Consider the following 57671-nt stretch of genomic DNA (forward strand, 5'->3'; position numbering starts at 1 on the left):
ATACCAGCGCAAACAGGCCGCGCAGGGCGACCACCCACCATAGTTTCGCGTAGTACTGAAGCATGGAACCTCCTCTGGGCCCGCGCGCGGGGGGCCGGTGCACGGAAACAGCCCGGCGATCGCGGACGGTGGTGCGGGCCGCCGATAAGTTATCAGCGAGATAGCCACTTGCACGAAAAACACGAATAATCTGAGTGACCAGGCGGTCGTCTGGCAGGCCGGGCGCTATCGGGGGCGCCAAGACATTCTAGACAGGGATTCATGTGAAGACAAAGGCGCAGCAATACCGGCTTGCAAATCTTGCCGCGCTGGCAGGCCTGTGTCTGGCCATGCCGGCGGCGGCACAGCCGGCCGCGCCCGCCGGCGCCGCCGCCGCGACCGCGGTCAGCGCCACGGCGCAGGTGGCCGCCACGCAGATGGCCGCGTCGGCAGCGGCGGTGCTCTGCAACGCGCCCTGGTTCCGTTCCGGCTCGCATGTGCAGATGGAGGGCGACGGCGCCCTGCCGATGTCGATCCGCATGACGCTGCGCGACGTCGGCCGCAGCGCATCCGGATGCCGCGCGCAGCTGACGGTCAGCTCCAAGTCCGCAATGTCGGCGCTGATGGGGCCGCCGGTGATCATGGAGCAGGTGCATGAGGTCGTGATCGACCGGCGCACGCCGAATGACGAGACCAGCATCGAAAGCCAGCATGCCATCATCAATGCCCGGGCCCGCTATGCGCGCATGTACGGCGAAGCCTCGTTCCGGGGCAAGGGCGTCTTCAACTACGCCGGCCTGGAGTTGCGCGAAGGCAGCACGCTCGACGGCGAGACGTTCCAGTCCAGCGTATCGCTCAAGGTCTACCCGCTCGGCTCCGGCGAAGTGGTCAGCACCATGCGCGCGCTGCATGCGTCGATCCACATCGGCTCGCGCCAGGTTGGCCGCCGCCAGATGATCGAGACCGTCATGGGGCGCAAGGAGTGCCTGCCGATCACCTATGAGAAGCGCACGTCGCTGGGGCCTGTGCTGGTGGGCGAGGAAGTGGTGCAGGTCGAGCCTTCGGTGATGCATGTGACCGACTGGTACTGCCCGTCCGATGCCTTCGTGCTGCGCACCGAGGTGAGGCAGGACGGCAAGGTGCAGCGCATTGACGTCACCGCGCTGGAGCGCGACACGCAGATGCCTTGAACGGGCTTCGGAACGGCTTTGAACAGGCTTTGGCCTGCGCAGGGCGCAAAAAAACCCGCCTCGGCGGGTTTTTTCGTCGGAGCCGTTGCGGTTCAGCTGGCAGCCTGCGCCGGAGCGGCCTTCTTCTTGGACGACTTCTTGGACGACTTCTTGGCCGGCTTCTGCTCGGTGGCCGGTGCGGCGGGGTTCAGGTCGCTGCGCGTGCTCTTGTTCGCGCCCTGGCTGTACGGGTCGAACTTGTCGCCGGACTTGGCACCCTGGGAGTACGGGTCGAACTTCTCGCCCGACTTGGCACCCTGGGAATACGGATCGAACTGCTTCTTGCCGGTACCCTGCGCGTGGACAGCCAGCGAGGCAGCGCCGAGGCAGAGCGCGATCGCGGTCGCGACAAACTTGTTCATGATTTCTCCTGAGAAATGCCGCCGTCGGGCGGTCGTGTATGTGGCCTGTCCCACACGGGAACGGCTCGGGCCAGTGTCGCCAACATCGTTCGTCGCTGTCAACTTGGGGCTTGCCCGGCGCGGCACTCTCATGGAAATCCTGAATTGCGGCCCCGGACCGGTTCCGGTTCCGGCTCTCCCGGTGTGAACCGGAGTTACTCGGTGACGGCGTCCGACGGGTGCTTCCACGCGGCGCGCACCTCGCCCGACGGCGCCAGCGCCAGGTTGATGCCGCGGCTGCCGATGGGCTGCTGGAACCAGCGTTTCTGCAGCGCGATCACGTCCTGGCCGGTGAAGGCCACGCCCAGGGTCTGGTCGACCAGGCGCTTCCATTCCGGGTCGGCCTTGGACAACATCAGCGCATTTTGCTCGATCGACAGGGACGGGCCCACGATCACGTACTGCGACGGATCCTTGGCGCGCGCGCGCAGGCCGGCCAGCAGCACGTCATCCATCACGAAGGCCTGGGCGCGGCCGGATTCCAGCAGCAGGAACGACTCGCCATGGTCCTTGGCGTAGACGTCGTGGTAGCCATACTGGCCCTTCAGCCGGCGCACGTGGCGGTCGCCGGTCGAGCCCGCGCTGGTGACCACGGTCTTGCCGCGCAGGTCGCCGAACGTGCGGATGCCAGAGTCGGCGCGGACCAGCATGCGCACGGTCGAGACATAGTGCGAGACGCTGAAGGCCACCTGCTTCTGGCGTTCGAGCGAGTTGGTGTTGGGGGCGCAATCGAGGTCGACCAGGCCGTTGACCACCGCGGGGATGCGGTTTTGCGGCGTCAGCGGCATCCAGCGCACCTTCAGGTCTTTCAGGCCCAGCTTCTGGCGCGCGGCTTCGGCAGCGCGCAGGCACAGGTCGACCGCATAGCCGGCCGGCTGGCCCTTGTCGTCGGCAAAGGAAAAGGGCAGTGCCGATTCGCGATAGCCCAGCACGATGGTGCCGGAATCGCGGATCTTGTCGAGCACGGGGGTTTGCGACTGGGCATGGGCCGCGGCCGGGGTCAGCGCGGTGACCATGACGCCGAAGGCGAGCGCCGCCAGGGGGCGACGCGCATTAGACAAGCGGGCGAGCAGGGAAGACAGGGCAGGGACGGACATTCGAGCAAACCGGAGAGCTAACCGCAGGCGCGGCAAAAACGCTAGGGTATACCCGGGTCCTTGCTCGGCGAAGGATAAAGTCGTCATAAGCAAATGCTTCTCTGGTGAGACATGAATGGCGCGGCAAGCAATCGGAAACAATCGCTGCCAGTGTGCAACCAATCCGCAATTTGTGGACATGACGCCACATGTCAATCAGGGCAAACAGGTAGAATCCCGCCTTTCGTGCGCTTTGTCAGATTCCAAAGAACAATGAGCCCCCGTCCGTCACGCCTGCCCTGCATCGACGCGCTCAAGGCGGTCAGCTCTCAGCTGATCGTGCTGCACCATCTCGCTTTCTACGGCCCGATGTCCGACACCGCATACCGTCTCGCGCCGGGGCTGGTGGACTGGCTGTATGACTATGCCCGCATCGCGGTCCAGGTGTTCCTGGTGATCAGCGGCTTCCTCGCGGCGCGCAGCCTGGCGCCGCACGGCCGGCTGGAAATCCGCGAACACCCGCTGGCGATGCTGTGGCGCCGTTACCTGAAGCTGGTGGTGCCCTTCGCCGCGGCGCTGCTGCTGAGCATTGCCGGCGCCGCGCTGGCGCGGCAGTGGATGATCCATGAATCGATCCCGGCGCCAGCGCACCTGACGCAGTTCCTGGCGCACCTTACGCTGCTGCATAACGTGCTGGATGTCGAGGCCCTCTCGGCCGGAGTCTGGTACGTCGCGATCGACCTCCAGCTGTTCGGCCTGCTGCTGGTGGCGTTGTGGGCCGCGCGCGCCTTTGCGCCGCGCCAGGCGCAGGCGGGCGCCGCGGCCGGCATCGGCGTGGTGGCGCTGCTGGCGGTCGCGTCGCTGTTCTGGTTCAACCGCGATGCCGCCTGGGATATCTGGGCGGTGTACTTCTTCGGCGCCTATGGCATGGGCACGCTGGCATGGTGGGCCTCGAACCCGGGCCGATCGGCGATGCCGCTGCTGGTGCTCGGCGCGGTGGCGCTGGCGGCGCTGATCGTCGATTTCCGCCTGCGTATCGCCATAGCGCTGGCCACCGCGCTGCTGCTGGCGGTGGCCCGCCGCGGCGGCTGGATGGAGCGCTGGCCGCGCGGCCATGTGGTGGGTTTCTTTGGCCGCATTTCCTATTCGGTTTTCCTGGTGCACTTCCCGGTGTGCCTGCTGGTCAATGTGCTGGTGTCGAACCTTGCGCCGGGGCAGCCGGTGCTGAACGCGCTGGGCATGGCGGCTGCGTGGGCGCTGAGCAACGTTGCGGGCGCGCTGTTCCATCGCTACGTGGAAAGCGCAAGCCCCCTGGCAGCGCTGCGCGCGGCGTGGGCATGGCTGTCTGACTCGCGCGGCTCGGCGAGCCGTCCTACCGTGTAAGGCTTGCAACCCCTGCGCGTGCGGCAGGCTGCCTCCTGCTGGTGCGCGTGCACCGGCGGTGTCATGCTGCCGGCACTCCCTGCGTGCATGCCTGCGCTGCGCTTGCGTACGGCGCCATACAGAGCACCGCAAAACTCGCGTAAACCGGCATTGGGCGATGGCATGAACGTTGCCTAGTATGGAATCGTAAACCTGACCATTTGGTCAGGATTCCATCGGGAACCGAGGGTGCCATGTCCGACCATATCGTCCTCACTTCGCACGCGCGCCGCGACAAGCCGGCCGAGCCGATCCACTGGGGTGCGCCCACCGCGGCCGAACGCGGACCGGTGATCGCCAGCCTGGCGAATCCCGCGCAGCGCAACGTGATCGGCACCCACGCCGGCGCCTATGCCATCTACCGCGCGCTGGCGGTTGCCAGCGGCTCGCTGCAGCGCGACCATCGGCCAGACCTGACCGACACCGCCCCCGCGGAGTCGATCGGCCCGCACCCGCAATGGGCCGATCCGGAAAAGATCGTCTCGCTCGATCCCTGGGGCCACCTTGTTTCCTCCGTCTTCGCCGACCGCATCGCGGCGGGAGTGGACATCCGCCCGACCATTGCCATCACGCGCGCGCATATCAACATGCCCGAGCTGATCTCGGCGATTGCTGCCGGCCGGCTGACCCCCGACGGCAGCATCCTCTATGCCAATGGCGACGTGCGCGTGACCAAGGCGGCGGTCGATCCGGTCTGGTACCTGCCGGGGCTGGCGGCGCGCTTCGGCATCAAGGAAAGCGCGTTGCGGCGCGGCCTGTTCGAGCAGACCGGCGGCATGTTCCCGGAGCTGGTCACGCGGCCCGACCTGAAAGTGTTCCTGCCGCCTATCGGCGGCATGACGCTGTACTTTTTCGGCGACGTCAGTCAACTCGGCAAGCCAGAAACAAAAGTGGCCTGCCGCGTGCACGATGAATGCAACGGATCCGACGTGTTCGGGTCAGACATCTGTACCTGCCGGCCCTACCTGGCACATGGCATCGAGGTGTGCATCGAGATGGCGCAGCAGGGCGGTGTCGGGCTGGTGGTTTACAACCGCAAGGAAGGCCGCGCGCTGGGCGAGGTGACCAAGTTTCTGGTCTATAACGCTCGCAAGCGGCAGGCGGGCGGCGACCGGGCCGAGACTTACTTTGCCCGCACCGAATGCGTGGCAGGCGTGCAGGACATGCGTTTCCAGGAGCTGATGCCGGATGTGTTCCACTGGCTGGGCATCCGCCGCATCGACCGCTGGGCGTCGATGAGCAACATGAAGCATGGCGCGCTGGTGGCGCAGGGCATCGAGGTGGTCGAGCAGGTGGCGATCCCCGAAGCCCTGATCCCGGCCGATGCCCGTGTCGAGATCGACGCCAAGGTGGCGGCGGGCTACTTTACGCACTACACGCCGCCGGATGCCGATGAACTGGCCCTGGCAAAGGGCAGGGGGTTGAACGAATGACAATGTATCCCGAAGAGGATCGTGACGGCATGGAACGTCGGGGAGCAGGCGAGGAAATGCGTCCGGGCGCGGGCTGGCTCAGCCCGGTGCCGGAAGGGCACCCCGCTTCCGGGCTGCTGTGCGCGGAGGCGGTGCGCACGCATTGCGCGGCGGTCACCGAGCACGTGGCCGGCGGCGCGTCCGAGCTGTTCACCTGGCATCCCGACCGTGTCCACGCGATCGCCGATTACGTGGCCAGCACGATCCGGCAGCGCTATCCGGACCTGCAGGTGCCTTACCACAGCCGCTGGCGCCACTTCGAGAGCGGCGGCGTCGACCAGCGCGCGGACCGCTGGCAGGTGCTGTGCGAGCGCGCCGGCCTGAGCGGGCCCGAGCACCGCGAAGAGCGCGCGCGCATCGGCATCGACCTGGTGATCCCGAGCGTACTGCTCGACGCCGGCGCTGGCCCCGACTGGCGTTACCGCGATCCGGCCAGCGACCTGGTGCTGACACGTTCAGAGGGACTGGGCGTGGCCAGCTTCGACCTGTTCGCACGCGGCGGCTTCTCCGCGGCGCCCGGCGATCCGCTGCGCGCGGATGCCGAGCGGCTGCAGCGCATCGATGCCGACAGCATCGCCCACGCCTTCCAGGTGGCGCAGCACAACCCGCTGGTGGGGCTCGAAGGCCGCGCCGGGCTGCTGCGCCGGCTGGGCGAGGTGATGGAAGCGACGCCGGCGCTGTTCGGGCGGCCGGCGCGGCTGGGCAACCTGTTCGACTACCTGAAGGCGCATGCGGTTAACGACCGGCTCGATGCCAGCTTCCTGCTGCGTACGCTGCTGGTGGGGCTGGGGCCGGTGTGGCCGGGGCGGATCGTGATCGAGGGTGTGTCGCTGGGCGATTGCTGGCGCCATCCGGCCGCGCCCGGCGGGCTGGTGCCGTTCCACAAGCTCACGCAGTGGCTGACCTATTCGCTGCTGGAGCCGCTGGAGGACGCGGGCCTGACGGTCACCGGGCTGGATGCGCTGACCGGGCTGCCCGAATACCGCAACGGCGGCCTGCTGTTCGACTTCGAACTGATGGTGCCGCGCGATGCGTCCTTTGCCGCCGAGCCGCATGCGGTGGACGAGCCCGTGATCGTCGAATGGCGCGCGCTGACCGTGACTGGCCTGGACCTGGTGGCCGATGGCGTGCGCCAGGCGCTGGGGCTGGCGGAAGCCGGCTTCCCGCTGGCGCGCGTGCTGGAGGGCGGCACCTGGGCCGCGGGCCGGCGCATTGCCGCCAAGCGGCGCCCGGGCGGTGCACCGCCGTTCAGCGTCATCAGCGACGGCACGGTGTTCTGAGCACGGTGGGCGCACTAGCGCCCGCCGCGATCAAGGTTTGCGTTGGATAACGTGGCATCAAACCTGGCATCAGGAGCGTCCCCATGAACGACATGTCCGCTGTTTCCGCCGCTGTTCCCCCTGTAGCCACCCGCGACGACGACGCTGCCGGCGTGCCCGGCGTGCTGGTCGTCGACCACCCGCTCGTGCAGCACAAGGTCACGCTGGTGCGCAGCGAGGAAACCACCACCGACAATTTCCGGCGCCTGGTGCGCGAGATCAGCCAGTTGCTGACCTACGAGGCCACACGCGACCTGGCGATGGAGACCATCGCCATCCGCACCCCGATCGCGCCGACGCAGTCGCGCATACTGTCGGGCAAGAAGCTGTGCCTGGTGTCGATCCTGCGTGCCGGCAATGGCTTCATCGACGGCATGCTGGAGCTGCTGCCGGCGGCGCGCGTCGGCCATATCGGGCTATACCGCGACCCCGAGACGCTTGAGCCGATCGAGTACTACTTCAAGATGCCGGAAGATATACACGAGCGCATGGTCATCGTGGTCGATCCGATGCTGGCCACCGGCAACTCGGCCATAGCCGCGCTGAACCGGCTGAAGGAAGCGGGCGTCACCACCATGAAATACGTGTGCCTGATCGCCTCGCGTCCGGGTCTGCGCGCGCTGCGTGCCGCGCACCCCGAGGTCGGCATCGTCACCGCCGCGATCGACGACACGCTCAACGAGCACGGCTATATCGTGCCCGGCCTGGGCGATGCCGGCGACCGCCTCTACGGCACACGCTGATGGACCCGCGCGCCAGCGCTCCATCGCGCCGGCCGCTGTCGATGCGCGGCGCGCAGCTTGCGCACGAAAGTCCCGCCGGCCGCATCCGGCAGGAGAACCAGGCCATGATCATGCGCGCGGCCGAGCACGTGTTCGCGCGCGCGGGGTTTGCCGGCGCCACCATGGCCGAGATCGCGGCGCGCGCCGGCGTGCCCAAGTCGAACCTGCACTACTACTTCCGCACCAAGCAGGCGCTGTACCGCGCGGTGCTGGCCCACACGCTGCAGCTGTGGCTGTCGGAGACCGACATCATCCGCGCCGACCTTCCGCCGCAGGTGGCGCTGGAGCAGTACATTCGCGCCAAGATGCGGTTGTCCGCCAGCCATCCCGATGCCTCGCGCGTGTTTGCCAACGAGCTGCTGCACGGCGCGCCGGAGATCGGCGAGATCCTGCGCCATGCGCTGCGCGAACTGGTGGCGCGCAAGGCCGCGGTGGTGCAGCAATGGATCGACAGCGGCCAGATGGCGCCGGTGGACCCGCAGCACCTGTTCTTCACCATCTGGGCCGCAACGCAGACCTATGCCGATTTCGAGTCGCAGGTCTGCGCAGTGCTCGGCGTGAGCCGGCTGGGGCGGCAGGACTATGCGCAGGCGACCGAGCATCTGGTGGCGCTGCTGCTGCGCGGTTGCGGCCTCGCGCCCGAGGCCATGACCATGCAGGTGCTGGCTGACGGGCAGGGGTGAGCGCATCGTCCGTACCGTTCGCACGCGCTACCTGCGCCCCGCGGGGCCATGCGATCATGCGGCTGTGCTTTTTGTCCTAACCTTTCCCGTCAAGACACGCCATGCTCGACCTGATCCTGCGGCACTGCAACCTGCCCGACGGGCGCACCGGCATCGATATCGGCATTGCCGATGGCCGCATCGCCGCGGTGGAGCCCGCGCTGGCCGCGCGCGCTGCCGAGGAAATCGATGCCGCCGGCCAGTTGGTGACGCCGCCATTCGTCGACGCGCATTTCCATATGGACTCGACGCTGTCGTACGGGCTGCCGCGCGTGAACCAGTCCGGCACGCTGCTAGAAGGGATTTCGCTATGGGGCGAACTCAAGCCGATGCTGACGCAGGAGGCGCTGGTCGAACGCGCGCTGGCCTACTGCGACTGGGCCGTGGCGCGCGGGCTGCTGGCGATCCGCTCGCATGTCGACGTTTGCGATCCGCGCCTGCTCGCGGTGGAAGCGCTGCTGCACGTGCGCGAGCGTGTGCGTCCCTACCTCGACCTGCAACTGGTGGCGTTTCCGCAGGACGGCGTGCTGCGCGCCCCCGGCGCGATGCAGAACCTGACGCGCGCGCTCGACATGGGCGTCGACGTGGTCGGCGGCATCCCGCATTTCGAGCGCACCATGGCGCAGGGCGCGGAGTCGGTGCGGCTGCTGTGCGAGCTTGCGGCCGAGCGCGGGCTGCGCGTCGACATGCATTGCGATGAAAGCGACGACCCGCTGTCGCGCCATATCGAGACGCTGGCGAGCGAGACGGTGCGGCTCGGCCTGCATGGCCGCGTGGCCGGCTCGCACCTGACCTCGATGCACTCGATGGACAACTACTACGTGTCCAAGCTGATCCCGCTGATGCGCGAGGCCGGCGTCGCGGCGATCGCCAACCCGCTGATCAACATCACGCTGCAGGGCCGGCACGACAGCTACCCCAGGCGCCGCGGCATGACGCGCGTGCCCGAATTGCTGGCGGCGGGCGTGCCGGTTGCCTTCGGCCACGACTGCGTGATGGACCCGTGGTACGGCCTGGGCTCGGGCGACATGCTCGAAGTCGCGCACATGGGCCTGCATGTGGCGCAGATGACCGGGCAGGAGGCGATGCGGGCCTGCTTTGCCGCGGTGACCGCGACGCCGGCGCAAATCCTTGGCCTGGACGGCTACGGCATCGCGCCGGGCTGCCGGGCCGACCTGGTGCTGCTGCAGGCGCGCGACCCGGTCGAGGCGATCCGGCTGCGCGCCACGCGGCTGCGCGTGCTGCGTGCTGGCAAGACCATCGCCTGCACGCCGCCGGCGACGGCGGCCTTGCAATTGCCCGGGCGGCCGGCGCAGGTGGATTTCATGCGGAGGGGTGGCGCACAATAGGTTTAGGCCGGGCTCATGCCGGCAGCATGCCTGCGAAGATTTTTGCTTGAAGCTGTTGACAGCGTCAGGTACGCGCGGCATAATTTCGTTCTTCGCATCGCAGCAGCAATGCAGCGAAACGAAGCCCAGATGGCGGAATTGGTAGACGCACTAGGTTCAGGTCCTAGCGGTGGCAACACTGTGGAGGTTCGAGTCCTCTTCTGGGCACCAATATTCGGAAAGGCTCGCGCAAGCGAGCCTTTCGTCGTTTACGCGTTCCTTACGGATCTCGACCCGCGTCTCGATCGCAGGTCCCGCCGATCGAATTCCCGCCGGCAAGCTCAGGCCGCCGGTACCCCTTCCTCGCTCTGCGCTTCGCGCACGCAATTGCGCCCCTCCGCCTTGGCCCGGTACATCGCCGCATCGGCCGCGGCGAACAGCTGCTGCCAGTGACGTGCCCCGCCGTGCCCGATCGCGACGCCGAAACTGGCCGTCACGTGCAGCGACTTGCCGCCGACGCAGGCCAGCACGCTGTCCGGCGGCACCCGCGCACGCATCAGCGTCGCCACCTCGCGCAATACTTCGTCGCCGGCCGCGTGGCCATGGGGTCGTTGATCTGCTTGAAGCGATCGACGCCGATCAGCAACGCCATCCCCTGTCCGAAAAACTGGTGATTCGTGTCGGCGCAGGAGTGCGATCAGCTGGCCGCGCACCCACTTGCAGAACGCGACATGGACGCGATCCGCCAGGCGATCGAAAGACCGCGGCGATTTGATCCGCGCTATCCGTGTCCAGGTGCGGCGTTGCCTGTCCGGCCGCGGTCGTCGTCCGGAACGCGGTCATTGCCACCGCGCGGACGCCAACATTCCCCGCTAACGCAAGCAGGCGGATTGACCTATGCTCAAGCTCATCGGGCAGGCTGATATAACGTCCGAAGGTGGTTGCCATGACTGTGGTCTTGTCATCATCGAGAGAGAGGGAGGCGGGGATTTGCCCCGGTTGGCACCCGTGTGCCACGCATCCGGGTCCGATCCTGCACCACCTGCAATGCTGCAGCATCCTGGCCGTGCTGATGTGTGCGCTGGCCCACGCGGATGATGCGGTTCCGGAAAGGGTAGCCGACAGCCAGGGCGTCTCCGGCTGGGACCAGCCGCTGCAGGCGCAGGCTGCGCCAGCGCCGGTCGCCCAGGCACCCGACACGCTGGTGGCCGGCGCCGACATGCCGGCCGGCGCGCCCGCATTCTTCAGTAGTGTCCCCGAACCAATCGCCATCGAGTACGCGACTCGGGCGCCGGAGCCTTCGCCATCATTGCCGCCTGCGATGGGAGCGGGGCCGGACGACGACGCGCCGGGGCTGGCCGCCGTGGATCGCGATCTCGTCGCCGTGGTCGAGCGCCCGCGCCGCTTGACGCTGCACATGGACGATGTCACCAGCGCTGGCGGCTTTGTCGACAGCCACGTGCGCACCATGGCGCTGGCGGTCGATGCCGTGGTGCCGCGCGCCGGCGGCCTGACGATCCAGCCGCGGCTGCAGCTGGCCTACCAGCCCGGCATGTCGCCGGTCAGCGGCGTGCAGGCGCAGGGCATGCCCGGCGATTCCAGTGCCACCGGCATCGGCGTACGGCTCTATGGCGCGCAGCCGACACGCCTGGCCGGCATCTATCCGTTCGTTGAAGCCGACTGGTGGCAGGACAGCCGCAAGCAAAGCATCAACATCAATGGCACGAAGATCGATGCCGACCTGCTGCGCGGGCTGTTCTCGTTCAATATCGGCGCGCACGGCAACACGGCAACCGGCGTGAAGCTGTGGTTCAAGGTGAGGGCGGGGCGCAATCCGGGCGGTACGGTCGGTGCGAGGTACCGCTGGTAGTTTCAGAGTGCCGGCGAGCGCTTGCGCACAGGGTCGGGCGCAACCTCGCCGCCATGAAAAAAGGGCTTCCGTTTCCGGAAGCCCTTTTCCCTTCTGCATAGGTGGCGCGGCTGGCAGGATTCGAACCCACGACCCCTTGGTTCGTAGCCAAGTACTCTATCCAACTGAGCTACAGCCGCACACGAGAGGCCGAATTGTAGCGGAATTTCGGGATTGCGCAAGGGGTCCGAGAAAAAAACTTTTGCGGTTGCCCATGCTGGCACCTCGCTCCGATCTCTACGCCGCCACCTCCGACCAGTTCCCGTCCGCTTCGCGCGCCTTGCCTTCATCCCGCAGCTTGAGCAAATGCGCCAGCAGCGAGCGCTGCGCGACCGGGTGCATGCGCGGCGGCACGTCGTCATAGACGCGCAGTACCAGCGCTTCGATCGGCGCGGGGCCCAGTCCGCGCAGCGCGGCCGCGACCTTGGCTTCACGCTGCAGCCGGTGGCGCACCAGCAGGCGGATCGCGTCCTGCGGCCGTGCGATCAGGAAGCCGTGCCCGGGGGCGAGCCATTCCAGGTCTTCTTCCTGCAAGGCGGCCAGCGAATCGAGGTAGGCGCGCATGTCTCCGTCAGGCGGTCCGATCACGACCGTCGAGCCCTGCATCACGTGGTCGCCGGTGAACAGCGTCTTTTCCTCTTCGAGCAGGTAGCACAGGTGGTTCGATGCGTGGCCCGGCGTATGGCAGACGCGCAGCGTGCAGCCGTCGCCGATGGCGATGCGCTCGCCGTGCGCGAGTTCGCGCTGCGGCGCGAAGCCCGCGTCCTGCCACTGGCCGGCGGGTGCGGCACGGCCCAGCACCGTTGCGCCGGTCGCAGCCTGCAGCGCGGCGGCCGCCGGCGAATGGTCGAGGTGCGTGTGCGTGGCGAAGATCCAGCGGACCGGGCCAGGCGCCGCGGCCAGGATGGCGCGCACGTGTTCGTCGTCATCGGGGCCGGGATCGATGACGGCCCATTCGTTGCGCGCGCCGCCGCCGACCAGGTAGGTGTTGGTGCCGGGGCCGGTCATCACGCTGCCGTTGTTCGCGGTCACGCGCCAGACGCGCTCGGATAGCTGCACCGGCAAGCCGGGCGACAGCTCGTAACGGCCATGCTGCCGGCCTTCGGGATCGATGCGGCCGATCTCGGCGTAGCACGCCTCGTTGGGCATCACCGGCCGCACGCCCGCGGCGCCGGTGGCCAGGCGCGGCATGATGCAGGCGATGCCGCGCAACTGCGCCGCATACGCGAAGCAGGCCTCGGCGTTCTCGAATTGCGCGATCGCCGCCAGCGTGCGGCGCGTGACGTGCATCATCGGCAGGCCGCTGGCGGGATCGGCGGCTTCGGCAGGGCGGATCCAGCGGTGTTCGACGATCTCGTTGCCATCGGCGATTACCTCCTGGCCTTCCGGCGCGATGGCGACGAAGAAGCGCGTATCGAAGCGCTTGGGCAGCCCCGGCGGCGTGAGCCAGTAGCTGTGGTAGGCCAGCCGGTCGGCTGCCAGCCGCAGCCCGAGCTGCTCGCATGCATGCGCCAGGCCCGGGCCGCCGCGCTGCACGGCGGCGCGCAACAGCGCCTGTTGTGCGGCGTCGAGGGCAGCGGGAGGCAGCAGGCGTCCGTCGCTGCCGCAGGCGAACAGCAGGCCGGCTTCTTCGAAGCATTCGCGTAGCGCGGCAACATAGAAGTCCAGGCCGCCAGCCGGCAGCCCCAGGCGCTCGCTCGCGGCGATATCGTCGAGCCCGTGGGCATGCGCATGCAGCGCCCTGTCTTGCACCGCGTCGAGCGTGCCGCCGGGGAACACGTAGGCGCCGCTGCTGCGGTCGTTGGCGCGCTCGACGCGGCGGACCAGCAGGACTTCCATGCCGGCGGGCGCGTCGCGCACGACCAGCAGGCTGGCGGCATTGCGCAGCAATGGCGTGGGAATGGCGGTGGTGGCAGGGCGTGCGCCGCTTGTCTCTGTGGTTGTCATTGTGTCGGCATGGTGGTGTCATGCGGCGCCGCGTGCTGCGCGCCGACGCCGGGAGCCGTTAGTGTAGCCGCGTTGAAAGATTCGCAATCGCGGGCAAATCCGGAGGCGGCAGGGGGGTAGGGCGGCCCGGCTTTGGCTTTTCCGCCCGAAGGCAGTAATCTGATAGCTCCGCTTCACTTTTTGGAGGGGCGCCAGGTGCGCGCTTCCGCTGGGAGGAGGTCCGCGTGATCCGAGCTTCAATCCTGTGCCTGCCGCTGGCGTGCCTGCTGGCGGCCTGCGAGACGCCGCCGCAAACCGCGCCGCGCCCGGTCCCGCCCGCCACCACGCGCATCACGGTCGATGCCCAGACCGTGTCCAGGGCGGCTTCTGTCGCCTGCGAGCCGGCCGTCGCCGAGGCGCTCAAGCGCCGCTATCCGCAGCCGGGCAGCGTCATGCTGATGGCCGATCGCGAGCAGTACTACCAGCGCGCCAACGCGCAGACGTCGGTCAACGGTGAAGGCGTGTTCGAGCCCGACGACAGCTCGTCGGCGATCGGTTTTCACTATGCCTGCCTGTACAACGCGCGCACGGGCAAGGTCGACGATGTACAGATGCGGTATTGAGCAGTCGGTGTTGAGGGTTTGGTATCGAGTGGGATTCCGGTTTCCGATCGGGTGATTCCCCCGCGCTGTAGAGGTGCTTTATCATCCATGTTCCGCCGCCAGCCACCACCTTAAGTGTGATCGCCCTCGCTCCCTGCCTGCGAGGAATTGACACGGCGCAAGGGCAGGCACAATATGCGCAAACACATGCGCCTCCGGGACGACATGCCGGCAGTCATAGCCGCAATCCCAGGACAGGTCGCAAGAAAATTGGGAACGGGGTCATGAAGCCTTCATTTCGTCTTATGGCGAGCGCGGTCACGCTCGCCGTCATGCTGTCCGGCTGCGCCAGCGCGCCGGATTCAGCCACAGTCCAGGCCGCCGTCGCGGAACAGCCGCCGTCCGACCAGGCCATGAAGGCCCTGTCGGCCGAGGTCTTCACCTATGCCTATCCGCTGGTGCTGATGGACGTGACGCGCGAGCTGATGACGCTGCGCACGCCGGTCAACTCCTTCAGCCACAAGCGCTCGTTCCCGGACGCCAGCTTCACCGACGTGGTCAGTCCCAATGCCGATACGCTGTATTCGTCGGCGTGGCTGGACCTGTCGCGCGAGCCGGTGATCCTGTCCGTGCCCGACACGCAAGGCCGCTATTACCTGATGCCGCTGATGGATGCGTGGACTAATGTGTTTGCCTCGCCGGGCAAGCGCACCACCGGTACCCGCCGCGGCAATTTCGCCATCACCGGACCCGACTGGCGCGGCACGCTGCCCAAGGGCGTGCAGGAAATCCGCTCGCCGACGTCGATGGTCTGGCTGATCGGCCGTACCCAGGTCAACGGCAAGAAGGACCTCCCGGCCGTGCACCGGCTGCAGGACCAGTACCGGCTGACGCCGCTGTCCGCGTGGGGCGGCGGCCGCCGCGTGCCTGACCGGCCCGCGCCGCGCGCCGCCGCGGTCGACACGCAGAGTTCGCCGGTGGAGCAGGTCGCGGCGATGGACGCGCAGGCCTTCTTCACGCGCTTCGCCGCGCTGCTGCCGGCCAATCCGCCGGCAGCGGCCGACAGCGCCATGGTGGAGAAACTGCGCCGCATGGGCATCAGCCCCGGCGTGCCGTTCAAGACCACGGTGATGGAACCGTCGACCGCGCGCGCGGTGCAGGAGGGCGCGACCGCGGCGCTGGCGGCGATCGCGCAGGGCGCGCGCAAGGGAAATGCCGATGCGGGCAACGGCTGGGTCATGCACCGCGACCTCGGCAACTATGGCACCAACTACGCCCGCCGCGCGGTGACCGCGTGGGTGGGGCTGGGCGCCAACCTGCCGGAGGATGCGATCTACGCGTCGACACGCACCGATGCCAACGGCACGCCGCTGCAGGGCGGCGCGCGCTACGTGCTGCATTTCGACAAGGACCAGCTGCCGCCGGCGCGGGCGTTCTGGTCGCTGACGCTTTACAACGACCGGCAGGCGTTTATCCCCAACCCGATCCAGCGCTACGCCATCGGCAGCCGCGACCGGCTGCGCTACAACCGCGACGGCTCGCTCGACATCTATATCCAGCACGAACGCCCGGCGGGAGCCCGGGCCGCCAACTGGCTGCCGGCCCCGCCCGATGCACTGAACATGATGTTGCGCGCGTACTGGCCGGAGCAGGCGCTGCTCGACGGCAGCTGGATGCCGCCCGCGGTGACGCGGGTGAACTGACGCAGCGCTGCTTTGGCAAGGAACAAAGGCCGCATGCCTGATGGGCATGCGGCCTTTATTGTTTTGGTTGCGCGGGTTGCGCGAGTTGCTCAGTGCGCGTGCGTCGCACACGCGGTGCAAGCGCTGCCGCCCGCAGGCGCCGCGGCGACATGGCCGGCCGGCTTGCCGACACGCTTCCACGCCATCGCGCCGCGGACGGACCAGCGCTCGCGCAGCGCGCGCGCCGCACTGACCATGTTGGACAGCGCTGCCTCGGTTTCTTCCCAGCCGCGCGTCTTCAGGCCGCAGTCAGGATTGACCCACAGTCGCTGCGGCGGCACCACCTCGCAGGCACGGTCGAGCAGCCGCTCCATCGCCTGCACCGACGGCACGCGCGGCGAGTGGATGTCGTAGACGCCGGGCCCGATCTCGTTCGGGTAGTCGAAGTCACCAAAGCCTTCCAGCAGTTCCATTGCCGAGCGCGAGGTCTCGATGGTGATCACGTCGGCATCCAGCGCCGCGATCGACGGCAGGATGTCGTTGAACTCGGCGTAGCACATATGCGTGTGGATCTGGGTCTGGTCCCTGACGCCGCTGGCCGACAGGCGGAAAGCCGTGACCGCCCAGTCCAGGTACGCGTCCCAGTCGCCGCGGCGCAGCGGCAGGCCTTCGCGCAGCGCCGGTTCGTCGATCTGGATCACGCGGATGCCGGCCTGTTCGAGGTCGCACACCTCGTCGCGGATGGCCAGCGCGAGCTGGCGTGCAGTGGTGGCGCGCGGCTGGTCGTCGCGCACGAACGACCATTGCAGCATGGTGATCGGACCGGTCAGCATGCCCTTCATCGGCCGCTCGGTCAGCGACTGCGCGTAGCGGGTGGTGTCTACCGTCATCGGCTCCGGACGGTACACGTCGCCGTAGATCACCGGCGGCTTGACGCAGCGCGAGCCATAGCTCTGCACCCAGCCGTTCTCGGTAAAGCCATAGCCGCACAGCTGTTCGCCGAAATACTCGACCATGTCGTTGCGCTCGGCCTCGCCGTGGACCAGCACGTCCAGGCCCAGCTCTTCCTGCTTGCGCACGGCCAGCGCGATTTCGGTGCGGATGCGCTCCAGGTATTCAAGCGCGCCGATGTCGCCGCGCTTGAAGGCCGCACGGGTCTGGCGGATGGCCGCGGTCTGCGGGAACGAACCGATCGTGGTGGTGGGCAGCAACGGCAGCTGCAGCGCCTCGCGCTGGCGCTCGATGCGCTGTGCGAACGGGCTGGCGCGGTGGGCCATGTCGGCAGTCACGCCGGCCAGGCGTTGCTGCACGCGCGGGTTGACCACGCGGCGCGATTGCCGGCGCGAGGCCTGCACGGCGTCGGACGCGGCCAGCTGCGCGGCGACCGCGGCATCGCCTTCGTTGAGCGCGCGTGCCAGCAGCTGCAGTTCGCCGAGCTTCTCGGTGGCGAAGGCCAGCCATGACTTCAGCTCGGCATCGAGGCGCACTTCATGCGCCAGCGACACCGGCACATGCAGCAGCGAGCACGACGGCGCCAGCCACAGGCGGTCGCCGAGCGCCGCCTGCACGGGGCGCAGCGTGTCGAGCGCGCGGCGCAGGTCGGTGCGCCAGATATTGCGGCCGTCGATGACGCCGGCGGACAGCACGGCATGCGCCGGCAGCGCGGCCTGCCATGCGGCCAACTGGCCCGGTGCGCGCACCAGGTCGATATGGAAGCCGTCGACCGGCAGCGCGGCGGCGCGCGCGGCGTGGTCGGCGGCGGTGTCGAAGTACGTCGCCAGCAGCAGCTTCGGGCCCGCGTCGCGCAGGCCGTCGTAGGCGCTGTCGAAGGCGTCGAGCCAAGCGGGTTCCAGGTCCAGGCACAGCGCGGGCTCGTCGATCTGCACCCACTCGATGCCGCGCGCCTTCAGCTGGCCGAGGATGCGGCGGTAGGCCTGCACCAGCTTCGGCAGCAGCGAGAGGCGGTCGAAGCCGGCCACGTGGCTCTTGGACAGCCACAGGTAGGTGACCGGGCCCACCAGCACCGGGCGCGCGCGCAGGCCCTGCGCCAGCGCTTCGTCGGCTTCCTCGAAGAACCACGCCGGGCCGCCGTCGAAGGTGGTGTCGGCGTCCAGCTCGGGGACCAGGTAGTGGTAGTTGGTGTCGAACCACTTGGTCATTTCCATTGCCGGCTGTTCGCGGTTGCCGCGCGCCAGCTCGAAATACTGCGTCAGCGTCAGCTGTGCCGGGTCGAAGCCGAAGCGGCGCGGCAAGGCGCCCAGCAGCGCGGTCAGGCTGAGCATCTGGTCGTACCAGGCGAAGTCGCCGGTGGCGACGGTGTCCAGGCCGCGCTCGGCCTGCAGTTGCCAGTGGCGGCGGCGCAGTTGCGCGGCCACTTCATGCAGCGCGGCTTCGCTGCTTTCACCGCGCCAGAAGGCCTCCTGCGCGAATTTCAGTTCGCGGCGTTCGCCGATGCGGGGAAAGCCGAGGATATGGGTGCGTGCCATGGGGAACTTGCTCCGGAAGATGATGACTGGTGCACAGTGTCGGTTTCCCCATAAAATGAATCAAGCGACAAGTTTTAAACAACATATGAATAGATTTCATACGACATCTCATACGACAACGGGGCGGGCCCGCGCGCCGGACTGCGCATGATCGAGGTCCGCCATTTCCGCTCGCTGGTTGCCATTGCCGAATCCGGCAAGCTCGCCACCGCGGCCGAGCGCGTGCATGTCAGCCAGTCGGCGCTGTCACACCAGATCAAGGCGATCGAGGCGCACTACGGCCTGCCGCTGTTCGACCGGACCCGCCAGGGGCTGCGCTTCACGCCGGCGGGCGAACGCCTGCTGGCACTGGCGCGCGAGGTGCTGGCCGCGGTCAGCGCGGCCGACCGCGATATCGAACGGCTCAAGGGCGACACTCGCGGCGAATTGCGCGTGGTGCTGGAGTGCCATACCTGCTTCGACTGGCTGATGCCGGTGATGGATGAATTCCGCCGCCGCTGGCCCGAGGTGGAGGTGGACCTGGTGGCGGGCTTCCATGCCGACCCGATCTCGCTGCTCAGCGAGGGCCGCGCCGACATGGTGATCGGCTCGCAGCCTGCGGTGCGGCGCGGGCTCGACGTGGCGCCGCTGTTCCGCTTCGAGATCCTTGCGGTCATCGCCAACGAGCACCGGCTGCGCAACAAGCGCCGCATCGAAGCCGCCGACCTGGCGGGCGAGACGCTGATCACCTATCCGGTGCCGGAGCAGCGCATCGACCTGATCCGCGAGGTGCTGGAACCCGCCGGTATCCGGCTGCAGCGCCGCACCGCGGAGCTGACGGTGGCCGTGCTGCAACTGGTGGCGAGCCGGCGCGGCGTGGCGGCATTGCCCAACTGGGGCGTGAAGAACTACGTCGACCACGACTACGTGCTGGCCAAGCGGATCGGTGCCAAAGGGCTGTGGAGCGAGCTCTATGCCACGGTGCCGGCGCCGCTGGCGCGCCGGCCTTATGTGGCGGACTTTGTCGCGATCGTGCGGGATACGTGCGCGGCGCAGCTCGATGGGATCGAGCTGCTGCCGGCATAGCGTGGGTGGCTAGGCCGGAAGCGCCAATCCTGCGTCACTGCGGGCCTGCGGGGCAACGGCGCGCGGAGCGGGAGCCGGCTCGCCTTGCGCCTCGCTGTCCGGATCGTCGACGTCAGCGCCCAGCACGGCCATGTCGATGCCACTTTCCAGACGGCGCAGGAACAGCCACAGCAGGCTGGCATCGGCGGCGGTCAAGGTCGCGTGGAGCACTGGCTGACTAACGGATTCGAAGCGGGTCGAGTCGAAGCGCAACTGCTCAGGCGCCAGGCCGGTGCGGCGGGCGCTGGCAAACACCCACTCCATCGCACCGAACGGGTCGGTGCCGTCGAGTTGCAGGGAAAGGCGCAGGGTGGGAAGGACGGTGGCTGGCATGTGGTGTTTCCGGCAGGTCTTCTGATGTAGTCAATGTACCAGCCGGGATGCAAAATGAGCTTCTTAATTTTCTTCAAGATTAGTGGAATTGAAAAAGAAGCATCTTCTTATGGCAAAATTTGCAGAAGTTTCTTCCACGGATTTCAGGGGCCATGGTGCAACCTCCCAAGCTCGATGACACCGACCGCCGCATCCTGCGCGAACTCCGCCGCGACGGCCGCCTGTCCAATGCCAAGCTGGCCGAGCAGGTCGGCCTGTCCGCCACACCCTGCTGGAACCGGGTGCGCGCACTCGAGGAAAGTGGCGTCATCGAAGGCTACGCCGCGCTGCTGAACCAGAAGGCGCTGGGCTTGCCGGATACGGTCCTGATCGAGGTCACGCTCGAGCGTCACGACGACGACATGCTGTACCGCTTCGGCCAGGCGCTGGCCGAGTTGCCGGAAGTGATGGAGGCCTATCTGCTCACCGGCGACTACGACTACCTGATCAAGGTCGCGGTGGCCGGCACACAGGGCTATGAGGAGTTCTTGCGGCACAAGCTGTACAAGCTGCCCGGACTGCGCCACAGCCGCTCGACCTTCGTGCTGCGCACGCTGAAGCGCGAGCCCTCCGTCGAACCCTGAGCCGCCGGCCGGCGCGGCCAGAGTATCATGCCTTGTACATCACTTCGGTGGTGGTGTCAGTAAACCAGCCGGCGCCTTGCGGGAGGAATATGCCGGCGACCCGCAACGGTGCGTTCCATTGCCGAATCAAGCGCGAACGCGTAATTCCGCTCATAATGTCGCCGGTGCCGGGCCGCCCCGCGCCCATTGAAAAGAATTCCGGTATGAACGACACAGAAATTGAGCTGATCGATTCGGCACGCCTGCCGACGCGATTTGGCGACTTCACGGCACACGCCTTCAAGGGCGCCCACTCGGGTATTGAGCATCTGGCCCTGAGCGTGGGCGAAGTGGCAGGCGAGGACGTGCTGATCCGCATGCATTCCGAATGCCTGACCGGGGATGTCTTCGGTTCCTGCCGCTGCGATTGCGGCCCGCAGCTCGAGCTGGCGATGGAAAAGATCGCTGCCGAAGGCCGCGGCATCCTGCTGTACCTGCGCGGCCACGAAGGCCGCGGCATCGGCCTGGCGGAGAAGATCCGCGCCTACCGCCTGCAGGATGGCGGGCTCGATACCGTCGACGCCAACCTGGCGCTGGGCCAGGCCATCGACGCGCGCAACTACGCCTTTGCGGCCGACCTGCTGCACCAATGGGGCGTCACGTCGGTGCGGCTGATGAGCAATAACCCGCTCAAGGCCGCCGCGCTGGAAAAGGCCGGCATCAAGGTCAACGAGCAACTGCGACACATCGTGCCGTCCAACGCCGAGAACGAGAAATACCTGGCGACCAAGCGCACGCGCATGGGGCACCTGCTCGACTGACGGCGGCTGGCTGGGTGGCCTGCCGGGTAACTGCCCGGCCACCCACGGGCCCGTCATGACCAGGTGCGCGGGCTTGTTCCTCACATGATCCAGGATTGATCCGCAAGCGGGCAGCGCGCAGGGGATGTTGCGCCTGATTGGTTGCTAATGGCAACTATTGCCATTAGAATCTTTCGGCCGTCCGCAAGTTTTTTGTCCTCATGCCCGACTCCGCCGCCAACACCACCGGTTCGATCCTGGAATACCTGACGTTCCGGCTGAACCGTCTTTGCGAAATGACCAGGGAGTCTGCCTCCGGCTTCTATGAGCGGGAATTCGGCATCGGCCTGAGGGAATTGCGCGTATTGCGTTTTGCCGGACTGGAGCCCGGCCTGACGCTGACGCGCCTGATCGAACTGGTGCTGCTTGAGAAGACGGTGACGTCCAAGCTCGTCACCGCGCTGGCGAAGCGGGGCTTGCTGCGCCGCGAGGTAGGCGCGGCCGATGCCCGGCAACTGAACCTGTTCCTGACCCAGGCCGGCGCGGCACTGGTCGCGCAGACCTACCAGCGCGGCGATGTCCTGGAAAAGATGTTCCTGTCGGTCCTGTCCGAAGCCGAAGTCCAGACGCTGGACCGGTGCATCGGCAAGCTGACCGCGGCGCTCGAGGCGCATCAGCTCGGTATCGAGCCGCCGGCAGGGTAGCAGGGCGCTGAGCGCAAAACGGCACGACCACATAACAACGAGGAGACGACATGCCAGCCAACCACACCCGGACGCGCTGCCAATGGGGCGCCATTGCATGCGGCGCCCTGTGCGCCGCCACCTTGCCGGCCTGGAGCCAGGACGCGGGCCGCGCCATCGCACCCACTGCGCCCGCGGCGCCGGCGCTGGTCGCCGCGCTGGAAAGCGACCCGGTCCGGCTCGGCTGGATGCAAGGCTTTCCGCCGCCGCCCGAGAAGCAGATCACCCACGCGCCGGGCGCCGAGAAATTCCCGCGCAATCGCTGGCTGTTCTCGCATATCCGCGAACTGGTGCCGACCGCGTCGGTCTGGCGCGGCAACGGCCCGCCCAGCCCGCTGCCGCGCGCGGAGCGCGATATTGGCTCGGTGCCCTTCAGCGATGCGGACGGCACCCGCCGGACCTTCGAAGAGATGCTGGCGCTGACTTATACCGACGGCATCCTGGTCATGCACAAGGGCAAGGTCGTCTATGAGCGCTACTTTGGCGTACTGGACGGCCATACGCCCCATATCGCCATGTCGGTGACGAAGTCGTTCGTTGGCACGCTGGCGGCAATGCTGGCGGCCGACGGCAAGCTCGATCCGGCGGCGCCCGTGACGCGCTACCTGCCGGAGATGGCCGGCACCGCCTACGGCGATGCCACGGTGCGCCAGGTCATGGACATGACTGTCGGCGTCCGCTATTCGGAGGACTATGCCAATCCCAAGGCCGAGGTCTGGGACTATGCGCGCGCCGGCGGCATGCTCGCCCGGCCTGCCGCCTACAACGGGCCGGCAACCTTCTACGACTTCCTGAAGACGCTGCAGAAGGAAGGCGGACACGATGATGTCTTTGCCTACAAGACGGTAAATGCCGAGGTGCTCGCGTGGATCGTGCGCCGCGCTTCTGGCCAGTCGCTGGCCAGGCTGCTGTCGGAACGGATCTGGCAGCCGATGGGCGCCGAGCAGGATGCCTACTTCACGGTCGACAGCATCGGCACGGAATCGGGCGGCGGCGGCCTGAACACCACGCTGCGCGACCTCGCGCGCTTCGGCGAGACCATCCGCGGCAACGGGCGCTTCAACGGCAAGCAGATCATCCCGGCATCGGTCGTGGCCGATATCCGCCGCGGCGGCGACCGCGGGCAGTTTGCGCGCTCGGGCAGCGGCCCCGTGCTGCCGGGCTGGAGCTATCGCGACATGTGGTGGGTGTCCCACGACAGCCACGGCATGTTCCAGGCTGCAGGTATCCATGGGCAGCGCATCTACATCGACCCCAAGGCCGAGCTGACGATCGTCCGCTATGCGTCGCACCCGGTCGCGGGGAACGCTGCCAACAACCCGATCACGTTCCGCGCGTTCCGGGCGCTGGCCGAGACGTTGTCGCGGTAATGGCGTGCCGGGGGTGGCAGGCTGCGCCGCCCCCGGCATTCTGCTTTCCTAGTTTTCCGGAATTTCCTGGCCGGCGCCCTCGCGCGGCACCACTTCCGCCGCGATGCGCTCGCCCAGATCCCGCTGCGCGACCTTCAGGTCGTAGGTCACCTGCATATTCATCCACGAACGCGCATCGCCACCGAAATAGCGCGCCAGGCGCAACGCGGTGTCTGGCGTGACGCCGCGCTGCTCGCGCACGATCTCGTTGATGCGGGCCGGCGTCACGCGCAACGCCAGCGCCAGCGCATTGGCGCTCATGCCCAGCGGCACCAGGTATTCCTCGCGCAGGATTTCGCCCGGATGGATCGGGCGCATGCGGTTTTCAAAGCGTGCCATGTTGCTGTCCTCAGTGGTAGTCGATGATCTCGACAGCCGCGGGGCCGTCATGGGTCCAGATGAAGCAGACTCTCCACTGGCCGTTGATGCGGAGGCTGTGGCGTCCCTTGCGATCACCGCCTAGTTTTTCCAGGCGGTTGCCCGGCGGAAAGCGCAGCGCACCCAACGTGGCGGCGTCATCAAGCATCTCCAGCTTGCGCTGGGCAACGAACTCGTTGCTCGCAAAGCGGGCGACGTAATGGCCGTCGAACAGTGCAGCGGTGTCGGAACATCTGAAGGATTGGATCATATCGTATATCGATAATCGATAAATGGCAAATCGACGAATTTGAGCAGAGGGGGCGGCTTCATGAAACCGCCGCCGCCATAGCGCAGCACCGTCAATCCTCTGAAAGCGAGCGACGAAAGCGAGCGACGCAATCGATACGAATCCTTTTCCAAACTGTTACACTGTATGGATGTACAGTGCATGGACTACACCTTCTCGGGACCTGCCCAGGCCCCGTGCTATGGTGGTTTTGCTCCAGGCCTGCCTGGCCCCTGGGCACCCCTCGTTCACGCCTGTCCCTCCTTTAACGCATTGATCCGAAAGAAAAAATCGTGTCGAGCAAGCAGCTGATTCGCATTCGCGGCGCCCGCCAGCACAACCTCAAGGATGTCGATCTCGACCTGCGCCCCGGCGAGATGACCGTGGTCACCGGACCGTCGGGATCGGGCAAGTCCAGCCTGGTGTTCGACACGCTCTATGCCGAGGGCCAGCGCCGCTACGTCGAGACCTTCAGCGCCTACGCGCGCCAGTTCCTGGACCGGATGGACCGCCCGCAGGTGGAGCGCGTCGACGGCGTGCCGCCGGCGATCGCCATCGACCAGACCAACCCGGTGCGCAGCTCGCGCTCGACGGTCGGCACGATGACGGAGCTGAACGACCACCTGAAGCTGCTGTACGCGCGCGCGGCGGAGCTGTTCGACAAGCAGACCGCGCAGCCGGTGCGCCATGACACGCCGGAGACGATCTACGCCGAGCTGCTGGGGCGCACGGCGCAAGGGCAGCCGCACCACGATGCGCGGCTGGTGGTGACGTTCCCGGTGGAGCTGCCGGAATCGACCACCGACGAAGAGGTCCAGCAGTGGCTCTCCGTCAGCGGCTACACGCGCGTGCAGGCGCAGCGTGTGGTGCAGTCGCCCACCGGCGCGCGCAAGCTGCTCGACGTGGTGGCTGACCGCTTCCGCATCGGCAATGCCGAAAAAGTGCGCGTGGTGGAGGCGATCGAAGCCTCGCTCAAGCGCGGCGGCGGACGCGTCAACATCTATGTGCTGGCCGATGGGACCGATGGCCGCGACGGCCCCGTGTGGCGCTTCTCCACCGGCCTGCATAGCCCGGACAGCGACCTGCGCTATGCCGACCCGCAACCCGCGCTGTTCTCGTTCAACTCCGCCTACGGTGCCTGCGAAACCTGCCGGGGCTTCGGCCGCGTGATCGGGGTCGACCTAGGGCTGGTCATCCCCGATGCGCGCAAGTCGCTGCGCGAAGGCGCGATCAAGCCGATGCAGACCCCTGCCTGGAAAGAATGCCAGGACGACCTGATGCGCTACGCCGGCAAGGCCGGCATCCCGCGCGACACGCCCTGGGCCGACATGACCGAGGCCGAGCGCCACTGGGTTGTCCATGGCTCGCCCGACTGGAACGGCCAGTGGAACAAGCAGTGGTACGGCGTGATGCGGTTCTTCAGCTACCTGGAGTCGAAGGCGTACAAGATGCACATCCGGGTGCTGCTCTCCAAGTACCGCAGCTACACCCCGTGCGAAACCTGCGGCGGCGCGCGCCTGAAAACCGAGTCGCTGCTGTGGCGCCTGGGCTCGAAGGACAATGCCGACGCGGTGCTGGCGGCCGGGCGCCGCTTCTTGCCGCGCGGCGTGGACTGGGACCGAACGCAGCTCGAAGCGCTGCCTGGCCTGACCGTGCACGACCTGATGCTGCTGCCGATCGAGCGCATCCGCCGCTTCTTCGACGAGCTGACGCTGCCCAGCGCGATGCTGGACGACGCGCTCAAGCTGCTGCTGGCCGAGGTGCGCACGCGGCTGAAGTACCTGTGCGACGTCGGCCTTGGCTACCTGACGCTGGACCGCCAGAGCCGCACGCTGTCCGGCGGCGAAGTGCAGCGCATCAACCTGACCACCGCACTCGGCACCTCGCTGGTCAACACGCTGTTCGTGCTGGACGAGCCCAGCATCGGCCTGCACCCGCGCGACCTGAACCGCATCGTCGAGGCCATGCACCGGCTGCGCGACGCGGGCAACACGCTGGTGGTGGTGGAGCACGATCCGTCGGTGATGCTCGCCGCGGACCGCCTGATCGACATGGGCCCCGGCCCGGGCGAGCGCGGCGGCAATATCATTTTCGACGGCACGCCGTCCGATATCCGCAATGCCGACACGCTGACCGGTGCCTATCTCGGCGGGCGCCGCCGCGTGGCCGATGCCTCGCACTGGCAACGCCGCCCCGTCGACCACGCGCTGCCGCGCATCGTGCTGGAAGGCGCGACCGAGCACAACCTGCAGGACGTCACCGTCGAGATCCCCCTGCAGCGGCTGGTGTGCGTGACCGGCGTGTCCGGCTCGGGCAAGTCCACGCTGCTGCAGGACGTGCTGCATCCGGCGATGGCTCGGCATTTCGGCAAGGCGACCGAAGCGCCGGGGGCGTACCGCAAGCTGAGCGGCGCGGACCTGGTCGATGACGTGGTCTTCGTCGACCAGTCGCCGATCGGCAAGACCGCGCGCTCCAACCCGGCCAGCTATGTCGGCGCGTTCGACGAGATCCGCAAGATCTTCGCCAGGGCGCCGATGGCGCTGCAGCGCAGCTATACCGCGGGCACCTTCAGCTTCAACTCCGGCGACGGGCGCTGCCCGACCTGCGGCGGCTCGGGCTTCGAGCACGTCGAGATGCAGTTCCTCAGCGACGTCTACCTGCGCTGCCCGGATTGCGACGGCACCCGCTATCGACCCGAAGTGCTGGAGGTGAAGATCGAGCGCGCCATCGCCGGGCAGCCGCCGCGCGCGCTCAGCATCGCCGACGTGCTGGAGCTGACCGTCAGCGAAGCTGCGTCCTACTTTGCCGGCGATGCCGCGGTGCTGCGCGTGCTGCAGCCCATTGTCGATGTCGGGCTCGAATACATGAAGCTGGGCCAGCCCGTGCCGACGCTGTCGGGCGGCGAGGCGCAGCGCCTGAAGCTGGCCGGCTTCCTGGCCGAAGCCGCGCAGGCCACGCCGTCGCGCACGCGCGGCAATACACTGCCGCGCCGGCTGTTCATGTTCGACGAGCCGACCACGGGTTTGCACTTCGACGATATCGCCAAGCTGATGCTGGCCTTCGGCAAGCTGCTCGACAGCGGCCATTCGCTGATCGTGATCGAGCACAACCTCGACGTGATCCGCGCCGCCGACTGGCTGATCGACCTGGGCCCCGAAGGCGGCGATGCCGGCGGCCGGGTAGTCTGCACCGGCACGCCGGAAGACGTGAAAGGCTGCGCCGAGTCGCATACCGGCCAGGCGCTGATCCACTATGACGCCGCGCTCGGCGAAGCCGGCATGCTGGCCGCGGAACGTGCCGCCGGCACCGAGTCCGAAGGCGTGCCGCTGCAGGCGGTCTTGCAGGCCCGCCGCGCGCGCCGCGAGATCGAGGGCGAGGACGTGGTGCGCATCGTCAACGCGCACGAGCACAACCTGAAGTCGCTCAACGTCGATATCCCGCACGGCAAGTTCAACGTCGTCACCGGCGTGTCCGGGTCGGGCAAGTCGACGCTGGCGTTCGACATCCTGTTCCACGAAGGCCAGCGCCGCTACCTGGAATCGCTCAACGCCTATGCGCGCTCGATCGTGCAGCCGGCGGGCCGGCCAGAGGTCGATGCGGTCTACGGCATCCCGCCCACCGTCGCGATCGAGCAGCGCCTGTCGCGCGGCGGCCGCAAGAGCACGGTGGCGACCACGTCGGAAGTCTGGCACTTCCTGCGCCTGCTGTACGTGAAGCTGGGCATCCAGCACTGCGTGCATGACGGCGCGCCGGTGACGTCGCAGAGCCCGGAATCGATCGCCGCGCAGTTGCTGCGCGACCATCGCGGCGAGCACGTTGGTTTCCTCGCGCCGCTGGTGGTCAACCGCAAGGGCGTTTATACCGACCTGGCGAAATGGGCCAAGGCGCGCGGCAATACACACCTGCGCGTCGATGGCGAGTTCCTGCCGGTCGATCCGTGGCCGCGCCTGGACCGTTTCCGCGAGCACACCATCGAGCTGCCAGTCGGCGACCTGGTCATCACGCCGGAGCACGAGCCGCAACTGCGCGCACTGCTGGCGCAGGCCCTGGAAGCGGGCAAGGGCGTGATGCACCTGCTGGCGCCGCTCGACGGGCTGGGCCACGCCATGACCAACGGCGGCACCGCGCACGTGGGCGAGGTCAAGGTGTTCTCGACCAAGCGCGCCTGCCCCGAGTGCGGCACCAGCTATCCGGAACTCGACCCGCGCATGTTCTCGTACAACAGCAAGCACGGCTGGTGCGGCAGTTGCGTCGGCACCGGCCTGGCGCTGACGCGCGAGCAGCGCGCGGCGTTCGACGATACCGTGCTGGCCGACGACAACCGCGGCCGCGAGCAGAGCCTGCCGTCGGAGGAGCTGGAACCGGAAGGCGTGGGCGAAGCGCCGTGCCCCGACTGCCATGGCACGCGCCTGAACCCGGTGGCGCGCGCGGTCACGTTCGACACGCAGGCCATCGTCGACGTGGCGCAATGGACCGTGTCCGATACGCGCCGCTGGGTCGACGGCCTGCGCCTGGCCGGCCGCGACGCCGAGATCGCGCGCGACGTGGTCAGCGAGATCGGCAGCCGCCTGCAGTTCCTGGAGGAAGTGGGCCTGGGCTACCTGAGCCTGGACCGCGCCGCGCCCAGCCTGTCCGGCGGCGAGGCGCAGCGCATCCGGCTCGCGGCGCAGCTCGGCAGCAACCTGCAGGGCGTGTGCTACGTGCTGGACGAGCCCACCATCGGCCTGCACCCGCGCGACAACCAGATCCTGCTCGATGCGCTGCGCAAGCTGGGCGACAAGGGCAATACGCTGGTGGTGGTCGAGCATGACGAAGACACCATCCGCCGCGCCGACCACATCATCGACATCGGCCCCGGCGCGGGCAAGCGCGGCGGCACTCTGGTGGCGCAGGGCAGCGTGGCGGAGCTTGCCGCGGCGCCGGCTTCCACCACCGGCCAGTTCCTGGCACAGCCGATCATCCACCCGCTGCAGGCGCGCCGCCCGGTGCAGCCGGGCGCGGCCGGCAAGCCGGCCGACCCGGCCGAATGGCTGACAGTGCACGGCGCTTCGCTGCACAACCTGCGCAACGTGAACGCGCGCATCCCGCTGTCGCGGCTGGTGGCGATCACCGGCGTGTCAGGCTCGGGCAAGTCGACGCTGGCGCGCGACGTGCTGATGACGAACCTGCTCGATGCGGTGGGCCGCTCGGTGCTGTCGTCGCCGGCCACGCGCCGCGCGCGCAATGCGGCCAGGGAAGAGGCCAGGACGAGCAAGTCGACGGCAAGGAAGCCGCTCAAGGTCGACCACGACTGGTATGGCTGCGAGGCCATCACCGGCTGGGAATCGATCGATCGCGTGCTCGAAGTCGACCAGACCCCGATCGGCAAGACCCCGCGTTCCTGCCCGGCGACGTACATCGGCGTATGGGACACGATCCGACGGCTGTTCGCCGATACGCTCGAGGCGCGTGCGCGCGGCTATACCGCGTCGCGCTTCTCTTTCAACACCGGCGATGGCCGCTGTCCCGCGTGCGAAGGGCAGGGCGTGCGCACCATCGGCATGAGCTTCCTGCCGGACGTGAAAGTGCCATGCGACGTCTGCCACGGACAGCGCTTCAATCCCGAGACGCTCGCCGTCACCTGGCGCGGCAAAAACATCGGCGACGTGCTGACCATGGAGATCGATGAGGCAGTGGAATTTTTTGCATCGATGTCCAATATTGCGCACCCGCTGCAGCTGATGAAGGACGTGGGGCTGGGCTACCTGACACTGGGCCAGCCATCGCCGACGCTGTCCGGCGGCGAGGCGCAGCGCATCAAGCTGGTCACCGAACTGAGCAAGGTGCGCGACGACATCACCCGCCGCGGCCAGAAGGCGCCGCACACGCTGTACGTGCTGGACGAGCCTACCGTCGGCCTGCACATGGCCGACGTGGCGCGCCTGATCCGCGTGCTGCATCGCCTCACCGACGGCGGCCACAGCGTGGTGGTGATCGAGCATGACCTCGACGTGATCGCCGAGGCCGACTGGATCATCGACCTGGGACCGGAAGGCGGCGCGGGCGGCGGCACCATCGTCGGCGCGGCCGATCCGGAGTCGCTGGCGCGGATCCAGGCCAGCCATACCGGCGCAGCGCTGGTGCCGGTGCTGGCGCGCGGCAAGGCGGAGACGGAGCAGGCCGGCGCGCCAGGCAAGGTCAGCATGGCCTGAGCTCCTTGCCGCAGGCGAGGGCGTAGCCAGGGCCACACGGCACAGGCACGCCTTTCGCTTGCTCATGGTTGCTGGCGCGCACATCGCGCCCTGAACGGAGGTAACCATGAAGCATATCCGACCCAGCCGGCTCCTCGCCGCCATCGCGCTCGCCGCCGCTGCGATTCCCGCCATGGCGCAGATGACGCCTGGCACGCCGCGCGGCACCTATGATCCTTATTCGCAGGGCGCACGCAGCACCGACAAGTTCGATCCATACACGCAGGGCGCCAACGCTCCCACGCGCCAGGACCTCGCGCCCGCGCCCGAGGCCCAGCCTTCTACCGTGCCGGCGCAACCTGGCATGACCACCGCGCCTGTGCAGCGCACGGCTGATCCGTACATGGAAGGCACGCGCTGGGTCAGCCCGGAACTGGGCCGCCGCCTTGGCCCGCGCAGCCAGTTCCTGGACGGTGCCTGATGTTGATCGCCTGACTGCGATTTTCGCAACGGCCGCTAGCCAGGTGCGCGGCATCATGCCGCGCCGGCAGCGGCCTTTCCAGCCTTTCCAGCGGGGAAGGCGCGCGGCAAAATGCGAATGCAACCGGACTTACCGCCTCTTGTAATTCCTGCGCAAGCGCACGGACTCCACAGCGCGCAAGCGGCCAACGACCAGTTCAGCGTGCCGGATGCCAGCCAGGCGCTGAACTGCGGACCCACTCGGTCCGCCGGGCTCGCGCGCATGACGGTGGTCAGCTACAACATCCATCGCGCCGTCGGTACCGACCGCCGTTACCGGCCCGACCGGATCGCCGCGGTGCTGGAAGAACTGGGCGCCGATATCGTCGCGCTGCAGGAAGTCGAGTCGGGCAGCAGCAACGACCACACGCTCGAATACCTGGCCGGGCACACCGGCATGCACGTGGTGTCGGGCTTTACCCGCGTGCGCGGCAATGCGGATTTCGGCAATGCGCTGCTGACGCGCTTTGCGCCGCAGGCGGTCAACCAGATCGACCTCACGGTGAAGGGCTGCGAGGCGCGCGGCGCGATCGACGTCACGCTTGCCTGTACCGCATCGGGGCACGCCAGCGCGCTGCGCGTCATTGCCACGCACCTGGGCCTGCGCCCCGGCGAACGGCGCCACCAGGTGCAGCAATTGCTGAACTACGTGGCCGCGGCGCCGCCGTTGCCCACCATCCTGCTGGGCGACGTCAACGAGTGGTTCTTGTGGGGGCGCCCGCTGCGCTGGCTGCACGCGTATTTCGAACATACCCCGCACACGGCGACGTTTCCTTCGCGCATGCCGATATTCGCGCTGGACCGGATCTGGGTCTCGCCGCGCGCGCACCTGGTCTCGGTGGCCAGCCACCGCTCGCCGCTGGCGCGCGTTGCCTCGGACCACCTGCCGTTGCTGGCCTGCTTCGAAGTGCCGTTGGCAGAAGCACCTTCGGCCGCCGCGGGCCCGGAGATCCGTGCCGAAGCATAGGCAAACAGAGGCCAAGCATCCGGCAAACATAGGAGCACGACGATGAGACAGAGCGACGACAACTACCTGCGCAGGCGCCCCGACAAGCAATATGGCGGCAACGAACAGGGCTACAGCGGCATTCCGGCCGAGTCGCGCAACCGGCGCCAGCGAGAACTCAGCGGCGGCCGCTATGGCAATGCCGCGGAGCGTCTTCCCCGCGACCAGACCCAGGACGTAACGCCAGGCGACGAAGAGTGGTATGGACTGTACGTCGAGGAATGGCGCTGGCCGGCCGAGCGTACTTATGCCAGCCGTGGCGGCGACGACGCCCGCTACGAGGACGAATGGTCGCGGCGTAGTCCGGCGGGCGCGGGCCGAGGCCGCTACCAGCGCAATGAGCGCGATGGCGGCCATGGCGGCTATGGCGAGCCAGAGCGCTATGGCTATCGGCGCTGGCAGGACGAGCGCTATGAGCGCGAGGCGCGCGGCTATGGCGACATTGGCGACCTTGGCGACGAGTGGGACGCCCCCACGCAGCGCCGTCCCGCCGGCCCACGCAACTACCGGCGCGACGACGACCGCATCCACGACGATGTCTGCAACCGGCTGGCGCGCGATGACGAACTCGATGTCAGCGATGTCGAAGTCCGCGTGCAGGAGGGCGTGGTGACGCTGGAAGGCAAGGTCAACGACCGCCGCACCAAGTACGATATCGAGGACATTGCGGAGCGCGTGTTCGGCGTGCAGGACGTGATCAACCACATCCGCGTGCAGCGCTACGGGTTGCTGGCTTCCGAGTAGGGGCGGGGGAGAGCTCGGGAGAATGGCAAGGGCGGCAAGGCCGCCCTTTTTTCTGCCCTGCGCTTCAGTCCTTGTTGACCCGGGGCGGGTTCGGCGGGTGCTCTTCGCGGTCGTCGGTACGGTCGGCCTTGTCGACCGGCACCTCGGCCGGCAGGCCTTCGGCCGCGCGCACCACTTCGTCGGCAATCTCTTCTTCCGGGATTTCGTCTTCCGGCGGCATGTGCGCGTCTTCGTCGCGCTGCTCGATCTCGCTCTCGATGTCGCTGGGCTCTTGCTCGAGATCAGGGTCCAGCGTGCTCGGGATATTGCCGGCCTGCGCCCGCGCGGCGCCCGTCGCGGTCTTGTCGCGCGGGCGGCCGCCGCCGGCGGAAGCTTGCGCGCCGTCGCGCCGCGTGCCGCTGGTGCTGCCGACACGGTCCCTGTGGCGGGCGCCGGTACGTACGGTCTTGCTCATGCTTTCTCCTTTAGTCTCTCCTGTGCGGTCCGGTGTGGCTTCCCGGCAGCCGTCAGGTGTTCTCCACCGGGGGTTCGCTTTCCTCCGGATTGCCGCTGCGGCGCCTGACCGAAGGCGGCACGCCGTTCTCGTCGGGAATGTCGTGCTCGCGCTCGACGTCGTGGCGGCGGTCGCGTCCCGGCTTGCCGCGCTCATGCTCGGTGTCGGGCCCGCCCTTGTGCGGGTCCGGCCGCGGCTCGCTGCGGCGCCGGGTGGTGTCATGGTCGGGTTGGCGATGGGTGCTCATGGTGTCTCCAGGGGCAATTTCACGTATCTGCGTCGTCAGTCCGTACCGGCACGCAGTTCGTCGGATACCGCGGTCACGCCGCGCACCGAGCGCGCCAGTTCCATGGCCATGACGCGCTGCTTGTCGTCCCGCACCGAGCCTTCAAGCTTGACGACGCCGTCCATGGTGGACACGCGGATCTTCGCCGGGTCCAGCGTGCGGGCGTTCGCCAGGCGCGCACGGACTTCCGACGTAATGGCACGGTCGCTGGCGATTTCGGTGTCGCGCGGCGCGGCGGTGCGGCCCGTCGAGGATGGAGCCGCTGGCGCATCGGCGGGTGCGGCTGGCGCCGCCGGCGCAACTGCCATAATCAGTACCGCCAGCGGCAGCGCCAGGCGGCGAATGCGGGAGCGAGTACGTAATTTCATGGCGATCCTCCTGTACGGCGCACCGTACTGCATGAGCGGCGGGCTGCGCAACGTTGCCCGCACCTGCCCCAAAGACCTGCAAGCTCCGTTCCCGCCGGCCGTAAGGGCTGGTTGTGCGCGTTGCGCCGCAGCGTGGCGGACCATGCGGCGGCGTTTCGCCGACGGCGCGCGCCGTACTTTTTACAGTAGCTGCAGAAAGTGCATGCGTCCCACTGGCGGGCGTAAATGGTGCCGTCGGGGTGGTGCCGTCGGGGCCGCCCGCGGCGGAGGCACCGCGACAGGTGGCGCGCCGCTTGCGTGGTGCCGTGTGCTTGTGTGCGGACCTGTCTATAGTGAAAGCAATGCTGGCCAGAACTGGCGTACGGCATGTGCCGCCGAGCACAACCCGCCACGCCGGCCCCACGCCGCGGCAGTCCCGTTTGCCGCATGCCGACGGGCCCATCAGCGCAGCCGGCCGGGGGGAGCGGCACATCCTGTTGCGAGGGTAGAAATGAATTTCGCCAGCATCCTGTCCACCGTCGTCCTGGCCTCTTCGGTGTCGGTCTCCTCGGCGCCGGTCGAACGCCAGCTGCTCGCGATCACTCCGCTGGACTTCGCCCAGCGCTTCAATACAGTCGCGCAGGATACGGGCTCGGGGTTGACGCTCCCCAGTTTCAAGATCAAGCCCGGCTGGCACCGCGCCGCGCCCAGTTCCGGCGTCTCGGTGCTGGTGCGTGCCAGCCATTCCGGCTATGCGCTGGATGAAGTGGTGGTGGTCTGCCGCGAAGTCGAGCGCTGCTTCCTGACCATCTGCACTGCGGCACTTGCGATCGACGACAGCGTCAACCCGATGCTGCTGCAGCGCTTTATCGTGGCGCGCATTGCCACCGAACTGGGCGAAGTGGGGCTGGTCATGTCCGGCCTTGCCTATATCGTGGTGACGCCGAAGGAAGACGACTACGTCGCCGTCGTGATCCGGCCCTACCTGCCGCAGGACCGCAGTGCCTCGCCCAGCCAGGCCCAGCGCGATCCGTCCGCCGGGGCCGAGCCCTTCCATCATGGCCAGGCGGTCCCGCATGAGCCGCACGGGCTGCAGCGTCCGCATGGACCGAAGGAACTGCCAGGACCCTATGCGGCGCCGGGCGCCCCGCGCCCGCCGCTGACCCCGCTCGCTTCGCGAGCCCCGATTCCGCAATTGCCGCGCTTGTGACGCGCGCGTCAGGGCTCGCGCAGCAGCAGTGCTACCGGCAGCCCGCCCAGCACGTCGCGCAGGCGCAGGCGCCCGGCGGGCGCATCGAGCCGGTGACCCGTCAGTGCGTCGATCCAGCGGCCGGGCTGCGGCGCGCCAAGGTTCAGCGTGGTGTCGCCCCAGCACGCCGGCGGAATGCGCGGCACGGCCGGGTCGACCCGCGCCGCCGACAGCCGCGTGACCACGGTGATGGCCTGGCGCGAGTCGATGCTGCGCGCAAACGCCAGCACCTGCTGCGCCAGCGCGCCCTGCGCGGCCAGCATGCTGTACTGGCCGTCGGCAAACAGCGCGGGGTCGGCGGCGCGTGCCGCGAGCACATGGCGCACCAGCTGCTGCTTGAGCCTGCCGTCGTGCCAGTGTGCCAGCCAGTGCGCCCAGCCCGCGCCGCACGCCAGCCGTGCCTGCAGCCGGACGTAGTCCGGCGCGCGGCGGTTGTCCGGATCGACCAGGCTCAGGTCCCAGCCTTCGGTGCCCTGGTAGCGGTCGGGAATGCCGGGGGCGGTCAGCTGCACCAGCACCTGCGCCAGGCTGTTCACGGCGCCGGCGGTGGCAATGCGCCCGGCGAAGCGGCCGATCTGCGCCAGCACGCCCTGCGGCCACGCCGCCGCGATCCCGCGCAGGAAGGCCTCGCATGCCGCTTCGTATTCGGCATCGGGGCAGGTCCAGTTGCCGTGGCGCTTGGCTTCGCGGATGGCCTTGACCTGCCAAGCGGAAATCCGTGCGAGCAAGGCTTCGGGTACCGGCGCCCCGTCGCCGGAATGGTCTATCGGATCCATCGGCCATGCCCCGACCAGCGCCTGGTACAGCATCAGCCGGTCGGCCGCGTCGGGCGCGCGCGGCAGCGTGGCCACCAGTGACGCGCAGTCGCGCTCCCACGCGGCAACCGCGTCGGCGAAAGTGCCCGGCAGCTCGCTGAGCACGGCCAGCCGCATGCGCGCGTCCTCGCCGCGCTTGTGGTCATGCGTCGCTGTGGCCAGCATCGCATGCGGGCCGGCCAGCCGGCGCGCAGCCATGCGGGCGTGGAACTGCGCCGGCGGCATGGCCAGTTGCGCCGGGTCGCTGCCCACCTCGTTGCGCGACAGCAGCCGGCCATAACGGTAGAACGCGGTGTCCTCGCCCGCCTTGGCCGCCAGCGCCGGCATCAGCTGCTGCAGGCGGCGGCGCAGCACGCCGGTGTCGCTGTCCGGTGCCGCCTGCGTGCGCAGGCAGCCGGCGATGAATGCCAGCGCCACCACCTCGTCCGGCGCCAGGCTTCCGCGCGCGGACTGCAGGGCCTGATCGACCATGGCGTCATCGGCATGCGCGGCGGCGGCGTCGCGCGCCGACGGCTGCGCGTCGTAGTAGCTGCGGTAGACCTGCACGGCCGCCATCAGCGCCATCAGCGCATGCCGCAGGGCCGCCAGCGTGAGGTCGCGCGTGCCCGGCTCGCGCTGTGCGCTGGCGTGCAGGCGCGCGGTCACGCCCGCGCATTCGGTGACGAGGTGCCGCCGCAGCACCAGGCAACGGGCCTCGCGCACGTGCGCGGCGTACGGGCGCGCGTCGCCGCTGGTCATCGCCCACAGCGCGGTCAGCGCGGCTTCGCCTGCCTCGTCGTGCAGCACCGCGGCCACGTCGTCCATGAAGTCGTAGCCCGTGGTGCCATCCACCTGCCAGTCCGGCGGCAGCCGCTCGCCGCTGCCAAGGATCTTCTCGACCACGAGCCACGGGCGCTGCAGCGCCAGCAATGGCGGTCGCGCCGCGGCGTGCCGGTCGAGCTCCGCGCGCAGCCGGCGGCAGTAGCCGGCGGGATCGGCCAGTCCGTCGACGTGATCCACGCGCACGCCGTCGATCCAGCCTTCGCGCAGCAGGCGGAAGACCAGTGCATGGACCGCGTCAAAGACCTGCGGGTCTTCCTCGCGCACGCCCACCAGGTCGCTGATCTCGAAAAAGCGGCGCCAGTTCAGCGAGGCGGCCGCGGTGCGCCACCAGGCCAGCCGGTAGTGCTGGCGTTCCAGCAGCGCGTGCAGCCGGGTGCGTCCGGCGGGCTGGGTGGTGTCGTACCAGTTGGCGTTGGCGGTGGCTTCCGCGTCAAGGCTGTCCGGCGCCAGCGGCAGCACATGGTCGAAGTAGCGTACGTGGGCTGGCCGTTCGCCGCTGGCCGGCACCCACCGCAGCTCGCCGGCGACGACCGTGTCCCAGTACGACTGCCCCAGGATCGGCAGCAGGACCTTGCCATGCAGCGCCGGGTCGCACGGCGTCCAGTCGATATCGAAGCAGCCGGCATTGGGGCTGGCGCGTCCGTGCGCCAGCACGTCACGCCACCAGCCGTTGTGGGTGCAGTCCGCCGCCATGTGGTTGGGCACGATATCGGCGATAAGGCCGAGGCCGGCACTGCGCGCGCGCGCCGCCAGCGCCTTCAGGCCCGCCTCGCCGCCCAGTTCCGCGCGCACGCGGGTGAAGTCGGTGACGTCGTAGCCGTGCGTGGAGCCGGGCCTGGCCTCGCAGACCGGCGACAGGTACAGGTGGCTGACCCCAAGCGCGGCGTAGTAGTCGACCACGCCGGCGGCATCGGCGAAGGTGAAGCCAGGATGCAGCTGCAGCCGGGCGGTGGCGCGCGGCAGGCCGCGCGCGGGTGCCGGCGCGGTGGCTGCCGCGTCAGGCATTACCTTGGGCGCGCCGCGGCGGGCTCGCACAGGGTGGCGACGCAGGCCAGCGGCGGCAGCATGCCGGCGGACAGTTCCGCGGCGGCGCCCGGTGCGCTCTCGTGCAGCGCCGTGCGCTGGTCGCGGCAGGAGCGGCTGGCGGGCACCGCTTCGTCGCCCAGGTTCAGCCACAGGCTCAGCTCCATGCCGTCCACCAGCCGCCAGCGCGCGCACAGCGCCGCGGGGCCGAGGATATCGACGCCGGCAGACTGGCAGCCCGGCAGCCGGTGCAGCAGTTCGCGCCGCCGGATCGACAGCAGTTCGCGGTAGTAGGGGGCCCAGTCGGCGTCGTCCGCCAGTGACGGCCGCGACGCTTCAAATGTGGCCGGGTCGTTGGGGTCGGGGATGGCGGCGGCACGCGCCTCGTCGCCGAAGGCCGCGCTGGCGGCGAATTCGCGGCGGCGGCCCTCGCGCACGGCCCTGGCCAACTCCGGCGGATGGCTGGTGAAGTAGAAGAATGGCTGCCGCGCGCCGGTCTCTTCGCCCATGAACACCAACGGCACCTGCGGGCAAAGCAGCTGCAGCGCCACCGCGGCGCGCAGCGCACGCGGGTCGGCCAGGCTGGCCAGCCGTTCGCCGAAGGCGCGGTTGCCGGCCTGGTCGTGGTTCTGCAGAAAGCTGACGAAAGCGGTAGGCGGCAAATGCGCGCTGGGCTGGCCGCGGCACACGGCGGCGCTGGCGACGGCGGCGGTGTCGCCGCCGGAACGGTGCTGCGACGGCTCGCCCTGGTAGGCGAAGCCTTCGGCCAGTACGCGTGCGAGGTGGCGCAGCGCGGGTTGGCGATGCTCGCGTGCATCGACCGCAGCGACAGTGCCGGCGGGCATGGCGTAGTCGCGATAGTAGCCGTCGTCCTCGCCGGTCAGCAGCACATGCAGCGCATGGTGGGCGTCATCGTTCCATTGCGCGTCGAAGCCCTGCGCCAGCAGCGCGGCGTCGTTGTCGTCGTTCTCCAGCACCAGGTGCAGGTGGCGGTCGCCGCCGGCGCCATCGGTCAGCATGCTGCGTACTTCGCCAGGCAGCGCCGCGAGCCAGCCTTCGTCCTCGATGGCGTGGACCGCATCGAGCCGCAGTCCGTCAAAGCGGAACTGTTCCAGCCAGTAGCGCGCATTCTCGGTGAAGAAGCGCCGTACCTGCGGGCGCCGGAAATCGATGGCGGGGCCCCACGGGGTCCGCCGGTCGGCGCGGAAGAAGGCGCTGGCATAGCGGTGCAGGTAGTTGCCCTCAGGCCCGAAGTGGTTGTAGACCACGTCCAGCAGCACCATCAGGCCGAGCGCGTGCGCCCGGTCGACCAGCGCGCGCAGCTCGTCCGGCGTGCCATAGCCGGACTCCGGCGCGAACGGCAGCACGCCGTCATAGCCCCAGTTGCGTCCGCCGGGAAACTCGGCCACCGGCATCAGCTCGATGGCGGTGAAGCCCAGCGCGGCCAGCCGTGGCAATTGCTGCGCGGCGCCCGCAAAGCCGCCGCACAGGCCAACGTGCATTTCGTAGATGATGGCTTCATGCCACGGCCGGCCGCGCCAGTCGGGGCAGGTCCAGGCGTACGAGGCACCGGCGTCGCGCGCCGGCACGATGCTCGGGCCGTGCACGTCGTCTGCCTGCCAGCGCGAGGCCGGGTCGGGCACCGTGGTGCCGTCGTCGAGCCGGAACCAGTAACGCGCGCCCTCGCAGCACGGCACGATCGCCTCGAACCAGCCGTTGGGCCCTGCCGCCATATGGACCGGTCCCAGGCCCGCGATCTCCAGCCGCACGGGATGGCCTTGCTCGGCCGCGTCGGGCGCCCACAGGCGGAAGCGCACGCGTCCGTCGGGCAGCCAGGCCGGTCCGAACAGGTAGTCCTGCGCATGTTCGTCGTTGGAGGAGAAGGCCCGTGAAGAAGGCGCGGCAAAGCAGTCGAGCGGGGCCAGGCTGGGCAGGGCGGACCTGGCACCCGGGGCCAGTGGAAACGGGTTCGCGTTCAAGTTCGGCTCCTGCCATCGATTGGCTTCTGGGTGTGCGGACTGGAAGTTGCCTTGCGGCGGCCCTAGCGCAATGCGAACTCCATGCCAGCAGAACGGCGCTTTTGCGGTGCGGCGCGCGGGCAGGCGGGCGGCCGGGCCGAAAGCTTTGTTACAAGGGCGATTGTAGAAAGTACTGCCCGGCATGCGGCGCCCCGCGCATGCGATACCGCACACTGCGCGCGCGTCTTGCGCCTGCATGGCTATGCCGCGCGCGGCCCCTGGGCACCCGGATCAACCTGCCACGGCGCGCCGCTGGCACGGTGCAGCAGCCGCACCGGTACCGGCCCGACGTTCCAGATGCGCTCGCAGTATTCGCGGATGGCACGGTCCGACGAAAAACGGCCCGAACGCGCGCACGACAGTACCGACATGCGTTGCCAGCGATCCGGGTCGGCGTAGGCGTCGGAGACGATCTGCTGGCATTCGACATAGGAAGCGAAGTCCGCCAGCAGCAGGTAGGGATCGTGCCCCGCCTGCGGATCGAACAGCGGGCGGAACAGCGCCGGATCGCCGCGCGAGAAGAATCCCTGCTGCACCAGGTCGATCACCGCGCGCAGTTGCGGGTCGCCGTGATAGTAGGCGGCCGGGTCGTAGCCGCTCGCGCGCAGCGCATAGACGTCGGGCGCGGTCAGGCCGAACGGGAAAAAGTTGTCGTTGCCGACGGCCTCGCGCAGTTCGATATTGGCGCCATCCATGGTGCCGATGTTGAGCGCGCCGTTCATCGCGAACTTCATGTTGCCGGTGCCGGAGGCTTCCTTGCCCGCCAGCGAGATCTGCTCGGACAGGTCCGCAGCCGGGTAGATGCGCTGGCCGAAGGTGACGTTGAAGTTGGGCAGGAACACCACCTTGAGCCGGTCGCGCACCTGCGGGTCGCGGTTGATCACGTCGGCGACCGAGGTGATGAAGCGGATCATCAGCTTGGCGTATTCGTAGCCCGGCGCGGCCTTGCCGCCGAACAGGAAGGTGCGCGGCTGGATCTCGGCGTGCGCGTCGGACTTGATGCGGTGGTACAGCGCGATCACGTGCAGCACCGCCAGGTGCTGGCGCTTGTATTCGTGGATGCGCTTGACCATCACATCGAACATCGACGACGGGTCCACCACCACGCCGGTGGTGTCGCGGATCAGCTGCGCCAGGTCTTCCTTGTTGGCGCGGCGCATCGCCTGCCATTGCCGGCGGAAGCCGGCGTCGTCGGCATAGGGCTCGAGCACGCGGATGCGTTCGAGGTGGGAGATCCAGCCATCGCCGATCGCATCCGTGACCAGCCGCGTCAGCCTCGGGTTGGACAGCGCAAGCCAGCGCCGCGGCGTGACGCCGTTGGTGATGCTGGTGAATTTCTCCGGCCACATCGCGTAGAAATCCTTGAGCACGTCCTCGCGCATCAGCCGCGAGTGCAGCTCGGCCACGCCGTTGATGGCATGGCTGCCGACGCACGCCAGGTTGGCCATGCGCACATTGCGCTCGCCGTGCTCGTCGATCAGCGACAGCCGCGACAGCCGCGATTCGTCGCCGTAGAAGCGGATGCGCACCTCGTCCAGGAAGCGCGCGTTGATCTCCAGGATGATTTCCAGGTGGCGCGGCAGCACGCGTTGGAACAGCGGCAGCGGCCAGCGCTCCAGCGCCTCGGGCAGCAGCGTGTGGTTGGTGTAGGCGAAGGCACGCTGGGTGATGTCCCAGGCCTGGTTCCATGGCAGGTCGTTCTCGTCGACCAGCAGCCGCATCAGTTCCGCGATGCCTACCGCCGGGTGCGTGTCGTTCAGCTGCACCGCGAACTTCTCGTGGAAGCGCGTCACCGGGATGCCGTCGACGGCCAGCAGCCGCAGCATGTCCTGCAGCGAGCAGGCGACAAAGAAGTACTGCTGCTCCAGCCGCAACTCCTTGCCCTGCGCGGTTTCGTCGTTGGGGTAGAGCACCTTGGTCAGGTTCTCCGACGTCACCTTCTTGCTCACCGCGCCGAGGTAGTCGCCGCGGTTGAAGGTATGGAAGTCGAAGGCCTCGGTGGCATCGGCGCGCCACAGCCGCAGCGTGTTCACGGTATTGACGCGGTAGCCCAGGATCGGCGAATCGAAGGGCACGCCGGCAACGGTCTTGGCCGGCACCCAGCGCACGCGGTAGTGGCCGCGGTCGTCGGTGTAGTGCTCGGTGTGGCCGCCCAGGCGCACCTGCACCGCCCATTCGGAGCGCTGGATCTCCCACGGGTTGCCGTTGCGCAGCCAGGTATCGGTCTTCTCCACCTGCATGCCGTCCATGATGGTTTGCTGGAAAATGCCGTATTCGTAACGGATGCCGTAGCCCAGCGCCGGGATCTCCAGCGTCGCCAGCGAATCCATGAAGCACGCCGCCAGACGGCCCAGGCCGCCGTTGCCGAGGCCCGGCTCGACTTCCTGCTCCAGGATGCGGTCGAGGTCGAGCCCGGCCGCCGCCATGGCCTCGTGCACTTCGTCGAAGATGCCGAGGTTGATCAGGTTGTTGCCCAGGTGCGGGCCCATCAGGAACTCGGCCGACAGGTAGGCCACAGTGCGCGAAGGCTGGCCCAGGTAGGCTTCGGCGGTGCTGATCCAGCGCTGCACCAGGCGGTCGCGCACGGTATGCGCCGCGGCCTGGTAGAGGTCGTTCTGGCTGGCGTGGCCGGGCAGCTTGCCCTGGGTATGGAACACGTGGTCCAGGAACGCGCGGCGCAGGCTGGCGCCGGACAGGGCGGTACGGGTGTCGTCGGCGTGCTCGGGCCGGATCACTTCCTTCATGGCGGAACCTCCTGCGCATGCTGGTGGGTCAAGCTTAGCGGATGGGGGGAACGGTGCGCGCCCGGATCGCGGCGCGGGTGGGGTCGGCGCCACCTCCATGGTGGCTAGCCGCGCGGCGGCGGATGCAGGGTGCCGTGGCGGCCACTGCGAACCGCTTGCCGGATCGATTGCGCCCGGGCGCGCAGCGCCGGCATGTCGGCCAGCGCGCGTACGTCGGGGTCGAGCCGGCGCTGCCAGTTGGGATGGACGCTGGTGGTGCCGGGCAGGTTGGGCTGCTCGGCCTCGCCCAGCAGATCTTCCAGCGGCACCACGCGCAGCGCCGTGCGCGCGGTACCCAGCCAGGCCAGCACGGCATCCAGCGGCGCGTGCGCCGGACCGGGTTCCGGGCCGTGGCACAACCCGGCGTCGCTCAGCGCCCGCCACAGCGCGCTGCGCTCGCGGGCGCGGCCTGCCTGGGCCTGCGCCAGGGATTCGCCGGGCGCGAGCAGCTTCAGCCGGTCGCGCCAGTCAAGGTCGCGTCCGGCCCACCAGCCGGCGACGGTGGGCAGGTCGTGCGTGGACGTGGTGGCGATGGCTTCGGGCGGCCACTGCGCGGGCGGCTGGAACGGCGCGGGGTCTGCTTCGGTGGCCGGATCGGCCGCGGCCTCTGCCGCCTTCACTTCCTCGCGCTGGAACCACAGCACGTCGATGCCGAGCACGCCGCGCGCGGCCAGCGCCGCGTTCAGTTCGGGCGGGACCGTGCCGAGGTTCTCGCCGATGATGATGGCGCGGTGCCGCCAGGATTCCAGCGCCACCAGCCGCAGCAGGTCTTCGAGCGGGTAGCGCAGGTAGGCGCCGTCACTGGCGGATGCGCCCGCGGGCACCAGCCACATCCGCGCCAGGCCCAGCACGTGGTCGATGCGCAGCCCGCCGCAATGGGAAAGGTTGGCGCGCAGCATTTCCAGGAAGGCGGCATAGCCGTTCTGGCGCAGGCCGCGCGGCGTGAACACCGCCACGCCCCAGTCCTGGCCGAGCGGGTTGTACAGGTCCGGCGGCGCGCCGGCATGGAAGCCGGCCAGTATTTCCTGCTGGCGGGTCCAGGCCTGGCTGCCGCCCGGGTCGGCGCCGACCGCCAGGTCGCAGACCACGCCAACCGCCATGCCGGCGTCGCGCGCGGCGCGCTGCGCACGCGCCATGCCATCGGCGGCGAGCCATTGCAGGAAGGCGTGGTAGCCCACGTCGTCGGCGTGGTCGCGGGCAAAGGCCGCCACCGCGGCGTCGGCGGGCGAGCGCAGCGTGACCGGCCAGCAGCGCCAGTCCGGCGCCGATGCGTGGTTCATGCCATTGCTGGCCGTGGCCAGCCGCTGCGCCTGGATCGCTTCATAGCAGGCATGCGCATGCAGTGCCGTGCCGCCGCGGGCGCGGAAGGCGGCGCAGTCGTCCAGCGCCGCGCGTGGCAGCAGGGTCTCGCGCCGCTGCCAGAGCCAGTGCAGCACGGCATAGCGCAGCGGCGCCAGCACGATCCAGTCGATTTCCGTGAGCGCTTCCAGTGCCGCCAGTCGCTCGCCGATGCCGAGCGCCGCGATGGCCGCGTCCAGCGCTTGCTGGCCGAACACCGCGGCGGGATCGGCGTAGAGCGGGTTCAGGAACAGCCGGCTGGAGGGCGCATACGGGCTGTACCGCTGCGGCAGCGCGGCAAAGCCGGCGTGCAGCGGATTGATCGCGACCGCGTCGGCGTGCAGGGCGGCGGCGCTGGCGCAGCACCGGGCCAGCGCGGTCAGGTCGCCCATGCCGCAGTCGGCGCCGCGGCGCAGGCTGTAGAGCTGCACCGCCAGCCCCCAGGGGCGTGCGCCGGCGCCCGTGGCTGCACGGTTGGCGTGCCGTAGTGCGTCCGCCACGCCGTAGCAGCGCGCCGGTGCCACTGCCAGCACCGTTTGCGCATCGCCCAGTTCGAGCCGGTGGTAGCCGCAGACGTCGATCGGCGGCAGCAGCATGGTGCCGGCCGGATTGCCGTCTGCGTGCGCGCGCACGGCGGTGCCGCTCACGATGGCGCCATCTTCCAGCGTCAGCCGGTATGCGCGCTGCGGCAGCGTGTGCGGCCACGGCACCGCCACCGGCTGGCCGCGCTCGGCCGTGACCAGCGGCGGCAGCGTGTGGGCGGCGTCATCGGCCGCGAGCCAGGCGCGCGAGGCCTCGCACTGGCCGGGGGTGGCGCAGGGCAGGCCAAGGCCGTCCAGCACGCGCCGCAGCGCGTCGTCGGACACGATCCGGGGCTGGCTCCAGGCATCCGTCCAGTGCGGCTGCAGGTCGGCGCGCAGCGCCAGCTTCTGTAGTAGCGTTGGCGGCGGTGTTGCGCTGCGGTGCATGCGTCGGGTCATTCCTGTGTTTCCTGCGGCGCGCCCAGCGGCGGGCTTTCCTGGTGCGGGCTCTCGCGGCTGCGGGCCGGGGCAGCCAGCAGCACCAGCGAATGCCCCGGCACTACCTGGCTTTCGTCTACCGGATCGCCGGCAAGCTCGGACTCGGTGGCTTCCGGCCGGCTGCTGTCGAAGAGCAGGGTCCAGGCCAGCCTGGGCGCGGGCAGCGAAAACGACGCGTCGGCCTCACCGGCGTTGAGCAGCATCAGCGTCACCTGCACGGTGCGCGCATCGTCCTCGTCTCCCTCCTCTTCCGGCAGCGAGCCCAGTTGCGGGCGCTCGGGCTGCGGCGGCGAGGCGGCGCGGCGCAGCGCCAGCGTGCGGATTTCCGGGTCGGCCCATTCCTCGGGGGTGGGCGGATTGCCGTCGATATCGAACCAGGCAATGTCGGCGATGCCGGGCGCCGGTTCCTGGCGTCCGTGGGCGAAGCGGTCGCCGGTGAACGCGTGCAGCCGCCGGCGCAGCGCGAGCAGGCGTCGCACCATGTGCTGCAGCGGCTGCGCACCAGGCGTCTGGGCCTGCTTCCAGTCCAGCCACGAGATCTCGTTGTCCTGGCAGTAGGCGTTGTTGTTGCCGTGCTGGGTGCGGCCCCATTCGTCGCCGGCGGTCAGCATCGGCGTGCCTTGCGCGAGCAGCAGCGTGGCCATCAGGGCTTGCGCCACGCGGCTGCGGCGCTCCAGGATTTCGGGGTCGTCGGTCGGGCCTTCGACGCTGCCGTCCGGGCTCCAGTTGCCGCTGGCGTTGTCGTCGGTGCCGTCGCGGTTGTCTTCGCCGTTGGCCTCGTTGTGCTTGGCGCTGTAGCTGACCAGGTCGGCCAGCGTAAAGCCGTCGTGCGCGGTGATGAAGTTGACGCTGGCCCACGGGCGCCGGTGGCGCCAGTCGAACAGGTCGGCCGAGCCTGCCAGCCGCGCGGCCAGTTCGCCGCGCTTGCCGGCGTCGCCGCGCCAGAAGCGGCGCACCGCGTCGCGGAACTTGTCGTTCCACTCGGCAAAGCCGGGCGGGTGGTTGCCGAGCTGGTAGCCGCCGGGGCCCAGGTCCCACGGTTCCGAGATCAGCTTGACGCGGCTCAGCACCGGGTCCTGCATCAGCGCATCGAAGAAGCCCGAGCCCTGGTCGAAGCCGTTGCCTTCGCGCCCGAGCGTGCTGCCCAGGTCGAAACGGAAGCCGTCCACGTGGTAGCACTCCACCCAGTAGCGCAGCGAGTCCATCACCATCTGCAGCACGCGCGGGTGCGACAGGTTGAGCGTGTTGCCGCAGCCGGTGTCGTTGATGTAGTGGCGCCCGTCGCCCGGCATCAGGCGGTAGTAGCTGGCGTTGTCCAGGCCGCGCCACGATACCGTGGGTCCCAGCTCGTTGCCTTCGCACGTGTGGTTGTAGACCACGTCCAGGATCACTTCGATGCCGGCTGCATGCAGGCGCCGCATTGCCACCTTGCATTCCTGCAGCTGCCCGGTGCCCAGGTAGGCCGGTTCCGGCGCGAAGTACGCCATGGTGTTGTAGCCCCAGTAGTTGCGCAGCCCGCGCTCCAGCAGGAAGCGGTCCTGCAGGATCGCTTGCACCGGCAGCAGCTCCACGGTGGTGATGCCCATCTGCACCAGGTGGTCGATAAAGCGCGGGTCGCACAGCGAGGCGAAGGAGCCGCGCAGGTTGGGCAACAGGTCGTCGCGCAGCATCGACAGGCCGCGCAGGTGGGCTTCATAGATGACGGTGGCGGGCCACGGCACGGCGGGCGGGCGGTCGTCGCCCCAATGGAAGCTTTCGTCGATCACCACCGCCTTGGGCATGCTCTGGGCGCTGTCGCGGCGGTCCGGCGTCAGGTCGCCGCGCGCGCTCTGCAGGCGGTAGCCGAACAGCACGTCGGCCCAGCGCACCGGCCCGCTCAGCTGGCGCGCGTACGGGTCCAGCAGCAGCTTGTGCGGATTGAAGCGGTGCCCGTGCGCGGGATCGTAGGGGCCGTGCGCGCGGTAGCCATACAGCGTGCCGAGCGCGGCATTGGGCAGGTAGCCGTGCCAGATCTCGTCGGTGCATTCCGGCAGCGGCAGGCGCGCCAGTTCCTTGCGGCCGTTCTCGGAGAACAGGCACAGGTCGATGCGCGAAGCATGCGCCGAGAACACCGCGAAGTTAACCCCCAGCCCGTCCCAGTGGGCGCCCAGCGGGTACGGCTTGCCGGGCAGCAGCCGGTTCGCGAACGGTCGGGTCATGTCGTGGTGCCTGGCGCACCCGCAGTCGGCTCGAGCCGCAGCACGAGCGTGGCCAGCGGCGGCAGCGTCAGCGCCAGCGAGGCGGGCTGGCCGTGCGAGGGCACGTCCACGGCTGTCACCGTGCCGCCGTTGCCGACATTGCTGCCGCCATAGCACCCGGCGTCGGTGTTCAGGCATTCGTGCCAGGTGCCGGCAAAGGGTACGCCGACCCGGTAGCCCTGGCGCGGCACCGGCGTCATGTTGACCACCACCAGCACCACCTCGCGGCTGCCCGGCGCGGCGCGGCGCAGCCACGCGAACACGCTGTTGTGGTTGTCGTCGCCGACCACCCACTGGAAGCCCTCGGGGCTGTGGTCGAGCGCGTGCAGCGCCGGCAGCTCGCGGTAGAGCCGGTTCAGGTCGCGCACCAGCGTATGCATGCCGCGGTGCATGGGGTGGTCCAGCAGCGCCCAGTCGAGTTCGGCGTCGTGGTTCCACTCCTGCCACTGCGCCAGCTCGCTGCCCATGAACAGCAGCTTCTTGCCGGGATGGGTCCACATGAAGCCGTAGTAGGCGCGCAGGCCGGCAAAGCGCTGCCAGTGGTCGCCGGGCACCTTGCCCAGCATCGAGCCCTTGCCGTGCACGACCTCGTCGTGCGAGAGCGGCAGCACAAAGGCCTCGGACCACGCATAGACCAGCCCGAAGGTCATGTCCTGGTGATGCCAGGCGCGGTGTACCGGCTCATGCCCGAGGTAGCGCAGCGTGTCGTGCATCCAGCCCATGTTCCACTTGAAGTCGAAGCCCAGCCCGCCGCTGGCCACGCTGGCGGTGACGCCGGGCCACGCGGTCGATTCCTCCGCGATGGTCAGCGCACCGGGGCAGCGTTCATGGACCACGCTGTTGAGTTCGCGCAGGAACGCGACTGCCTCCAGGTTCTCGCGGCCGCCGTAGCGGTTCGGCACCCATTGCCCCGGCTCGCGGCTGTAGTCGCGGTAGAGCATGGAAGCGACCGCGTCGACGCGCAGCCCGTCGGCGTGGAAGTGCTCCAGCCAGTGCAGCGCGCCGGCCAGCAGGAAGCCGCGCACCTCGTTGCGGCCGAGGTTGTAGATCAGCGTGTTCCAGTCCTGGTGGAAGCCTTCGCGCGGATCCATGTGTTCGTAGAGCGCGGTGCCGTCGAAGCGCGCAAGCCCGTGCGGGTCGGTCGGGAAGTGCGCCGGCACCCAGTCCAGGATCACACCGATGCCGGCCTGGTGGCAGCGGTCGACAAAGGCGGCGAAGGCCTGCGGCGGTCCCAGCCGCGCGGTCGGCGCATACAGCGACAGCGGCTGGTAGCCCCACGAGCCGCCGAAGGGGTGTTCGGTGATGGGCAGCAGTTCGATATGCGTGAAGCCGAGCTCCTGCACGTACGGCACCAGCCTGTCGGCCAGGATGTCCCAGCCATGGCGGTTGTCGTTGGCGGCAAGCAGCCACGAGCCGGCATGGACTTCGTAGACCGACATCGGCAGGGCGTAGGGATCGGCGGCCTCGCGGCGCGCCATCCAGTCGCCGTCATGCCATTCGAACGGCGGCGCGCCCTTGCCCGGCGCGGTCACGACCGAGGCGGTCTGCGGCGGCGCTTCGGTGGCGAGCGCGAGCGGGTCGGCCTTGTCGGGCAGCTCGGTGCCGTGCGGGTCGAGCAGGTCGTACTTGTAGCGGCTGCCCGGCCCGGCGCCCAGCGCGGCCGGCACGAACAGCTCCCAGATGCCGCTGGGGTGGCGCAGCCGCATCGGATGGCGCGCCTGGTGCCAGCCGTTGAATTCGCCGATCACGGACACGCGCCGCGCGTTCGGCGCCCACACCGCGAAGCGCACGCCATCGATGCCGTCCACCCGCTGCCATTGCGCGCCCAGGCACTCGCCCAGCTCGAAATGGCGGCCCTCGGCGATCAGGTGCAGGTCCAGTTCGCCCAGCAGCAGGTCGAAGGCATAGGGGTCGGCGCTGCACTGCTCGGTGCCGTCCGGCCAGGTCACGCGGATGCGGTAGTCCGGCGCGGCGGCACGATGCGCGTTGCCGGGCAGGCGCGCGGCAAAAATGCCGCCGGGATGCAGCCGCTCCATCTCGGCGAGCGTGGCGCCGTCGGCGCCGGCAAGCTGCGCCGCCACGGCGCCGGGCAGGCAGGCGCGCACCAGCAGCCCGTCGCCGTCATGGTGGGGGCCCAGCACCGCGAACGGGTCGTGGTGGCGCGCGCCCAGCAGCGCATCGAGTTCGTGTCCCGGCAGCATGCCGGTGCGCGGAGCGCCGCGGGTTGTTGTTGTCGGGGCGGTCATGGCTGGGCTCCCGGCTGCCCCAGCAGCTTGCGCAGCAGGCGCGCCAGCCCGCTGACCGGCAGGTCGATCCACGCCACCCGGTTGGCGGCTTCGTAGTCGACCTCGTAGGCGGCGCGTTCGAGCAGGAACAGGTCCAGCAGCGGCTGCAGCTGAGCGGGGTCGACCCACGGTGCGGGCGAAGCTTCCATATGCTGGCGGTAGCATTGCAGGAAGGCCTCGTTGGCGGTGCTGCGGAAGCGCTCCAGCAGCAGCGCGCGGCGTTCGGCCAGCTGCGGCGGCAGCTCGGTATGGGTGCGTTCCTGGCGATCGGTGCCGACCGTGGCGGCGGCATAGTCGAGCGAGCGCAGCAGGCCGGCCACGTCGCGCAGCGGCGAGGTCTTGCGCCGGCGCCAGTCCAGCGTCCTGCCCGGCTCGCCCTCGAAATCGACCAGGTAGGTGTCGCTCTGCGCGATCAGCACCTGGCCCAGGTGGAAGTCGCCGTGGAAGCGCGTCTGCAGGCTGCCGGGCGCCGCCCTGGCCAGTTGCTCGACCAGCGCGGGCAGCTCGCCGCGCGCGGCCGTCAGGGTCTGCACATCGGCGTCGAACGTCTGCGGCACCGAGCCCTGTACGCTGTCGGCGCGCTGGTCGACCGTCGCCAGCGCGCGCTCCAGCGCCTGCAGCGCCTGCGCGGCCCAGTCGCGCGCGTCGGATTCCGTTGCGGGCACCGGCGCGAAAGCCTCGTCGTCGGTCGGGCGCGAAAGCACCGCATGCAGCTCGGCCAGCCGCCGCCCCAGCGTGCCCGCCATCGCGGCGTAGCCGTTCATGGCCTCGGCGAACTCGTCCTCGCTTTCCTTGGCCGGCAGCGCATCGTCGATGGCGCGGCCCAGGTAGTCCAGGGTCCAGTCCCAGCCGTTGCCCTGGTTCAGGATATAGCCCTGCATCAGCATCAGCGTATGCGGCACGCCGTCGGCGCCGGTGCGCACCACTTCGCCCAGCAGCGGCGCCGCATGCGCATAGCCCTGCGCGGTCAGGTAGCGCGTCATCTCGGCCTCGGGATGGATGCCGCCGGACAGCCGCCGCACCAGCTTGAGCACCGCGGTGCTGTTGTACGACAGCGAACTGTTCGACTGCTCGGCCGACATCCACTCGATCGGGTCGCGCTCCAGTTCCAGCGCCGCCAGGCCCGGTTCGGCGCGAAAGCGGATCCGGTCCGGCCCGGCCTGCAGCTCCACGCCTTTGCGCAGCGCCTGCACCACTTCGCGCGCGAACGGCTCGACCACGAAGCCGTCGGTGGCCAGCCCCACGCGGCTGCCCTGGCGCACGCGCGCCATCGACAGCCCGTGCGCCAGCTGCGACATGCCGTCGGGGCTCTCGCGGTCCCACAGGATGCCGACCGGCAGCTGGTAGCGCTCGGTGCGTCCGGGCAGTGCCACCTCGACTTCGCCGAGGTAGACATCCTCGCCGTTGCTGCCGCGCGTGAACGGCAGCAGGTACGCCATGCCGACGCGCTCGATGCGCTCGTGCTTGCCGCCGAACCAGCGGCGCCGGCTGATGTAGTGGGGCAGCACCTCGGTGGCCAGGGCGCGGCGCGACGCGTCGGTCAGTTCGGGGCGGCCGATGTTCTGCATCACAAGGGTGATCTGGTCCGGCATCTGCTCAGGCGCCTCCACATGCCATGACGGCGGCTGCGCCTCGTCGCTCAGTACGAACCAGTAGAAGCCATACGGCGGCAGCGTCAGCAGGTACGTCAGCGTGCCGATTGCGGGGAAGGGCGTGGCGCCCATCATCTCGACCGGCACGCGCCCGTTGAAGGTGGACAGGTCGAGCTCTACCGCCTGTGGCGCGCGCGACAGGTTGGCGACGCACAGGATGTGCTCGCCCTCGTACTCGCGCAGGTAGGCGAGGATCTTGCGGTTGCCGGGAAAGAGGAAGCGCAGCGTGCCGCGGCCAAACGCGCGATGCTTGCGCCGCAGCGCCAGCATGCGGCGCATCCAGTTGAGCAGCGAGTGCGGGTCGCGCGCCTGCGCCTCCACGTTGACGGCCTCGTAGCCGTACAGCGGCCCCTGCAGCGGCGGCAGCACCAGCCGCTCGGGGTCGGCATGCGAGAAGCCGCCGTTGCGGTCGGGCGACCACTGCATTGGCGTGCGCACGCCGTCGCGGTCGCCCAGGTGGATGTTGTCGCCCATGCCGATCTCGTCGCCGTAATAGATCACCGGCGTGCCCGGCATCGAGAACAGCAGGCTGTTCATCAGCTCGATGCGGCGCCGGTCGCGCTCCATCAGCGGCGCCAGCCGGCGGCGGATGCCCAGGTTGATGCGCGCGCGCCGGTCGGTGGCGTAGACCTCCCACAGGTAGTCGCGCTCGCTGCTGGTCACCATCTCGAGTGTAAGCTCGTCGTGGTTGCGCAGGAAGATTGCCCACTGGCAATTGGGCGGCACCTCCGGCGTCTGCCGCATGATGTCGGTGATCGGGAAGCGGTCTTCGCGCGCGATGGCCATGTACATGCGCGGCATCAGCGGGAAGTGGAAGCACATGTGGCATTCGTCGCCTTCCGGTTCGGGGCCGGTCAGGCCAAAGTACTGCTGCGCGTCTTCCGGCCACATATTGGCCTCCGCCAGCAGCATGCGGCCGCGAAAGTGCTCATCGAGATGCGCGCGGATGCTGCGGATGACGGCGTGGGTCTCGGGCAGGTTCTCGTTGCTGGTGCCCTCGCGCTCGACCAGGTATGGCACCGCATCTAGCCGCAGCCCGTCGATGCCCATGTCGAGCCAGAAGCGCATCACCGACAGCACTTCGTTGAGCACCTGCGGGTTGTCGAAGTTCAGGTCCGGCTGGTGCGAATAGAAACGGTGCCAGAAGTACGCGCCGGCGACGGGGTCCCAGCTCCAGTTGGACTTCTCGGTGTCGCAGAAGATGATGCGCGTGCCGGCGTAGGACTGGTCATGGTCGGACCAGACGTAGTACCTGCGCGCGGCCGAGCCGGGCTTGGCCTTGCGCGCGCGCTGGAACCACGGGTGCTGGTCGGAGGTGTGGTTGATGACCAGCTCCGTGATCACGCGCAGCCCGCGCGCATGGGCCGCGGTGACAAAGCGGCGCGCCTCGGCCAGCGTGCCGTAGTCGGGATGGACGTTGCGGTAGTCGGCGATGTCGTAGCCGTCGTCGCGGCGCGGCGACGGGTAGAACGGCAGCAGCCAGATGGTGTCGACGCCCAGGTTGACCAGGTAGTCGAGCTTGGCCAGCAATCCGGCGAAATCGCCCACGCCGTCGCCGTTGGCATCGAAGAACGACTTGATGTGCAGCTGGTAGATAACCGCGTCCTTGTACCAGAGCGGATCGGCATTGAGCAGCGCGGCGCTGGCGGTTTCGGTGAGGCGTTTCATCGTGTCTCCACGTATGCCGGTCAGGCGCCATGCGGATCATGCGATGCCGGCGCGGCGGCGGGGCGCGGCGCCGGCCGGTCCAGCGGGCGCACGTGCCATACCGCGAACGGCAGTTGCGCGGGGTCGAGGCGGATGCGCTGGTGCTTGCCCTGCAGCTCGAAGCGCTGGCCGCGCATCAGCTCGTGCACGGCCACGCGCGCATGGTCGGGCAGGCCCCACTCCCACAGCGGCAGCTCGATATCGGTGTCGTGCGCGTTGCGCGGGTCCAGGTTGACCGCTGCCAGCAGCACGTCGTCGCCGAACAGGTAGTCGGTACCCGGAACGAAGCGCGCGAACCACAGCACGGCATCGCTGCCGGCATGGTAGAAGCGCAGCCCCAGGTGGCTTTGCAGCGCGGGATGGCCGGCGCGGATCTCGTTCAGGCGCGAGATCTCGGCGACGATGTTGCCGCGCTGGTGCCAGTCACGGGCGCGCAGCTGGTATTTCTCGGAGTCGAGGTATTCCTCGCGCACCTTGCCGTCGAGCACGAACGGCGCGCTCTCGCACAGCTCGAAGCCGTTGTACATGCCCCATAGCCCCGACAGCAACGTGGCCAGCGCCGCGCGGATCAGGAACGCGGGGCGGCCGCCGTGGTGCAGGAAATAGGGATTGATGTCCGGCGTATTGACGAAGAAGTGCGGGCGGAAGAATTCGCGCAGCGGGCCCTGTGTCAGCTCGGTCAGGTACTCGGTCAGCTCCCACTTGGTATTGCGCCAGGTGAAGTAGGTGTACGACTGGCTGAAGCCCAGCTTGGCCAGCCGTGCCATCATCTTCGGCCGCGTGAAGGCCTCGGCCAGGAAGATGGTGTCGGGGTGGTGCGCGCGCACGTCGGCGATCATCCATTCCCAGAATGGCAGCGGCTTGGTGTGCGGGTTGTCGACGCGGAAGATGCGCACGCCGTGGTCGGCCCAGAGCATCACCACGTCGCGCAGCGCCTGCCACAGCGCGGCGCCGGCGGGCGGCGCGGCGTAGAAGTCGACGTTGACGATGTCCTCGTACTTCTTGGGCGGGTTCTCGGCGTAGCGCAGCGAGCCGTCGGGGCGGTGCGCGAACCATTCGGGATGGTCTTTCAGCCACGGGTGGTCGGGCGAGCACTGGATTGCGAAATCGAGCGCGATCTCCAGGCCGTTCGCCGCGGCGGCGTTGCACAGGCGGCGGAAGTCTTCGAACGTGCCCAGCTCGGGATGCAAGGCATCATGCCCGCCTTCCTCGCCGCCGATTGCATAGGGGCTGCCCGGTTCGCCGGGCTCGGCGCGCAGGCTGTTGTTGCGGCCCTTGCGGTGGGTGCGGCCGATGGGATGGATCGGCGTGAAGTAGAGCACATCGAAGCCCATCGCGCGGATTGCGGGCAGCCGCGCGATGACATCGTCGAAGGTGCCGTGGCGCTGCGCATCATTGCTTTGCGAGCGCGGGAACAGCTCGTACCAGCTGGCGTAGCGGGCGGCGAGGCGGTCGGCTTCCACCGGCAGCGCCACCGGGTGGCGCGAGGCGAACTGCCTGCCTGCCGGCGTGGCCATGTGGGCCTGCATGGCGGCAGCGGTGCGTGCGGACAGAAGGAGTTCCAGGCGTCGCTGGTCATCGCCCGCGGCGGCGGTCAGTTCGTCGACGATGGCGGACAGTTCGCTGTCCGGGGGAGGGGCCTCGCCATTCTTCCGGCCATTGCCTTTGCTTCGTTTGTTGCCGTTCTTGCCCTTTTTGCCTTCAGGCGGCAGCAGCGCGTCGGCAATCAGCCGGGCGCCTTCCTCGGTCTCCAGGCCGACGTTGAGGCCGGCCGCGCGCTTCTTGCCGATTTCATCGAGCCAGCTGGCATAGGGATCGCGCCAGGCTTCGACCGTGAACTCATGCCGGCCCAGCGCCACCAGCGGGAAGCTGCCTTGCCAGCGGTCGTTGACCACATGCCGCATGGGCGCTTCGTGCCAGTCGGTCTCGCCAGGCGCACGCCACAGCACCGCGGCGGCGAGCTTGTCGTGACCGTCCATCCAGATATCGGCGCTGACTTCCACGCGCTCGCCCACCACGCGCCGCACGGCGAAGCGGCCGTCGTCGCACGCGGGTTCGATATGCTCGATGGCGATGCGCGGCGATTCCATGGCGGCGACCACGCTGCCCAGCCCGGTTGCGGTGAGGGTCTCGTGCCCGTGCGGCGCGCGCGCGTCGGCGCGCGGCATGCCGGGCCGGGTCAGCGGCACCGGCGGCGCTTCAAACAACCGGATGTCGGCGGGTGCAAGCGTGATCGACCCCAGCGCATCGAGCCGGTTGCTGGCATCGAGCGTGCCGCCGGGTCCGCCCGGTGTGGCTTCGAGGTGGGCGCTGGCATGCGGCAGCGCGCTCAGCACGCGGTCGGCGCCGAGCGTGCCGGGCTTCATCGGGTCGGGATTGAGGACCACCGTCAACGCCGCGGCGTCATCCGGCTCGGCGAAGCCATTGCCCGTGGCGGGGTCCGCGCACAGGCCGTTCGGCGCTGGCAGCCTTGCCAGCACTGTCAGCGGTGCTTCCGGGCCGCTCAGCAGCCGCACCGCCAGCGCCGGCGCGGGGTCGCGCGAGGCGAGCCAGGTGGTCGCTTCGAGCAGTTCATGCGTGATGTCGTAGGGTGCCCCGTCGTGGCTGGCGCCATCCGGAGCGAGCGGGTCGCGCGCCAGCGTTCCGCCGGTTTCGAAGCCGGCCGGCACCAGGATGCCGTCGCCGATGGCGGCGGCGGTCCACAGCGCGCGGCGTGCGCTGAGCGCATCCTGGCTCGCAGGGGTCAGCGCCGGAGCCGCCAGCACGCGGCCGAAGCGGCGCAGCCGCGCGATTTCCTCGGTCAGCCAGGCGCTGCGGAAGTCCCACCACGGCAGCGAGCAGAAGGCGCCATCGAAGCCGGCGGGGGCGAGGTCGTCCAGTTGGGCGGGGGTCAGACCGGGCGTCCACGCCAGCAGCAGCGGCGTGCCGCGCGCTTCAGGCGGCGCGGCGTGGTTGCGCAGGGTGTCGGCCAGCGTTGCCCAATGCCTGCCGGGCACGCGCGCCGGCGCCCGGCAGCAGAAGCCGGCGGCGCCCGAGGCCCATGCCAGCCGCAGGCGCGCGGCCCACCATTGCACCAGGGCATCGGCCACTTGCGGGTCATGCCAGCGCAGGCGTGCGCCGGGAAGATGATTGTCGGTTTCGTGGGGGGCGAAGGCGGGGGCCGCGGTATCGATCCAGGCGGGATCGGGAGCGCCTTCCCCATCGGCGCTGTAGCGGTCCAGTGAGATGTCGAGCAGCGCCGCGAGCCCATGCCGGGCGCACGCCGCCAGCGTGTCAGTCCCCGACAGGTGCGGCCAGCCGCCGATCAGTACGTGGTCGAAGCCCAGCGCGGCCACGCGTTGCAAGGCGCGTTCGTCGGCATCCGGGGTTCCGGTCAGGTCGATCTGGCAGATCCGCACAAAATCCTCCCGGTTTCAGCTCCGGCGGAGCAACAATGACCCGCCCGGCGCCACACGGCCAGCCGGCGGGATGGCAAAGCCATGCGAAGTGCGTGCCAGCACGCCCGCTCGATAGAAGATATGCGGCGGGGCCCCGCCGCGCCAAAGGATTTTCCGGCGTAAGGCTAATGTGCGTCTGACGCTACCGCTTGTAAAAAGTACCGGGTACGTCATGACCAATGGCAAGAAAGTGGCCGCGCCGGCCATGCGGCGCGGAGGCGCTTTGCCCGGTACGTTTCTTGCCCGGTGTCGTGACGGACAACCGGGGAAACATGCATGGACTGGTGGCTGGAGGCCGCGCAATGGCCGGCGATGGTGGTGACGGTGCTGGCCACCTGGCTGGTGGGTTCGCGCTCCCTTGGACGGCGTCGCGCGGGGTTCTGGGTGTTCCTGGCCAGCAACGTGCTGTGGATCGCGTGGGGATGGCACGGTGATGCGTATGCGCTGATCGTGCTGCAGCTGGCGCTGGTCGTGATGAACCTGCGCGGCATGCGCGAAACACGCAAGGCCTGGCAAGCGTCTTCGCGCCAGGCCTTTGGCGCGCCGCGCGACAGCACTGGCAGCGCAGGCGCAGAGCCACTATCCTTGTCCCGCACCGACATGCGCCATGTCCGGGGCGCCCGCCAGCAACCGCCGGCCTCCGCCGGCCCCGATCGATGACTTCACGGGTCCGGCCGCGGACCAGGCAGGTGTGCGATGGCAAAGAAAAAGATCCTGGTGCTCAACGCGCTGATCGCGATCTCGCGCGAGGGCGAGCACGATTGCCGGCGCGCCGCACACGCCGCCGCCAACCCGCATCTCAAGTCGCTGCTGACCAGCCGCGCCAATGCCTTCGCATTGGCTGCGCAGGAACTGCAGGCGTGCCTGCTGGAACTGGGGCAGGTGCCGGAGGCCATGCCGGCGGCAGCCTGTCGGGGCGGGAGCGGCAAGCACCGCTCGGACCGCGCCATCCTGCTCGCGGTCAGCAAGGGCGAGCAGGCGGTGCAACGGCGCTATGCGCGCGCACTGCGTGCACATGTGCTGGGCTCGCGCCTGCGGGCGGTAGTGCGGCGCCAGTATCGCGGCGTGCAGGTCAACCACGAGCTGTTCCGCGTGCTGCGCGAGCAATACCGGGCGCAGCCGGTGCGCGCGTAACCGGTCACCTGACCGGTCACCATCGGAACATCGTCGGGACACTCCTCCCACCATGCCCACTGCCGCCTCTGCCGACCTGCAAGCCTTCGAGCATGCCGTGCGCCTGGTGCTCATGTATGGCCTGGTGCCGCTGTGGCTGCTGGCCGGCGCAGGCGACTGGCTGTGCCATCGCCTCACGCACATCGAGCGCAACGCGGGCGTGCGCGAGTCCTTGCTGCACATGCTGATGCTGGCCGAGGTCGGCCTGCCGCTGCTGATGGTGCTGTTCCTGGAGGTCAATGCGCTGGTGATCGCCGTCGTCCTGGCGGCGCTCGTGATCCACGAAGCCACGGCGTGGTGGGACGTGCAGTACGCCAGCAAGCGCCGCCATATCGCGCCAGTCGAGCAGCATATGCACAGCCTGCTCGAAGTCCTGCCGATGGCTGCCGCCTCATACGTGGTGGTGATGTACTGGGGCCAATTCCTGGCGCTGTTCGGCGCCGGCAGCGAACCGGCGCGCCTGGCGCTGGCGTGGAAGCCCGTAGCGCTGCCGCCGGGCTATCTGGGCGGACTGTTCATCGCGGTCGTCTTGCTCGCCGGCCTGCCCTACCTGGAAGAACTGTGGCGCTGCCACCG

The 57671-nt window shown here is 68.9% G+C and carries 42 protein-coding genes, 2 tRNA genes and 1 pseudogene (2 of these 45 only partly in view); 24 read left to right on the forward strand and 21 right to left on the reverse strand.

Annotated features, from left to right (window positions below; genetic code table 11):
* Positions 1-64 carry the 5' end (the start) of an HdeD family acid-resistance protein gene (locus E1J61_RS13020; RefSeq protein WP_133094466.1) on the reverse strand. 500 nt of this gene lie to the left of the window's left edge, so 64 of the gene's 564 nt are visible here — the first part of the coding sequence; it begins with the start codon at positions 62-64; the stop codon falls past the left edge of the window.
* 199 nt (positions 65-263) lie between these two features.
* On the opposite strand from E1J61_RS13020, the gene E1J61_RS13025 reads away from it, so the two are divergent.
* A complete protein-coding gene (locus tag E1J61_RS13025) occupies positions 264-1169 on the forward strand; it encodes a hypothetical protein (protein WP_133094467.1) in 906 nt (301 codons plus the stop codon).
* A gap of 92 nt (positions 1170-1261) precedes the next feature.
* Here E1J61_RS13025 and E1J61_RS13030 read toward each other — a convergent pair whose 3' ends face one another.
* Entirely contained in the window at positions 1262-1570 is a 309-nt protein-coding gene (locus E1J61_RS13030; RefSeq protein ID WP_133094468.1) for an amino acid ABC transporter permease, read from the reverse strand.
* A 194-nt stretch (positions 1571-1764) separates the two neighbouring features.
* Positions 1765-2706, reverse strand: coding sequence for an amino acid ABC transporter substrate-binding protein (locus tag E1J61_RS13035; protein ID WP_133094469.1), 942 nt, complete (start codon positions 2704-2706; stop codon positions 1765-1767).
* Between the two features lie 252 nt (positions 2707-2958).
* Here E1J61_RS13035 and E1J61_RS13040 point away from each other — a divergent pair, with 252 nt between their 5' ends.
* From E1J61_RS13040 to E1J61_RS13070, 7 genes are all read left to right on the forward strand, one after another.
* Entirely contained in the window at positions 2959-4068 is a 1110-nt protein-coding gene (locus tag E1J61_RS13040) for an acyltransferase (RefSeq protein ID WP_133094470.1), read from the forward strand.
* Positions 4069-4301: 233 nt separating this feature from the next.
* Entirely contained in the window at positions 4302-5540 is a 1239-nt protein-coding gene (locus tag E1J61_RS13045; RefSeq protein WP_133094471.1) for a GTP cyclohydrolase II, read from the forward strand.
* Positions 5537-6859 carry a URC4/urg3 family protein gene (locus E1J61_RS13050; RefSeq protein WP_133094472.1) on the forward strand — a complete coding sequence of 441 codons (1323 nt, stop codon included), beginning with the start codon at positions 5537-5539 and terminating at the stop codon, positions 6857-6859. The genes E1J61_RS13045 and E1J61_RS13050 overlap by 4 nt, the downstream gene beginning before the upstream one ends.
* 83 nt (positions 6860-6942) lie before the next feature.
* The gene (upp, locus tag E1J61_RS13055; protein WP_133094473.1) at positions 6943-7641 is read left to right on the forward strand and encodes a uracil phosphoribosyltransferase; all 699 of its coding nucleotides are present in this window, start codon (positions 6943-6945) and stop codon (positions 7639-7641) included.
* Entirely contained in the window at positions 7641-8363 is a 723-nt protein-coding gene (locus tag E1J61_RS13060; RefSeq protein WP_240745814.1) for a TetR/AcrR family transcriptional regulator, read from the forward strand. The genes upp and E1J61_RS13060 overlap by 1 nt, the downstream gene beginning before the upstream one ends.
* Before the next feature lie 101 nt (positions 8364-8464).
* On the forward strand, positions 8465-9751 hold the full coding sequence (locus tag E1J61_RS13065) for an amidohydrolase family protein (RefSeq protein WP_133094474.1): 1287 nt from the start codon (positions 8465-8467) through the stop codon (positions 9749-9751).
* 123 nt (positions 9752-9874) lie between these two features.
* Positions 9875-9961: transfer RNA gene (locus tag E1J61_RS13070), tRNA-Leu, on the forward strand.
* A 110-nt stretch (positions 9962-10071) separates the two neighbouring features.
* Here the strand turns inward: E1J61_RS13070 and E1J61_RS13075 are convergent.
* The gene (locus E1J61_RS13075; RefSeq protein ID WP_243736847.1) at positions 10072-10299 is read right to left on the reverse strand and encodes a diguanylate cyclase domain-containing protein; all 228 of its coding nucleotides are present in this window, start codon (positions 10297-10299) and stop codon (positions 10072-10074) included.
* Between the two features lie 377 nt (positions 10300-10676).
* On the opposite strand from E1J61_RS13075, the gene E1J61_RS13080 reads away from it, so the two are divergent.
* A complete protein-coding gene (locus tag E1J61_RS13080; RefSeq protein WP_133094475.1) occupies positions 10677-11600 on the forward strand; it encodes a hydrolase in 924 nt (307 codons plus the stop codon).
* 102 nt (positions 11601-11702) lie between these two features.
* Here the strand turns inward: E1J61_RS13080 and E1J61_RS13085 are convergent.
* Positions 11703-11779, reverse strand: a tRNA-Arg gene (locus E1J61_RS13085).
* Positions 11780-11876: 97 nt separating this feature from the next.
* On the reverse strand, positions 11877-13586 hold the full coding sequence (locus tag E1J61_RS13090; RefSeq protein WP_133094476.1) for an MBL fold metallo-hydrolase: 1710 nt from the start codon (positions 13584-13586) through the stop codon (positions 11877-11879).
* Positions 13587-13810: 224 nt separating this feature from the next.
* Between E1J61_RS13090 and E1J61_RS13095 the strand changes: the two genes are divergently transcribed.
* Positions 13811-14188, forward strand: a complete 378-nt coding sequence (locus E1J61_RS13095; RefSeq protein WP_133094477.1) for a short-chain fatty acid transporter — start codon at positions 13811-13813, stop codon at positions 14186-14188.
* Between the two features lie 263 nt (positions 14189-14451).
* Entirely contained in the window at positions 14452-15870 is a 1419-nt protein-coding gene (locus E1J61_RS13100; RefSeq protein ID WP_133094478.1) for a DUF1254 domain-containing protein, read from the forward strand.
* Positions 15871-15959: 89 nt separating this feature from the next.
* Here E1J61_RS13100 and metE read toward each other — a convergent pair whose 3' ends face one another.
* Positions 15960-18335, reverse strand: coding sequence for a 5-methyltetrahydropteroyltriglutamate--homocysteine S-methyltransferase (gene metE, locus E1J61_RS13105; protein ID WP_133094479.1), 2376 nt, complete (start codon positions 18333-18335; stop codon positions 15960-15962).
* 147 nt (positions 18336-18482) lie between these two features.
* On the opposite strand from metE, the gene E1J61_RS13110 reads away from it, so the two are divergent.
* Positions 18483-19400 (forward strand): LysR family transcriptional regulator, encoded by a 918-nt coding sequence (locus E1J61_RS13110; RefSeq protein ID WP_133094480.1) that lies wholly within the window; start codon positions 18483-18485, stop codon positions 19398-19400.
* 9 nt (positions 19401-19409) lie between these two features.
* Here E1J61_RS13110 and E1J61_RS13115 read toward each other — a convergent pair whose 3' ends face one another.
* Positions 19410-19772: an AsnC family transcriptional regulator gene (locus tag E1J61_RS13115; protein ID WP_133094481.1), complete on the reverse strand. Its 363-nt coding sequence runs from the start codon at positions 19770-19772 to the stop codon at positions 19410-19412.
* Positions 19773-19924: 152 nt separating this feature from the next.
* Here E1J61_RS13115 and E1J61_RS13120 point away from each other — a divergent pair, with 152 nt between their 5' ends.
* The 4 genes from E1J61_RS13120 (at position 19925) to E1J61_RS13135 (ending at position 23287) form a co-directional block, all read left to right on the forward strand.
* Positions 19925-20395, forward strand: a complete 471-nt coding sequence (locus E1J61_RS13120) for an Lrp/AsnC family transcriptional regulator (protein WP_133094482.1) — start codon at positions 19925-19927, stop codon at positions 20393-20395.
* Positions 20396-20598: 203 nt separating this feature from the next.
* On the forward strand, positions 20599-21195 hold the full coding sequence (gene ribA / locus E1J61_RS13125) for a GTP cyclohydrolase II (RefSeq protein WP_133094483.1): 597 nt from the start codon (positions 20599-20601) through the stop codon (positions 21193-21195).
* A gap of 200 nt (positions 21196-21395) precedes the next feature.
* Positions 21396-21878, forward strand: coding sequence for a MarR family winged helix-turn-helix transcriptional regulator (locus tag E1J61_RS13130; protein ID WP_133094484.1), 483 nt, complete (start codon positions 21396-21398; stop codon positions 21876-21878).
* Between the two features lie 50 nt (positions 21879-21928).
* Positions 21929-23287 carry a serine hydrolase gene (locus tag E1J61_RS13135; RefSeq protein ID WP_133094485.1) on the forward strand — a complete coding sequence of 453 codons (1359 nt, stop codon included), beginning with the start codon at positions 21929-21931 and terminating at the stop codon, positions 23285-23287.
* 48 nt (positions 23288-23335) lie between these two features.
* On the opposite strand, the gene E1J61_RS13140 is transcribed toward E1J61_RS13135, so the two are convergent.
* Positions 23336-23665 carry a HigA family addiction module antitoxin gene (locus E1J61_RS13140; RefSeq protein ID WP_133094486.1) on the reverse strand — a complete coding sequence of 110 codons (330 nt, stop codon included), beginning with the start codon at positions 23663-23665 and terminating at the stop codon, positions 23336-23338.
* A gap of 10 nt (positions 23666-23675) precedes the next feature.
* Positions 23676-23954 carry a type II toxin-antitoxin system RelE/ParE family toxin gene (locus E1J61_RS13145; RefSeq protein ID WP_133094487.1) on the reverse strand — a complete coding sequence of 93 codons (279 nt, stop codon included), beginning with the start codon at positions 23952-23954 and terminating at the stop codon, positions 23676-23678.
* Positions 23955-24265: 311 nt separating this feature from the next.
* Here E1J61_RS13145 and uvrA point away from each other — a divergent pair, with 311 nt between their 5' ends.
* From uvrA to E1J61_RS13165, 4 genes are all read left to right on the forward strand, one after another.
* On the forward strand, positions 24266-30163 hold the full coding sequence (uvrA, locus tag E1J61_RS13150; RefSeq protein WP_133094488.1) for an excinuclease ABC subunit UvrA: 5898 nt from the start codon (positions 24266-24268) through the stop codon (positions 30161-30163).
* Positions 30164-30269: 106 nt separating this feature from the next.
* The gene (locus tag E1J61_RS13155; RefSeq protein WP_133094489.1) at positions 30270-30623 is read left to right on the forward strand and encodes an endonuclease; all 354 of its coding nucleotides are present in this window, start codon (positions 30270-30272) and stop codon (positions 30621-30623) included.
* 111 nt (positions 30624-30734) lie between these two features.
* Positions 30735-31628, forward strand: coding sequence for an endonuclease/exonuclease/phosphatase family protein (locus E1J61_RS13160; RefSeq protein ID WP_133094490.1), 894 nt, complete (start codon positions 30735-30737; stop codon positions 31626-31628).
* Positions 31629-31670: 42 nt separating this feature from the next.
* On the forward strand, positions 31671-32411 hold the full coding sequence (locus tag E1J61_RS13165) for a BON domain-containing protein (protein ID WP_133094491.1): 741 nt from the start codon (positions 31671-31673) through the stop codon (positions 32409-32411).
* Positions 32412-32475: 64 nt separating this feature from the next.
* Here E1J61_RS13165 and E1J61_RS13170 read toward each other — a convergent pair whose 3' ends face one another.
* From E1J61_RS13170 to E1J61_RS13180, 3 genes are read right to left on the reverse strand one after another with little or no spacing between them, the layout of a single operon-like run.
* A complete protein-coding gene (locus tag E1J61_RS13170; RefSeq protein WP_133094492.1) occupies positions 32476-32865 on the reverse strand; it encodes a hypothetical protein in 390 nt (129 codons plus the stop codon).
* Between the two features lie 52 nt (positions 32866-32917).
* Positions 32918-33151: a hypothetical protein gene (locus tag E1J61_RS13175; protein ID WP_133094493.1), complete on the reverse strand. Its 234-nt coding sequence runs from the start codon at positions 33149-33151 to the stop codon at positions 32918-32920.
* 35 nt (positions 33152-33186) lie between these two features.
* Entirely contained in the window at positions 33187-33558 is a 372-nt protein-coding gene (locus E1J61_RS13180; protein WP_133094494.1) for a BON domain-containing protein, read from the reverse strand.
* Between the two features lie 490 nt (positions 33559-34048).
* Between E1J61_RS13180 and E1J61_RS13185 the strand changes: the two are divergent.
* Positions 34049-34576: pseudogene (locus E1J61_RS13185) on the forward strand (malto-oligosyltrehalose synthase); the annotation flags it as partial.
* Between the two features lie 179 nt (positions 34577-34755).
* Here the strand turns inward: E1J61_RS13185 and treY are convergent.
* The 8 genes from treY to E1J61_RS13225 form a co-directional block, all read right to left on the reverse strand.
* Positions 34756-37428 carry a malto-oligosyltrehalose synthase gene (gene treY, locus E1J61_RS13190; RefSeq protein ID WP_133094495.1) on the reverse strand — a complete coding sequence of 891 codons (2673 nt, stop codon included), beginning with the start codon at positions 37426-37428 and terminating at the stop codon, positions 34756-34758.
* A complete protein-coding gene (gene treZ / locus E1J61_RS13195; protein ID WP_133094496.1) occupies positions 37428-39425 on the reverse strand; it encodes a malto-oligosyltrehalose trehalohydrolase in 1998 nt (665 codons plus the stop codon). The genes treY and treZ overlap by 1 nt, the downstream gene beginning before the upstream one ends.
* Positions 39426-39664: 239 nt before the next feature.
* Positions 39665-42208, reverse strand: coding sequence for a glycogen/starch/alpha-glucan phosphorylase (locus E1J61_RS13200; protein ID WP_133094497.1), 2544 nt, complete (start codon positions 42206-42208; stop codon positions 39665-39667).
* A gap of 104 nt (positions 42209-42312) precedes the next feature.
* Positions 42313-44565, reverse strand: a complete 2253-nt coding sequence (malQ, locus tag E1J61_RS13205) for a 4-alpha-glucanotransferase (RefSeq protein WP_133094498.1) — start codon at positions 44563-44565, stop codon at positions 42313-42315.
* Positions 44562-46802, reverse strand: coding sequence for a glycogen debranching protein GlgX (glgX, locus tag E1J61_RS13210; protein WP_133094499.1), 2241 nt, complete (start codon positions 46800-46802; stop codon positions 44562-44564). Before glgX ends, malQ begins: the two co-directional genes overlap by 4 nt.
* Positions 46799-49087, reverse strand: coding sequence for a 1,4-alpha-glucan branching protein GlgB (glgB, locus tag E1J61_RS13215; protein WP_133094500.1), 2289 nt, complete (start codon positions 49085-49087; stop codon positions 46799-46801). Before glgB ends, glgX begins: the two co-directional genes overlap by 4 nt.
* Positions 49084-52446 (reverse strand): maltose alpha-D-glucosyltransferase, encoded by a 3363-nt coding sequence (gene treS / locus E1J61_RS13220; protein ID WP_133094501.1) that lies wholly within the window; start codon positions 52444-52446, stop codon positions 49084-49086. Before treS ends, glgB begins: the two co-directional genes overlap by 4 nt.
* A 20-nt stretch (positions 52447-52466) precedes the next feature.
* Positions 52467-55883, reverse strand: coding sequence for an alpha-1,4-glucan--maltose-1-phosphate maltosyltransferase (locus tag E1J61_RS13225; protein ID WP_133094502.1), 3417 nt, complete (start codon positions 55881-55883; stop codon positions 52467-52469).
* 315 nt (positions 55884-56198) lie between these two features.
* Here E1J61_RS13225 and E1J61_RS13230 point away from each other — a divergent pair, with 315 nt between their 5' ends.
* The 3 genes in view from E1J61_RS13230 to E1J61_RS13240 are tightly spaced (at most 52 nt apart) and all read left to right on the forward strand, a layout consistent with a single transcriptional unit that may run on beyond the window.
* Positions 56199-56582, forward strand: coding sequence for a hypothetical protein (locus E1J61_RS13230; RefSeq protein ID WP_133094503.1), 384 nt, complete (start codon positions 56199-56201; stop codon positions 56580-56582).
* A 36-nt stretch (positions 56583-56618) separates the two neighbouring features.
* Positions 56619-57056 (forward strand): PA2169 family four-helix-bundle protein, encoded by a 438-nt coding sequence (locus E1J61_RS13235; protein ID WP_133094504.1) that lies wholly within the window; start codon positions 56619-56621, stop codon positions 57054-57056.
* A gap of 52 nt (positions 57057-57108) precedes the next feature.
* Positions 57109-57671, forward strand: partial view of a diguanylate cyclase gene (locus E1J61_RS13240; RefSeq protein ID WP_133094505.1) — the 5' portion only. Its footprint extends 67 nt past the window's final position; the window shows 563 of its 630 coding nt (coding positions 1-563); it begins with the start codon at positions 57109-57111; its stop codon lies beyond the right edge, outside the window.

Source organism: Cupriavidus sp. L7L, assembly GCF_004353535.1.
In the GTDB taxonomy this organism is placed as follows: domain Bacteria; phylum Pseudomonadota; class Gammaproteobacteria; order Burkholderiales; family Burkholderiaceae; genus Cupriavidus; species Cupriavidus oxalaticus_A.

Coding starts and splice junctions, on each gene's coding strand:
- E1J61_RS13175 (WP_133094493.1), bottom strand. CDS start 33,151: ATGAGCACCCATCGCCAACCCGACCATGACACCACCCGGCGCCGCAGC.
- E1J61_RS13170 (WP_133094492.1), bottom strand. CDS start 32,865: ATGAGCAAGACCGTACGTACCGGCGCCCGCCACAGGGACCGTGTCGGC.
- metE (WP_133094479.1), bottom strand. CDS start 18,335: ATGGCACGCACCCATATCCTCGGCTTTCCCCGCATCGGCGAACGCCGC.
- E1J61_RS13165 (WP_133094491.1), top strand. CDS start 31,671: ATGAGACAGAGCGACGACAACTACCTGCGCAGGCGCCCCGACAAGCAA.
- E1J61_RS13040 (WP_133094470.1), top strand. CDS start 2,959: ATGAGCCCCCGTCCGTCACGCCTGCCCTGCATCGACGCGCTCAAGGCG.
- E1J61_RS13045 (WP_133094471.1), top strand. CDS start 4,302: ATGTCCGACCATATCGTCCTCACTTCGCACGCGCGCCGCGACAAGCCG.
- E1J61_RS13120 (WP_133094482.1), top strand. CDS start 19,925: ATGGTGCAACCTCCCAAGCTCGATGACACCGACCGCCGCATCCTGCGC.
- E1J61_RS13235 (WP_133094504.1), top strand. CDS start 56,619: ATGGCAAAGAAAAAGATCCTGGTGCTCAACGCGCTGATCGCGATCTCG.
- E1J61_RS13080 (WP_133094475.1), top strand. CDS start 10,677: ATGACTGTGGTCTTGTCATCATCGAGAGAGAGGGAGGCGGGGATTTGC.
- E1J61_RS13160 (WP_133094490.1), top strand. CDS start 30,735: ATGCGAATGCAACCGGACTTACCGCCTCTTGTAATTCCTGCGCAAGCG.
- E1J61_RS13145 (WP_133094487.1), bottom strand. CDS start 23,954: ATGATCCAATCCTTCAGATGTTCCGACACCGCTGCACTGTTCGACGGC.
- E1J61_RS13090 (WP_133094476.1), bottom strand. CDS start 13,586: ATGACAACCACAGAGACAAGCGGCGCACGCCCTGCCACCACCGCCATT.
- glgX (WP_133094499.1), bottom strand. CDS start 46,802: ATGACCCGACCGTTCGCGAACCGGCTGCTGCCCGGCAAGCCGTACCCG.
- E1J61_RS13110 (WP_133094480.1), top strand. CDS start 18,483: ATGATCGAGGTCCGCCATTTCCGCTCGCTGGTTGCCATTGCCGAATCC.
- E1J61_RS13050 (WP_133094472.1), top strand. CDS start 5,537: ATGACAATGTATCCCGAAGAGGATCGTGACGGCATGGAACGTCGGGGA.
- malQ (WP_133094498.1), bottom strand. CDS start 44,565: ATGACCCGACGCATGCACCGCAGCGCAACACCGCCGCCAACGCTACTA.
- E1J61_RS13180 (WP_133094494.1), bottom strand. CDS start 33,558: ATGAAATTACGTACTCGCTCCCGCATTCGCCGCCTGGCGCTGCCGCTG.
- E1J61_RS13100 (WP_133094478.1), top strand. CDS start 14,452: ATGAAGCCTTCATTTCGTCTTATGGCGAGCGCGGTCACGCTCGCCGTC.
- E1J61_RS13060 (WP_240745814.1), top strand. CDS start 7,641: ATGGACCCGCGCGCCAGCGCTCCATCGCGCCGGCCGCTGTCGATGCGC.
- ribA (WP_133094483.1), top strand. CDS start 20,599: ATGAACGACACAGAAATTGAGCTGATCGATTCGGCACGCCTGCCGACG.
- glgB (WP_133094500.1), bottom strand. CDS start 49,087: ATGACCGCCCCGACAACAACAACCCGCGGCGCTCCGCGCACCGGCATG.
- E1J61_RS13030 (WP_133094468.1), bottom strand. CDS start 1,570: ATGAACAAGTTTGTCGCGACCGCGATCGCGCTCTGCCTCGGCGCTGCC.
- E1J61_RS13130 (WP_133094484.1), top strand. CDS start 21,396: ATGCCCGACTCCGCCGCCAACACCACCGGTTCGATCCTGGAATACCTG.
- E1J61_RS13035 (WP_133094469.1), bottom strand. CDS start 2,706: ATGTCCGTCCCTGCCCTGTCTTCCCTGCTCGCCCGCTTGTCTAATGCG.
- E1J61_RS13135 (WP_133094485.1), top strand. CDS start 21,929: ATGCCAGCCAACCACACCCGGACGCGCTGCCAATGGGGCGCCATTGCA.
- upp (WP_133094473.1), top strand. CDS start 6,943: ATGAACGACATGTCCGCTGTTTCCGCCGCTGTTCCCCCTGTAGCCACC.
- E1J61_RS13065 (WP_133094474.1), top strand. CDS start 8,465: ATGCTCGACCTGATCCTGCGGCACTGCAACCTGCCCGACGGGCGCACC.
- E1J61_RS13230 (WP_133094503.1), top strand. CDS start 56,199: ATGGACTGGTGGCTGGAGGCCGCGCAATGGCCGGCGATGGTGGTGACG.
- E1J61_RS13155 (WP_133094489.1), top strand. CDS start 30,270: ATGAAGCATATCCGACCCAGCCGGCTCCTCGCCGCCATCGCGCTCGCC.
- E1J61_RS13140 (WP_133094486.1), bottom strand. CDS start 23,665: ATGGCACGCTTTGAAAACCGCATGCGCCCGATCCATCCGGGCGAAATC.
- E1J61_RS13200 (WP_133094497.1), bottom strand. CDS start 42,208: ATGAAGGAAGTGATCCGGCCCGAGCACGCCGACGACACCCGTACCGCC.
- treY (WP_133094495.1), bottom strand. CDS start 37,428: ATGCCTGACGCGGCAGCCACCGCGCCGGCACCCGCGCGCGGCCTGCCG.
- treS (WP_133094501.1), bottom strand. CDS start 52,446: ATGAAACGCCTCACCGAAACCGCCAGCGCCGCGCTGCTCAATGCCGAT.
- E1J61_RS13115 (WP_133094481.1), bottom strand. CDS start 19,772: ATGCCAGCCACCGTCCTTCCCACCCTGCGCCTTTCCCTGCAACTCGAC.